Genomic DNA, 51,244 nt, shown 5'->3' with positions numbered 1-51,244 from the left:
AAGGCACACGTGACCAAGCCGGTAGTTTCCTACATCGCTGGTGTGACTGCCCCTGCGGGCAAGCGCATGGGCCATGCTGGCGCAATCATCTCTGGCGGCAAAGGCACAGCAGACGAGAAGTTTGCTGCCCTGGAAGACGCAGGCGTAAAAACCGTGCGTTCGCTGGCAGACATCGGCAAGGCTTTGTCCGAGCTGACCGGTTGGGCAATGAAGTAAGCCTCGCGCTTGATTCACGCTTTACCAGGCAGAGGCCACCTTCGGGTGGCCTTTGTCGTTTCTGGCATCAGCATCGTCAAACAGGCTCGCTCCCACATTTGAACGCATTCCAGTGTGGGAGCGAGCCTGCTCGCGAAGGCAATTTATAGTCATCTACCCAAATACATGCAAAAACGCGACACAGAAACGTCGCGTATCGGATAGTTCGCCCTCTAACAGTGCGTTTGTCAGGCAAATTCGTTAGGCTAGCAGCCATTTTTGCGTCTGCCGCCCACAAGGCATGCAACGCGCTTTAAGGGTCAGTCCCATACGGATCGACAGCATTTCCCTAATTACACAGGGCAATCCCCCTCTAAATTCCGATTCAGTAGTGTGGTATTTCCTTAATGAAAGTTTTGAAAGGTCAGGACATCCTGGCACTTGGTTTTATGACGTTTGCCCTGTTCGTCGGGGCCGGCAACATCATCTTCCCGCCTATCGTCGGCTTGCAGGCCGGGCCTCACGTCTGGATGGCGGCGCTGGGCTTTTTGATCACCGCAGTCGGTCTGCCGGTGATCACCGTCGTGGCGCTGGCGAAAGTCGGCGGCGCGATGGATGCGCTGAGCAGCCCGATCGGCAAGATCGCCGGCGGTGTACTGGCGGCTGCCTGTTACCTGGCGGTCGGCCCGTTGTTCGCGACCCCGCGTACCGCGACCGTGTCCTTCGAAGTGGGCCTGGCGCCGCTGACCGGCGAGAGCCCGCTGGCGCTGTTCCTCTACAGCTCGGTGTATTTCCTGCTGGTGTTCTTCATCTCGCTGTATCCGGGCCGTTTGCTGGATACCGTCGGCCGTTTCCTCGCGCCGCTGAAAATCATCGCACTGGCTGTACTTGGTATCGCTGCTTTCGCTCTGCCGGCAGGTGATATCGGCCACGGCACGCCGGAATACGTGGCAGCACCGTTCTCACAAGGCTTCATCAATGGTTACCTGACCATGGATACCCTTGGCGCGCTGGTGTTCGGTATCGTTATCGTCAACGCAATCCGCTCCCGTGGTGTCGAGTCGCCCAAGTTGATCACCCGTTACGCGATCATCGCCGGGTTGATTGCCGGCGTCGGTCTGGCACTGGTCTACATCAGCCTGTTCCGCCTCGGTTCCGGTAGCCACGAAGTAGCCGTCGGTGCTACCAACGGCGCAGCGGTATTGCATGCTTACGTGCAACACACCTTCGGTTCGCTGGGCAGTGGTTTCCTTGCGGTACTGATCTCGCTGGCGTGCCTGGTAACGGCGGTCGGCCTGACTTGCGCCTGTGCTGAATACTTCAGCCGTGTGCTGCCACTGTCCTACAAGACCCTGGTGATTATCCTCGCGGCGTTTTCGCTGCTGGTTTCCAACCTGGGTCTGACCAAGCTGATTGCGTTCTCGATTCCGGTGCTGACCGCGATCTACCCGCCGTGCATCGTTCTGGTGGCGTTGAGCTTCTGCAAGGATTTCTGGCATGAACACGGTCGCATTCTTGGCCCGGTGATGCTGGTGTCGTTCCTGTTCGGCAGCATCGACGCGCTGAAAGGTGCCGGTCTGGCCGACTGGTTGCCATCGCAGCTGTCCCATCTGCCGCTGAGCGAGCAGGGCCTGGCATGGCTGGTGCCGTGCGTGATGACCCTGGTGGTTGCAGTGATCTGCGATCGCCTGCTGGGCAAGCGCAGCGAAGTAGTGGCGTAACATTTCCTGGCCTGCCACAAGCAGGTCTGGAGCGATAAACAGAAATGCCCCGTATCAATCGATACGGGGCATTTTTTATGGGCTTCAGGCAGTGTCTTTTTCTCTGAGTCAACGTCGAAGCACTGCACAGATTTTATGTAGGAGCCGAGCTTGCTCGCGATGGCGTCGTATCAGTCGCATCATCGTTGGCTGATAAACCGCTATCGCGAGCAGGCTCACTCCCACAGGTACAGTGTTCACACCTCACAAGGAATTGCATGTCGTTCATCCAGGCTAATCTGATCCACCTGCTCGCCGCGCTGTGGTTTGTCATCTGCTGGGGCGGTTACACCCGTTATGCGAGCTGGAAGGCCCGCGACACCGCGTGTCTGGCCAGCGTGTTGCATCTGTACCGCGAAGACTGGATGCGCCGCATGTTGCTGCGTGACAACCGCATCGCCGACGCCAGCGTGATTGGCAATCTGGAGCGCAACGCCTCGTTCTTCGCCTCCAGCACGCTGATTATTCTTGCCGGTATCCTCACTGTGCTCGGCGCCTCCGAGCGCGCGGTGTCGTTGCTGGCGGACATTCCGATGGTGCAGCAGGCCTCGCAGGGCATGTCGGAGATCAAGTTGCTGTGCCTGGCGATGGTTTTCGTCTACGCCTTCTTCACCTTCAGTTGGTGCATGCGTCAGTACAACTTTGCGGCTGTATTGGTCGGCTCCGCGCCGATGGTCGGTGAGCGGCACGTCTCGGAGCAGGAGCGCAAAGCCTTCGCATTGCGAGCTGCGCGGGTGATTTCGATGGCGGCCAACCAGTTCAACTTCGGTCTGCGTTCCTATTACTTCGGCATGACCATGCTGGCGTGGTTTGTCAGCCCGTGGCTGTTCATGTTGATGAGCACCGGGGTGGTGCTGGTGTTGTACCGCCGCGAGTTTCACTCCGACGTTCTCGACGTGATGGTCTATACCCCTACAGAGGCGCCGTTGCCCGAAACCAATAAAGAGGCTGTTTGATGAGTATTCCGTTCTGGTGTGTGTTTATCAGTGCTTTGCTGATCTACGTGGCGCGTATGCCGGTGGCCAAGGCCATGAAAGAGCAGGGCGGTTACAACAATCACCTGCCGCGCCAGCAACAGGCGCAGCTCACCGGTTACGGCGCTCGGGCACTGGCGGCGCATCAGAACAGCATCGAAGCCTTTATCTTGTTTGCGGTGGGTGTGCTGATGGCGCATACCACGCAAACGGCAGGATGGTTGATCGATACACTGGCGATCATCTTTGTGATCGCGCGGATTCTCTATTTGTGGCTTTACCTGGCTGATCAGCCATCACTGCGCAGCCTCGTCTGGTTTGTCGGCTTAGTGTGTTCGTTGTTGCTGATGATTAGTCCGACTTTTAGAACTATCTTGCTCTAATAGGGCATTACCAAAAAATGACAGGCAAAAGAAAACCCGCACTTGGCGGGTTTTCTTTTTCTGCTGCAAAAAGCCGATTATTGCTTTTTGGCAGCTTCGTCTTGTGCAGCCTGGTTCGATTCAGCCTGAGCTTTGGCAGCTTCGGCGTTTTCTTTCGCTGCGTCGTTCACTTTATCCTGAGCTTTGCTCATGTCCTGCTGTGCTTGTTCAGCATGTTGGTTAGCATCTTGAGCTTTGTCCTCGGATTTTTTATCGCAGGCAGCGAGACCGAGGGAAGCGGTCAACATCAAGGCAATAGCTAAAGTCTTACGCATGGGGTGTTTCTCCTTATGGAAAATAACTACTGGCCTTAAGAGCGCGGTGCCTGAGGTTAAGTTCCTCATTTCTTTCAGATATATAAGTTTGTTTCGCGGTGGAACTTTTGTCGTTCTGGCTACTACTCGAAACAGCTTCTAACAAGAGTATTTATCACATGGCCGAAAACCCCGTTTTTGAGCGTGCGACGCGATTTCTCTCGGCATTGCGCCATTGTCAGGTGCTCGGCTTGAAAGTGCACAGCGCCAGCAACGACGGCCTCACGGTGATCCTGCCGTATAGCGCGCAAATCGTCGGCAATCCGCAGACTGGCGTTATCCACGGGGGCGCGATCACCTCGTTAATGGACACCGCGTGTGGCATGTCGACCCTATGCGTGCTGCCGGAATTCGAGGTGTGCCCGACGCTGGATTTGCGCATCGACTACATGCACGCCGCCGAACCGCACAAGGATGTCTACGGTTTCGCCCAGTGCTATCGGGTGACCACCGACGTGATCTTCGCCCGTGGTTTCGCTTATCAGGACGATCCCGAGCAGCCAATCGCGCATGTCGTCGGCACTTTCATGCGCATGGGCAAAGGCATCAAGGGCACCAAAGGTTTCGGTGGCGCAATCAAGGGAGCCGGGCAATGAGCGATGACCTCAAGCAGCAACTACAGGATGCACATGAGCAGGGCGACTACGCGCCACTGCTGAAGCTGATCCCATATGCCGGGCTGATCGGCATCGAGTGTTCGCGGGTCGGCGATGAGTTGCTGTTCAAGCTGCCAGCGAACAAGGACAACATTGGTAACCCTTTATTGCCGGCGATCCACGGCGGGGTGATTGCCGGGTTTATGGAGCTGGCTGCGGCCCTGCATCTGTTGATCTTCACCGGGGCGCCGGGCGTGCCGAAGATCATCGACTTCTCCCTTGATTACCTGCGGGCCGGGCAGTTTCGCGATACGTGGGCCAAGTGTCAGGTCTGCCGCCAGGGTCGCCGGGTCGCCAACGTGGCGATTACTGCGTGGCAAAGCACCGAAGGCGAGCCAATCGCTACTGCCCGGGCGCACTTCAAAATTGATGAGCCCTTGAAATCCTGAACGCTGCCCCCAACTCAGAGAACAACCCGCCGCAGACCATTTGGGTCGCGGCCACTGCCATCTGATTGGAGTTTGATGACCATGAGTGTGGAAACTCAAAAGGAAACCCTGGGCTTCCAGACCGAGGTGAAGCAACTGCTGCACCTCATGATCCATTCGCTGTATTCCAACAAGGAAATCTTCCTTCGCGAATTGATCTCGAACGCCTCTGACGCTGTCGATAAATTGCGCTTCGAAGCCCTGGCCAAGCCAGAGTTGCTCGAAGGTGGCGCCGACCTGAAAATCCGTGTGAGCTTCGACAAGGACGCCAAGACCGTCACCCTCGAAGACAACGGCATCGGCATGAACCGCGACGATGTGATTGCCCACCTGGGTACCATCGCCAAGTCGGGCACCGCCGATTTCATGAAAAACCTGTCCGGCGACCAGAAAAAAGATTCTCACCTCATCGGCCAGTTCGGTGTTGGTTTCTACTCGGCATTCATCGTTGCCGATCAGGTTGATGTGTACAGCCGTCGCGCCGGCACCCCGGCCAGCGAAGGCGTGCACTGGTCGTCGAAAGGCGAGGGCGAGTTCGAAGTCGCCAACATCGACAAACCAGAGCGCGGCACCCGTATCGTCCTGCACCTGAAGGCTGCTGAAGACGAGTTCGCCGATGGCTGGCGTCTGCGCAACATCATCAAGAAGTACTCCGACCACATCGCTCTGCCGATCGAGTTGCCGAAAGAAGTCACGGCTGCTGAAGGCGAAGATACCGCCGCTGTTGAATGGGAAACCGTCAACCGCGCCAGCGCTCTGTGGACCCGTCCTCGCACTGAAGTGAAGGACGAGGAATACCAGGAGTTCTACAAGCACATCGCCCACGACTTTGAAAACCCGCTGGCCTGGAGCCACAACAAAGTCGAAGGCAAGCTCGAATACAGCTCGCTGCTGTACGTGCCGGCCCGTGCACCGTTCGACCTGTACCAGCGTGAAGCGCCGAAAGGCCTGAAGCTGTACGTGCAGCGCGTGTTCGTCATGGATCAGGCCGAGTCGTTCCTGCCGCTGTACCTGCGCTTCATCAAAGGTGTGGTCGATTCCAACGATTTGTCGCTGAACGTGTCGCGAGAAATCCTGCAGAAAGACCCGATCATCGACTCGATGAAATCGGCGCTGACCAAGCGCGTGCTGGACATGCTGGAAAAACTGGCGAAGAACGAGCCTGAGCAATACAAAGGCTTCTGGAAAAACTTCGGTCAGGTCATGAAAGAAGGCCCGGCAGAAGATTTCTCCAACAAGGAAAAAATCGCTGGCCTGCTGCGTTTCGCATCGACCAATGGCGATGACGGCGAGCAGATCGTTGGTCTGGCCGACTACCTGGCGCGCGCCAAGGAAGGTCAGGACAAGATCTACTACCTGACCGGCGAAACCTACGCACAGGTCAAGAACAGCCCGCACCTGGAAGTCTTCCGCAAGAAAGGCATCGAAGTGTTGCTGCTGACCGACCGTATCGACGAGTGGCTGATGAGCTACCTCAGCGAATTCGACGGCAAGAGCTTTGTCGACGTGGCGCGTGGTGACCTCGATCTGGGCAACCTGGACTCGGAAGAGGACAAGAAAGCCGCAGAAGAAGTCGCCAAGTCCAAAGAAGGTCTGGTCGAGCGTCTGAAAGCAGCCTTGGGCGACTCGGTTGCCGAAGTGCGGGTTTCCCATCGCCTGACCGACTCGCCGGCCATTCTGGCTATCGGTGAGCAGGATCTGGGTCTGCAAATGCGCCAGATCCTCGAAGCGAGCGGGCAGAAAGTGCCGGACTCGAAGCCAATCTTCGAATTCAACCCGGCTCACCCGTTGATCGAGAAACTCGACGGCGAGCAGAGCGAAGAGCGTTTTGGCGACCTGTCGCACATCCTCTTCGATCAGGCAGCATTGGCTGCTGGCGACAGCTTGAAAGATCCGGCGGCTTACGTACGCCGTCTGAACAAGCTGCTGGTTGAGCTGTCGGTTTAATCAAGTTGCAAAAAAACCCGCTTCGGCGGGTTTTTTCATTCTGGTGTTTAACAAGTAGGAGTCAGAAATGAGCCAAGTCACTGTACGTTCCGTGGTCTATCAGATTGACGGCCAGCCTTATGAAGGTCGATTGGCGTTCGGCGCCGATCACCAGGGCGCACGCCCGGGCCTGTTGATGGCGCCGAACTGGATGGGCGTCAGCGCCGGTGCGGAAGAAATCGCCAAATCGGTCGCGGCCAAGGGCTACGTGGTGTTGATTGCTGACGTCTACGGTCAGGCCGTGCGTCCACAGAATGGCGATCAGGCCGGCGCGGCGATGATGCCGTTGAAGAACGACCGCGCCTTGCTGCGCAAGCGCATGCAAGCGGCGTTCGAGCAATTGCAGAAGCAGGGCGAAGCGGCGGTTGATACGTCGAAACTGGCGGTGTTCGGTTTCTGCTTCGGCGGTTGCTGTGCACTGGATCTGGCGCGTACCGGTGCGCCGGTGAAGGCTGCGGTGTCGTTCCACGGCACGCTGGATTCGCCGAACCCGGCGGATGCGAAGAACATCAAAGGCTCGGTGCTGGTGCTGCACGGTGCTTCCGATCCGTTGGTGCCGAAAGAGCAGTTGCCAGCGTTCGAAGATGAAATGAACGCGGCGGGCGTGGATTGGCAATTGACTAGCTACGGCGGTGCGGTGCATTCGTTTACCGATCCGCATGCCAATGTGCCGGGCAAGATGATGTACGACGCGAAGACCGCTGCGCGGGCGTTTGTGTCGATGCATAACTTGCTGGATGAAGTGTTCAAAGGCTGATTGGGTTATCGGGCGCTGACTTGGTCGGTGCCTGACAGGGCCTCTTCGCTGGCAAGCCAGCTCCCACAGTTTACGAGTCGTTTGCAAAATCTGTGTTCGACTCGAAAACCTGTGGGAGCTGGCTTGCCAGCGAAGACTGACTCACAGGCGATACCAGACTTAAGGCAGTTCGATCCGCTCGACTTCCCCCGGCACCGTAGGCCAATCCCCGGCCGCCCATTTGCGCCGCGCCTCATCAATCGCCGCCGGATCGCTCCCACAGTTTACGAGTCGTTTGCAAAATCTGTGTTCGACTCGAAAACCTGTGGGAGCTGGCTTGCCAGCGAAGACTGACTCACAAGCGATACAAGAATCAGGGCAGTTCGATCCGCTCGACTTCCCCCGGCACCGTCGGCCAATCCCCGGCCGCCCACTTGCGCCGTGCCTCATCAATCATTGCTGGATCACTCGCGACAAAATTCCAGTTGATCCGCCGTGGCCCGTCCAGCGCTGCTCCGCCGAATACCACGGCATGCACATCACTTTCAGCAAACAGGCTCATCTCTTCCCCGGTCGGCAACACCACCAGCGTATTGGGCTCGATTACCTCGCCATTGAGCTGCGCATCGCCGCTCAACACATACAGCGCCCGCTCTTCATGCTCGGTGGGAATCAGCAGGGTCGTCGCTGTCTGCATTTTTACTTCGGCATACAAAGTAGGAGAAAGCACCGGCACCGGCGATTCCAGACAAAAGCCTGACCCGGCAATCATTCGGATCTGTACGCCGAGGCTGTCACTGACCGGTAGGGTCGAGGCCGGGTGATGGCTGTAATGTCCCGGGCCTTGTTCGTGTTCCTTGGGCGAGGCCAGCCAGATCTGCAAGCCGTGAAACCTGAAACCGCTGTCCTTCAATGGCTCAGGCGTACGCTCGACGTGGGCGATGGCGCTGCCGGCGGTCATCCAGCTGACGTCACCGGCGCTGACCACTTGGTCCGAGCCAAGACTGTCTTTGTGCTGGATCTTCCCGTCAAACAAATAGGTGAGGGTCGACAGGCCGATATGCGGATGCTGTCGGATGTTCATGCCTTTGCCTGCCGGATAAACCGTTTCCAGCATGTGGTCGAAAAACACGAAAGGCCCGACGCTGCGGCACTTGGCTGACGGCAGCGGGCGCAGAATCGGCTGGCCTTCGACGTCTTCGGCGCGGGGGCGGATGATCAGGGTTTGCGGGTCCATGGTGCATTCCAGGCTGAGCGGGTGATGCGATGAGCATAACCCGCCGCAGCCCGGGTGTTGATTACTGGCTGTCGAAGCCTTGTGGGGCGTGGGTTTCGATGGTGACTTCACTGGTGGTCATCAGTTTGTGAATCGGGCAGCGGTCGGCAACCCGGTACAACTCTTCGCGCTGAGCATCTGTCAGCACGCCTTTGAGGGTGAGAGTGACGTGCAGCGCGTATTTGCCTTTCTGTTCTTCACTGTTGTCGCGTTTGACCTCGACGCCAACCCCGGTCAGCGGGATGTCTTTTTTCTTGGCGTACATCTTCAGGGTCAACGCCTTGCAGGCGCCGAGGGCCGCATCGAAGTAATCGTGCGGCTCCGGGGCCGAGCCTTCGCCGCCGACGGCAACCGGGGCATCGGCGAATAATTCGTGGTCATCGATCTGTACGGTGTGACGCAAACCTTCGGCGGAGACGGTATTGACGGTAACGGTCATGGGAACCTCACTGGCAGTAGGAAAAGTCATTCGATCAAAAAAAGACCTTGAAGTTATAGAGCATTCCCACAGGCGTGCGTTCCACTTTCCTGCGTGGTGAACCCTTGTTGTCTGATCGGGGTCTAGCCTATGCCCCTTTAATGGAGATGAATTGTGTCCTTGTTGCGTTCGAGTTTCGCCTGTCTGTTGTTATTTGCCGGTAGCGCCCAAGCCCGGGAATACACCTACAGCGATGCGCACCTGCATTACGTGGATTTTTTCCAGGAAACCGCCGGTATGGCGAAACTGCTCACGGCCATGGCGGACAACTCCATTGAGCATGTGATGATTTCCGGTATTCCGGTGGCCAAGAAATGGCACGAAGATGAACCGAAGCGCCCGCGTTATTACGCCGGTGATGACGCCGATGCCTATTGGTACAGCGCCACTGACGTGATCGTCGCCGATGCGGTGCAGAAACTGACCCCCGAGCAGCGCCAGCACTTCCATCCGTTTCTGTCCGGTTTTAATCCCAACGACAAGAACTCCGCCGCGCACATCCAGCGCATGCTCGACCTGTATCCGGGGCTATGGCAGGGCATCGGCGAAGTGTTTACCCGCCACGACGATCTCACCGCACTGACCTCTGGCGACACGCCGCGCGCCAACAACGAGGCGATGGTGCGCATCTACCATCTGGCGGCGGAAAACGATCTGCCGGTGATGCTGCATTCCAACATCACCTCCAAGCGTGAGAAGAATCCGCTGTACCTCCAGGAAATCGAGGAGCCGCTGCGTAATCATCCGCACACACGGTTCATCTGGGCGCATGCCGGCACCAGCGCCGAGATTCATCGGCATCAGACACATCTCAAGTTCCTGCTGCCAACAGTGACTCGTCTGCTAGAGGCTTATCCAAATCTGTATATCGATCTGTCGTGGAGCATGCTCACCCCGTATCTGTTGGACGAGCAGGGCAAGCCGCGCCCGGAGTGGTTGCGCTTGGTCGAGAAGTACCCAGAGCGTTTCATGCTCGGTTCGGACGTTGTAGGGCGTTTCAATAAACTTGGTAAGGAAATGCACAGCTTTCAGCCGTTCCTCGATGCCTTGCCAGAAGACGTCGCCCGAAAAGTGGCGCGGGATAACTTCCTGGCGATCTTGCCGCGAACGGTGCTGAAGTCCGAGAAAAGTACGCTGAATCGTTAATGCCGCAGGTTCGAAGTATTAAGGCCTTTTGATATCACGTTTTGGTCTTACGCAAATTTGCCCTGGGCCGATACCTTCTAAAGCAACCAGCTGCAGGTAGATGCAGCGCTTTTGGAAGGAACCAGAGCAATGAGTATCCGTAGTCTGAATATCGCGCCCCGTGCCGGGTTGGGATTTGGCCTGTTGGCACTGATGGTGTTTGCCCTTGGGGCGTTCGCGCTGCTGCAAATGGCCAACATGCGGGCGCAATCCGATGAGGTCGATAACAACTGGCTGCCCAGCGTGATGGCAGTCGGCGAAATGAGTCAGGACATGCTGCGCCTGCGGGCGCTGACCATGCGCCTGTTGCTCAATCGCGATTCGCAGGCGCTGGAGCAGAATGTCGCCAAGCTCGATGAGCTGCGCGGCGTGTTGAGCGAAGCCCAACAGCGTTATGACGTGCTGATCGTACTGCCCGAGGAGCGCAAGTTGTTTGATCGCTTCAAGGTCGCCGAACACAAGTATCTCGAGCTTCAGGCGCAGGTGATGCAGCTGTCTGCGCAGAATCGGGTCGAAGAGGCGGCGGCGATTCTCAATAGTCAGATGAGCCCGCTGGCCGACGATATGGCGGTGACCCTGCGGGAACTGGTCGAGCTGAACAAGCACAACGCCAATCTGGCGACTGAAGCGGCACGGCTGGTGTTCATCAATTCACGGGTGTGGGTCGGAGTGATGATCGGCGTTACCGCGCTGATCACCATCGGCCTGGCACTGTTGCTGACGCGCAGCATTGTCTTGCCGCTGGCGCAGTCTTTGGGGGTGGCTGAAGTGGTGGCGGGTGGTGATCTGACTGGCGAAATCAACATCTCCGGCAGCGACGAGCCCGCGCGGCTGCTGCACGCCTTGAAAAGTATGCAGCACAACCTGCGGGAGACCATTCGCCGGATTTCCGAATCCTCCAGCCAATTGGCTTCTGCATCAGAAGAATTGAGCTGCGTGACCGAGGACGCCACCCGTGGGCTGCACCAGCAAAGCCTGGAGATCGAACAGGCCGCGACGGCGGTGAATCAGATGACCGCCGCTGTGGAAGAAGTCGCGAGCAATGCTGTGGCGACTTCAGAGGCGTCACGCGAGTCCGACCGCATCGCCCAGCACGGTCGCGAGCAGGTTCAGCAGACCGTAACGTCAATCGAGTTTCTGGCCGAGGACGTCACGGCCAATGTCACGCAAGTTGAGGATCTGGCGCTGAAGGTTCACGGCATCAGCAAAGTGCTGGACGTGATCCGTTCAATTGCCGAGCAGACCAATCTGCTGGCGCTTAACGCCGCCATCGAGGCGGCGCGGGCGGGGGATGCCGGGCGTGGTTTTGCGGTGGTCGCCGATGAGGTGCGGGCGCTGGCGCATCGCACGCAGCAGTCGACTCAGGAGATTGAGCAGATGATCGGCGGTATCCGCCAAGGCACTGATTCGGCGGTCAGTTCGATGCAGCAGAGCAACACCCGTGCACGGTCGACGCTGGAACTGGCCAAGGCTGCGGGTGTGGCGCTGGAGGAGATTGCTTCGGCATTCACCTTGATCAACGAGCGCAATCTGGTGATCGCCAGCGCTTCGGAAGAGCAGGCAGCGGTGGCGCGGGAGGTGGATCGCAATCTGATGAATATCCGCGATCTGGCGATGCAGACGTCGGCGGGGGCCAATCAGACCAGTGCGGCGAGTCAGGAACTGTCGCGGCTGGCGGTGGATTTGAACAGTATGATGGCTAAATTTTCGGTTTGACCTAAACGCACAACGATATCCATGTAGTAGCTGCGGCACGCTGCGATCTTTTGATGTTGCTTTAAAGATCAGGATCAAAAGATCGCAGCCTCGTTTCACTCGACAGCTCCTACAGGGAGTTTCTGGCGTTGTAGAAATGGCAGGCATAAAAAAGCCCCGCATCTGCGGGGCTTTTCGGTGTTGCGGTGGATCAGCTGCCTTTAACGGTTTTGCCGTTGACCGTGCCGTCCTGGAGCATGATGTTGTATTCCTTGCCGTCGGTTTCAACCTGTTGCAGGCGAACCAGCAGGTAATCCCAATCCTTGGCGAACCACATGACCGTGATGCGCTTGCTTTGTGTCGGGTCACGTACGCGCTCGACCTTGATCGCCTCGATCTGGCCAGCCTTGGTGTCGACTTTCTCCGAGCCCAGCACGCGGAAGTCGTAGGTATCGACTTCGCCATCATCGACAACCTGATAGCTCATGCTTTTCTTGCCGGCGGCCACGTCATGCTGAAGAGCCAGCTGATAGGTGGATTTGTCGACCATGCCACGGTTCAGCGGAATCTTCACCGGGTCGCCACGGTCGGTACCGGTGACCATTTTGGCATTCCAGTCGAAGTCCAGATCGGCCTTTTTGGCTTTGCCCAGACCTCCACGCTCGAAGTGGTAGGACTGCGGCAGCAATGTGTCCTTGTCCAGTGTCAGGGTGCTTTCTTCGGTCAGGCTGGCGATCATCATCGACGCCTTGAAGCTGAGCTTCCAGACGCCGTTGGCTTCCTTGGTCAGGCTGCGCGAGGCGGAGCCGCTCATCGGCAGTTGTTTCCAGTCAGCGGTGTAGCTGGCGGAGTACGGTTGAAGGTCTGCTGCCTGTGCGAAGGGCAGGGCAAGCAGAGCGCAAGCGAAGAGCAGGGCGCGACGCATAAAATCTCCTAGTTTCGAATCAAGTGGCCGCTGGCCGCGAGTAACTGGCCGTCCAGTAAAGCACCTTGCTCGCCGAGTGCCAGGCGGTTTTCGGCAAACCAGCGAACGGCCATCGGGTAGATCAGGTGTTCCTGAACATGTACTCGCTGCGCCAGACTCTGCGGCGTGTCGTGCAACTCTACCGGTAATACTGCCTGTACGACCAGTGGTCCGCCATCGAGTTCCTCGGTGACGAAGTGTACGGAGCAGCCGTGTTCAGTATCGCCGGCCTCCAGCGCACGCTGATGAGTGTGTAACCCTTTGTATTTGGGTAGCAGCGACGGATGGATATTCAGCAGGCGACCCTGATAGTGGCGTACGAAATCAGCGCTGAGAATGCGCATGAAACCGGCCAGTACCACGAGTTTGGGATTGAATTCGTCGATCAGTTCGATCAGAGCAGCATCGAAGGCCTCGCGACCTTCAAATGCCTTGTGATCCAGCGAGCGGGTGGCGATACCCGCGTCACTGGCGCGTTGCAGGCCGTAGGCGTCGGCGCGGTTGGAAATCACCGCAGCGAGGCGAACCGGGCTGTCGCCGGTCCGCGTGCTGTCGATCAAAGCCTGCAAGTTACTGCCGGTGCCGGACAACAGCACCACGACATCACAGGTTGCGGACATTAATGAGCCTTAAGGTTCTTCAGTTCAACCTGAGCAGCGCCTTCGGCAGCTACAGCGATCTGACCGATGACCCAAGGCTGCTCGCCCGCTTCACGCAGGGTGTTCAGGGTGATTTCAACGTGTTCCTGAGCCACGCAGATGACCATGCCTACGCCGCAGTTCAGCACGCGGTGCATTTCGGTCTCGTCGACGTTGCCTTTCTCTTGCAGCCAGTCGAACACGGCAGGGCGATTCCAGCTGGCCACGTCAACCACCGCTTGTGCGCCTTTTGGCAGAACGCGCGGGATGTTGTCGAGCAGGCCGCCACCGGTGATGTGGGCCATGGCTTTGACTGCGCCGGTGTCTTTGATCAGCTTGAGCAGCGGCTTCACGTAGATGCGGGTCGGGGCCATCAGCAGATCGGTCAGCGGTTTGCCGTCGAGCTGGATGTTTTCGATGTCTGCACCGGAGACTTCGATGATCTTGCGGATCAGCGAGTAGCCGTTGGAGTGCGGGCCGGACGATGGCAGGGCGATCAGGGCGTCACCGGTAGCGACTTTCGAGCCGTCGATGATTTCCGATTTTTCCACGACGCCGACGCAGAAGCCGGCCAGGTCGTAGTCTTCGCCTTCGTACATGCCAGGCATTTCAGCGGTTTCGCCGCCAACCAGCGAGCAACCGGACAGTTCGCAGCCAGCGCCGATGCCGGTGACAACCTGAGTCGCGGTTTCGACGTTGAGTTTGCCGGTGGCGTAGTAATCGAGGAAGAACAGCGGCTCGGCGCCGCACACCACCAGATCGTTGACGCACATGGCGACCAGGTCGATGCCGATGCTGTCGTGCTTGTTCAGGTTCAGCGCCAGACGCAGCTTGGTGCCGACGCCGTCGGTACCGGAAACCAGCACTGGCTGCTTGTAGCCGGCCGGGATTTCGCAGAGGGCGCCGAAACCGCCCAGGCCGCCCATGACTTCCGGGCGCGCAGATCGCTTGGCGACGCTCTTGATGCGTTCGACCAATGCTTCACCGGCGTCGATGTCTACACCGGCGTCCTTGTAGCTCAGGGAGGGTTGCTTGCTCATGATCCAGGCCTTTAGGGGGGATTCAGGGGTAACGACCGAGTCCAGCAGGAACGCCGAAATCGACAGGGGCGATTGCCTCACGCGAATTTCGAGGTGCCGGGCTGTTGCCGGTCTGCGAAGGCGCGCGATTTTATCAGGCTTGAGGGGCAGCGGCCATCCTCACGCCGACGGGCAGGGGCATATCACCTGAAATTTTTTGCAATTGAGCGTTCTGAGTGCCTGTATAAGGTGTGGCGATTAACCGTCTATCGTTATCACTGTGCAAAAACTTACCGCCGCCGTGTGAATGTTTTGCAACGGCCGATGGTCACAGCCTTGCTCAACCGGTTTACGCGGCCTGTTCCAGCCGCTCCTGTCGACGGGAATTTTCCATGCGTTTTTGTAAATTGTTGTTTGTGGGTTGCTTGTCACTGATCAGTCTGGCGAGTCATGCCGAAAACCTTAAAGGCCTTTATCAAGTGCGTCAGCCGGTCAATGGCCAGGCGCCGGAAGAGCGTGATCGCGCCACTCAGGCGGCGCTGGACACGCTGGTGCTGCGTCTGACCGGCGATCCGAAAGCGCCGCAGAATCCGGGCCTGGCAGCGATTCGCAAGGACCCGCAGCAAATCATCAGTCAGTTCGGTTTTGACGCCGGGCCGCCGGAAGTGCTCAAGGTCGATTTCGATCCGGCCACTACCGAACAGGCGCTGCGCCGCGCCGGGCTGTCATTGTGGGGTGCCAGCCGGCCGTCGATTCTGAGTTGGTGGCTGAATGATTCGACTGAAGGTTCGAGTCTGGTTGGTGACGGTCAGGCGGCTGCCGCGCCGTTGCGGGCTGCCGCGCAACATCGTGGTCTGCCGTTGCGTTTGCCGCTGGCGGATCTTAGTGAGCAACTGGTCGCCACCGCGCCGGCGCTGGAAGGCACTGATCCTGCGCCACTGCACGGCGTCTCCGAGCGCTACAACGCCGACGCCATGTTGGCGGTGCATGCGCATGAGGAGGGCGGACAGTGGACGGCCAAGTGGCATTTGTGGCTGGGCGATCAAAAAGAGGCGGGCAGCGTGCAGGGCGCCGATCAGGCCGCCGTGGCCGACGCAGTGATGCTGGCGGTTGCCGAGCGTCTGGCGCCGCGCTTCGTCGCCAAGCCGGGTGTGTCGGGCCAGCAGACTCTGGAAGTGCAGGGGATGAATCTGGAGCATTACGCTACGTTGCTGCGGTTGCTCGAACCGTTCGGCATGCGTCTGCAAAGTGTTGATGGTGATCGTATCGTCTATCAGGTCAATGGCAGCGCTGATCAATTGCGTGCGCAATTGTCGCTGGCGCGGTTGCAGGAAGTGCCGGCCGACGCGCCGGCACCCGTTGCGCCGCCGCCAGCCCCGGTCGACGGTGCGGCGCCGGTTGTAGCGCCGGCACCAACACCAGTGGCGCCGTCGTTACGGTTTCGCTGGTAAGTCTTTCCTTATATAGAAGCAGCAGGAGTGGTACATGGCCGATTCGCGGCGTTGGTTCTGGCTCGGCGGGGTAGTCCTGCTTTGCGCGTTTGTCTGGTTGCTGCATCCGATCCTCACGCCGTTCCTGGTGGCGCTGCTGCTGGCGTATCTGTTCGATCCGCTGGTGGATCGTCTGGAACGCCTCGGCCTGTCGCGAACGTGGGGCGTGATCGCGGTGTTTGCCTTGTTCACGCTGATCGTCACCGCGCTGTTGCTGGTGCTGGTGCCGATGCTCGCCAAGCAGTTACTGCGTCTGTACGAACTGGCGCCGCAAATGCTCGACTGGCTGCAACACACGGCGTTGCCGTGGGGGCAATCGAAGCTGGGGCTGTCGGACGGCTTCTGGAAGTTCGATAAAGTCAAAGCGGCGATCAGCGAGCACATGGGCCAGACCACTGACATTGTCAGTGTGGTGCTGAGTCAGGCCACGGCTTCGAGTCTGGCGTTGATCGGCTGGCTGGCCAATCTGGTGCTGATCCCGGTGGTGAGCTTCTACTTGCTGCGTGATTGGGACGTGATGATGGCGAAGATCCGCAGCCTGCTGCCGCGTGATCGGGAAGAAACCATCGTCTCGCTGGCCGGCGAATGTCACGAAGTGCTTGGCGCGTTCGTGCGCGGGCAATTGCTGGTGATGCTGGCGCTGGGGGTGATTTACGCGGCGGGCCTGATGATTGTCGGCCTGGAGTTGGGGCTGTTGATCGGCCTGATCGCAGGTCTGGCGGCCATCGTGCCGTACATGGGCTTTGTGATTGGTATCGGCGCGGCGCTGATTGCCGGCCTGTTCCAGTTTGGCGGCGATCTGTACCCTATGATCGGGATAGTCGCGGTGTTCATGATCGGTCAGGCGCTGGAAGGCATGGTGTTGACGCCATTGCTGGTCGGCGACCGGATCGGCCTGCACCCGGTCGCGGTAATCTTCGCGATTCTGGCGGGCGGCGAATTGTTCGGTTTCACCGGCGTGTTGCTGGCATTGCCGGTGGCGGCGGTGATCATGGTGCTGGTGCGCCATGTGCACGATCTGTACAAGGATTCCGACATTTATAGCGGGACGGACGAGCCCGAGCTTTAATCGCTCAGGCGGGCAGCCCGGTGGTTCACCGGGTTGGCCCGTGTTTTGCGGGCGTAACGGTTGCAGCAGCGTCAGAGAAACTGTCATAAAACCAGTGCGTTAACGCAAACCTTTGATTTTGCTTGGGGTCTGTTGCATTGTGCGCTTCGCTTCACGGGTATAAACTTCGCAAACTTTACACAGAGGCCACTAACGGTTCCTTGAGAACTGTTCAGTCAGCATGAAACCGATTCAGCTGCCCCTAGGTGTGCGTCTGCGTGACGACGCCACCTTTATCAACTACTACCCAGGCGCCAATGCCGCTGCACTCGGCTATGTCGAGCGCCTATGCGAAGCCGACGCCGGGTGGACCGAAAGTCTGATCTATCTGTGGGGCAAGAACGGCGTAGGGCGTACGCATCTGTTGCAGGCAGCCTGCCTGCGCTTCGAACAGATGGGTGAAGCGGCGGTGTATCTGCCGCTGGCCGAATTGATGGATCGCGGTATCGAAATCCTCGACAACCTTGAACAGTACGAACTGGTTTGTCTCGATGACTTGCACGCCGTAGCGGGCAAGGCTGATTGGGAAGAGGCGCTGTTTCATCTGTTCAATCGACTGCGTGACAGCGGTCGGCGTCTGCTGATCGCAGCCTCCACCTCGCCACGCGAGCTGCCGGTAAAACTGGCTGACTTGAAATCGCGCCTGACCCTGGCGTTGATTTTCCAGATGCGTCCTCTCTCCGATGAAGACAAACTGCGTGCCTTGCAATTGCGCGCATCGCGTCGTGGTCTGCACCTGACCGATGAAGTCGGACATTTTATTTTGACTCGCGGCACCCGCAGCATGAGTGCACTGTTCGATCTGCTCGAACAGCTCGATCAGGCCTCCTTGCAGGCTCAGCGCAAGCTGACAATTCCCTTCCTCAAAGAAACTCTCGGCTGGTAGCAAACGTCCTGAAACTGCGGCTTGTAGCGGGTTTCGGCATATTTCAGGCGCCAGAAAATCCGCTTTCCTGCACGCTGTGCAGGCCGCGTATCGATTCAAATGGGCTTAAGCGCTTAGATGTAAACGAGAAACCGGGAAGTCACAAAAAGATCGATTGAATTTGCAAATGAGGTTGATAGCGGGCATAGTCTCGGCTTCTTTACAACTATCAGCCACGGTCGTGCCCATGCTAAAGCGCTTCGCACCCCTCGTGCCTCTCGCACTTGTCACCCTGTTGTACGGTTGCGCTGCTCACTCTCCAGTCCAAGAGCAGCAACAACAGGCTAAAAATTCTGCTACTGCCCAGTCTTCCGTTATTTACCAGGAAGAGCTGGCAACCGAAAAAGAACTGGCCGATTTCAACGGCAGCAAGCCTTACCAGCTTCCAGTTCTGGCCGACAGCATCCTCGAACGCGGCATGTCTCTGATCGGTACCCGTTACCGTTTCGGCGGTACCTCTGAAGCCGGTTTCGATTGCAGCGGTTTCATCGGCTACCTGTTTCGTGAAGAGGCCGGCATGAATCTGCCGCGCTCCACCCGCGAAATGATCAACGTTGATGCGCCGCTGGTAGCGCGCAGCAACCTTGAGCCGGGCGATCTGCTGTTCTTCGCCACCAATGGTCGTCGCGGTCGTGTAAGCCACGCCGGGATCTACCTGGGTGACAACCAGTTCATTCACTCCAGCAGTCGTCGCAGCGGCGGTGTTCGCATCGACAACCTGGGTGACAGCTACTGGAGCAAGAGCTTCATCGAAGCCAAGCGCGCACTTGCCAACGCGCCGACTGTAGTCACCGCTCGCAAGTAATTTCCCCCGTTGTCGCTGCCTTCGTGGCGACAAAACGGGTTCCGGCAACGGAGTAGACACAGACTTTACAGGGTGAAGTTAAAGTCTTACTTGAAGTTTGCCGCGTAGCCGCTAGAATCTTGAATCTATATTGATGGCAAACCGCCTGCGTACCCACGCAGGCGGTTTTGTTTTCTGTCCTTCCGGCAGAAAAAGCCGCAGCCAGATCAGGATGTTCTGCTAATGACGATGTCGGCCCGCCTCACATTGATGTTCTTCGCAGCGCTGCTCAGCGCCTGCGCCAGTCGCACGCCACCGCCAGCGCCGGTGGTTCGCGCTCCCGTGGTGTTCGGTTCCTCCCAGGCTTTTTCTCCCGCCGCTGAAGATGTGCTGTTCCGCGCACTCGGTCTGGTGGGCACGCCTTATCGCTGGGGCGGCAACACGCCGGACTCGGGTTTTGATTGCAGCGGCCTGATCGGTTTTGTTTACCGTGACGCTGCCGGCATCAACCTGCCGCGCTCCACACGCGAGCTGATCGTCATGCAGGCACCGAATGTCGGCAAGGAAGGCTTGCAGACCGGCGATCTGATCTTCTTCGCCACCAATGGCGGCTCTCAGGTCAGTCATGCGGGAATCTACGTCGGGGAAGGGCGCTTCGTGCATGCGCCGGCTACCGGCGGCACGGTGAAGTTGGACAGTCTGTCGAAGGCGTATTGGCAGAAGGCTTATCTGAGTGCGAAGCGGGTGTTGCAGCCGGAGCATCTGGCGCATAACCCTTAGTCAAGCTTACATCGAACCCTGTGGGAGCGGGCTTGCCCGCGATGGCGGTGGGTCAGTCAATATAAGTGCTGGCTGAACCGGCCTCATCGCGGGCAAGCCCGCTCCCACAGGAATTGCATTTAACAGCTAGATATTCACTTCGTGGACGACACTCGCCACACCTTGTTCCCCACGTCATCCGCCACCAGCAAATCCCCTTGCTGGTCGATCACCACGCCTACCGGGCGACCCAGCGCGTTCTCATCCTTGTCGAGGAATCCGGTCAACACATCCACCGGTTGCCCATTCGGCTTGCCTGCTGCAAACGGCACGAAAATCACTTTATAACCACTGTGCGGTTTACGGTTCCAAGAGCCGTGCTGGCCAATGAATGCGCCTTCCTTGAACTGCGCCGGCAGCGAATTACCCTCGGCGAACGTAAGGCCCAGCGATGCCGTATGCGGGCCGACCGCGTAGTCCGGCGCGATGGCTTTGGCCACCAGATCCAGATTCTGCGGATTTACCCGCACATCAACATGCTGGCCGTAATAGCTGAAGGGCCAGCCATAGAACGCGCCATCCTTGACCGAGGTGATGTAATCCGGCACCAGGTCGCTGCCGATTTCATCGCGCTCGTTGACCGCTGTCCACAGCGCGCCGCTGGTGGGTTCCCAGGCCAGGCCATTGGGATTGCGGATGCCCGAGGCGAAGATCCGGTGATTGCCGGTTGCCCGGTCCACTTCCCAAATGGCGGCGCGACCTTGTTCTGCTTCCAGACCATTTTCGCCAACGTTACTGTTCGAGCCGACGGTGACGTAAAGCTTGCTGCCGTCCTTGCTGGCAATGACGTTTTTCGTCCAGTGGTGATTGATGGTGCCGCCCGGCAGGTCGGTGACCTTGATCGGTTGCGTCTTGATCTCGGTCGCGCCGGGTTCATAGTGAAAGCGCAACAAGCGGTCAGTGTCGGCGACATACAAGTCATTGCCGACCAGGGTCATGCCGAACGGTGAGTTGAGGTTTTGCAGAAACACTGTGCGTGTTTCGGCCACGCCGTCGTGATCGGCATCGCGCAGCAAGGTGATGCGATTGGCACTCGGCACGCCGGCCCCGGCCTTGCCCATGACTTTCTTCATCACCCAGCCACGAATGCCGCTGCTGTCGTCGGGTTTCGGCGGGGCGTTGGTTTCCGCCACCAACACGTCGCCATTGGGCAGCACATAGAGCCAGCGCGGGTGATCAAGGCCTTCGGCGAATGCGGCGACTTGGGTGCCTGCCGCTGCGGTCGGTTTGCCGCCCTCGGGCCAGCCGATCGCCGGAGCAATGTTCACCGTCGGGATCAGCGTTTTGTTCGGTTCGGGCAACTTGGGTGACGGGCCGGTGCCGTCGGAGACTTGCAGGCTGGAGGATTCACCACAGGCGGCGAGCCCTCCGGCGAGGGCGATGACGAAAACGAGCTGGGGCTTGCGCATTACTGATCTTCCCTATGAATGCATTCCTAATCATAGAGGACCACGCAAGCCCGATGGTTCAACTGCTCAACCGCGCGCCTCTTTGAACAGTACGGCGATGCCCGGGTGATAGTTGCCCGCTTCACTGCGCAATTTGCGGTAGGCGTAGGGGAAGTACCAGGCGACGGCGCAGGTGTGTTCCTTTTGCAGGTCGTCGACCATGTCTTGCAGCTCTTCCGGGCTGGCGCTGTGTTGAGCCTTTTGCGGCGCGACGAACAGGCAACCGAGCTTGAGATCACTGGCGAAGCTGATGCGTTTGGCGTCGCTGGTGATGTCCAGCAGCGCTTGGGTCAGGTTCAGGTTGTTGACCCGTGGCCAGCGCTGCGTGGCCTGAATGAATGCGCGATCCTCGCTGCCGGCGAGAAACAGGTCGGCGCGCACGTTGCGCTCGCCGTCTTCATTCTGTTTGCGGGTGGCAGTCTGTTCCAGCGTCACCAGTTCGGCCATCCATGCCGCCGCCGAGAGCAAGCCGAGGTTGGCTTTTTCGTCGTGCCAGTAAGGCGTGTCGCTGTCGCCGCGCACGGCGTTGTAACGGTCAATACAGTCAAACCAGCGTTCAAGCACCGGGCGCAGGAATTCCAGGCGCGGATTGCTGATGATCATGCCTTGCATCGTAATCATCCTTATTGTTGTGATGTGCTTTTCAGATAAAGCATGGCTCTTTGATATCACTTGTAACAGTGTGGCACAAGATTGGCGTCAGATAATTGATCGGCGGCAGTTATTCGCCCGATGGCCGCCTCTTTAATTGACGCTCCACCCCCAACCCTCTAACCTTCGCGGCTTGTTTCAGGTGCTCTGTGACCCACGTCGACAGAGTGAAACAGGGAAGCCGGTGAGGGTTGTCTTCAGGCGAAGAACAATCACGATCCCGGCGCTGCCCCCGCAACGGTAAATGAGTGAAAACTGCGCATCTAGCCACTGTGTCGAAAGACCCGGGAAGGCGCGCAGACTGGCGAATCGCCGCTCATGAGCCCGGAGACCGGCCTGATCCATCCAGCGGCATCACGGTGGGCGATGCCAGGCTTTTTGCCGTCTATTCTTGTGCCTGCCCGCCGTTATCCAGCCTCAACGGAGAGCTCCCCCATGACTGATTCCCCCGAGCGTGACGAACGCCATCTGGCGCGTATGCAGCGCAAAAAAGCCGTGATCGACGAACGCATCGCCAATTCGCCTGACGAGTGCGGCCTGGTGCTGGTGCTGACCGGCAATGGCAAAGGCAAAAGCAGTTCGGCGTTCGGCATGCTCGCCCGCGCCATGGGCCACGGCATGCAGTGCGGTGTGGTGCAGTTCATCAAGGGCCGCAACAGCACTGGCGAAGAACTGTTCTTCCGCCGCTTTCCCGAGCAGGTGCGTTTTCATGTGATGGGCGAGGGCTTCACCTGGGAAACCCAGGATCGCCAGCGTGATATCGCCGCCGCCGAAGCCGCGTGGGAAGTGTCTCGCGAACTGTTGCGTGACCCGTCGATCGGTCTGGTGGTGCTGGATGAATTGAACATCGCCCTAAAGCACGGCTACCTCGATCTCGATCAGGTGCTCAGTGACTTGCAGGCGCGTCCGCCGATGCAGCATGTGATCGTCACCGGTCGTGCGGCCAAACCGGAAATGATCGAGATGGGCGATACGGTCACCGAGATGGGCATGATCAAACACGCCTTCCAGGCTGGCATCAAAGCGCAGAAAGGCGTCGAACTTTGAATCAACCACGTCACTGCCCGGCGGTACTGATCGCCGCGCCGGCCTCCGGTCAGGGCAAGACCACCGTCACCGCAGCATTGGCCCGATTGCACCGCAATCAGGGGCGCAAGGTTCGCGTCTTCAAATGCGGGCCGGATTTTCTCGATCCGATGATTCTCGAGCGCGCCAGCGGTGCGCCGGTCTATCAGTTGGATATGTGGATGGTCGGCGAGCAGGAAAGCCGTCGCCTGTTGTGGGAAGCCGCAGGCGAAGCAGACCTGATCCTGATCGAAGGCGTGATGGGTTTGTTCGACGGCACGCCGTCGAGCGCCGATCTGGCGCGGCATTTTGGTGTGCCGGTGCTCGGCGTGATTGACGGCACTGCCATGGCGCAGACTTTTGGTGCCTTGGCGCTGGGGCTGGCGCGTTATCAGCCGGACTTGCCGTTCGCCGGAGTCCTGGCCAATCGCGTCGGCACGTTGCGTCATGCGCAACTGCTCGAAGGCAGCCTTACCGAAGGTTTGCGCTGGTACGGCGCACTGTCGCGGGAAACCGGGATCGAACTGCCGAGCCGCCATCTTGGCCTGGTCCAGGCCAGTGAACTGAACGACCTCGACGTGCGCCTCGATGCCGCTGCCGAAGCCTTGGCCAGCAGTTGCGAGGTAGCGCTGCCACCGGCGGTGGAATTCGCCGCGCCGGACGTACTCGTCGCCGAGCCATTGCTGGCCGGCGTGCGCATCGCCGTTGCCCGTGATGAAGCGTTTGCCTTCACCTACGGCGCCAGTCTCGATTTGCTGCGGGCGATGGGCGCCGAATTGAGCTTCTTCTCGCCGATCCGCGATACGCAATTGCCTGACGCCGACAGTCTGTATCTGCCCGGTGGTTACCCGGAATTGCATCATGTTGCGTTGGCGCAGAACACCTCAATGATCGATGCGATTCGTGCGCATCACGCCGCTGGCAAACCGTTGCTCGCGGAATGTGGCGGCATGCTTTATCTGCTCGATTCGTTGATTGATGTTGAGGGCACTCGTGCCGAACTGGTCGGCTTGCTGAGCGGCGATGCGGTGATGCAGAAACGTCTGGCGGCGCTGGCGCTGCAAGCGGTGGATTTGCCGGAAGGCTCGTTGCGCGGTCATACCTATCACCATTCGCTGACCACCACCGAACTGACGCCGATTGCCCGGGGCCTGAGCCCGAATGGTGGGCGTGGGGCGGAGGCGGTTTATCGGGATGGGCGGATGACGGCTTCCTATGTTCACTTCTATTTCCCGTCGAATCCTGTGGCTGTCGCGGCACTGTTTGCACCTGGATCCACAATTGCTATCGCTAGCAGGCTAGCTCCCACAGTGGGCGATGTCGGGTCTGAAGAAATCCAATCCCCTGTGGGAAAAGGCAGCCTGGTTGCGGCATTGCCTGAAGAAACCGTACCCCCTGTGGGAGCTGGCTTGCCAGCGATGGGGCCATGACAGACAACGCATTCTCCGAGACTGAACGCCAAGCCGTTTACCGCGCCATCGCCGAACGCCGCGACATGCGCCACTTCACCGGCGGCACCGTCGAGCCCGAGCTGCTGCGCCGCCTGCTGGAAGCCGCGCATCAGGCGCCAAGCGTTGGCCTGATGCAGCCATGGCGCTTCATCCGCATCAGCGACCGTGCGCTGCGCGGGCAGATCCGCAATCTGGTGGAAGAAGAACGCATCCGCACCGCCGAAGCCCTCGGCGAGCGCAGCGATGAGTTCATGAAGCTCAAGGTCGAAGGCATCAACGACTGCGCCGAAGTCTTGGTCGCAGCGCTGATGGATGATCGTGAAAAACATATTTTCGGCCGCCGCACGCTGCCGGAAATGGACATGGCCTCGCTGTCCTGCGCAATTCAAAACCTGTGGCTGGCCTCGCGTGCCGAAGGATTGGGTATGGGCTGGGTCTCGCTGTTCGAGCCGCAAGCACTGGCCGACCTGCTGAAACTGCCGGCCGGGGCCAAGCCGTTGGCAGTGTTGTGTCTGGGCCCGGTCAAGGAATTCTATCCGGCGCCGATGCTGGTACTCGAAGGGTGGGCGCAGGCGCGTCCGCTCAATGAGTTGCTGTATGAAAATTATTGGGGAGTGAGTCAATGAGTGTGGCGTTGTTGAGTGTCGCCGCGGTCGCGCTGGATGCGCTGCTGGGTGAACCGAAACGCTGGCATCCGCTGGTGGCGTTCGGCCGTTTTGCCGGACGCATCGAGCAACGTTTCAATGGTGGTGGTCGCGGCTGGCGTAGCCACGGGGTCACCGCGTGGGTGATCGCGGTTGTGCCGCTGACCCTGCTGGCCACCGCACTTTCGTGGGCGCCATACGTGGGCTGGGTGGTCGAGATTCTCGCGCTGTATTGCGCCCTCGGTATGCGCAGTCTCGGCGAACATGTCGAGCCGGTGGCCAAGGCCCTGCGCGGCGACGATCTCGAAGAAGCACGCAAGCGCGTCGGTTATCTGGTCAGCCGGCAGACCGATGAACTGGACAGCACTGCGGTCGCCCGCGCCGCCACCGAATCGGTTCTGGAGAACGGTAGCGATGCAGTGTTTGCCGCGCTGTTCTGGTTTGTCGTGGCCGGCGCGCCCGGCGTGGTCCTCTATCGCCTGAGCAACACACTTGACGCGATGTGGGGCTATCGCAACGAACGCTTCGAGCGTTTCGGCTGGGCGGCGGCGAAAATCGACGACGTCCTCAACTACATTCCTGCGCGTCTGGTGGCGTTGACCTACGCGCTGCTCGGCAAGACCCGACTCGCTCTGAAGTGCTGGCGTACGCAGGCGCCGAAATGGGACAGCCCCAACGCCGGTCCGGTGATGGCGGCAGGCGCCGGCGCGCTGGGTGTGGAACTGGGTGGCCCGGCGATCTATCACGGCGAACTGCATGAGCGTCCGCAACTCGGTGAAGGCGCACCTGCCGATGCCGACTCCATCGACCGTGGCTGGCAATTGGTCCAGCGCGGGGTATGGTTATGGCTGCTGATTCTCTGCGTGGGGGCTGAATTCTATGCTTGAGCACGGTGGCCGGTTGCGCAAGGCTGCACTCGATTACGGGATCGCCGAAGCCGATTGGCTAGACCTGTCCAGCGGTCTGGCGCCGTGGCCGTTTCCCGTGCCGCCGATTCCGTTGCGCGCCTGGGCGCGTCTGCCGGAAACCGATGACGGTCTGGAACAGGCCGCGTGCGATTACTACGGTGCAACGCAGGTGCTGCCGGTGGCCGGTTCGCAAATGGCCATTCAGTTGCTGCCGCGTTTGCGTCGCGCCGGCAAGGTTGGTGTGCTGTCACCGTGTTATGCCGAGCATGCCGAAGCCTGGCGCCGCAGCGGTTACATCGTGCGCGAAGTGCTGGAGCAGGAAGTCGAGTTCTTTCTCGACAGCCTTGACGTGCTGGTGGTGGTCAATCCGAACAACCCGACCGGCCTGAGTCTGACCCCGGCGAAGCTGCTCGACTGGCATGCGCGACTGGCCCAGCGCGGCGGTTGGCTGGTGGTCGACGAAGCGTTCATGGACAACACCCCGCACCTGAGTCTGGCGCCGTATGCCAATCAGGTCGGGCTGATCATTCTGCGTTCGTTCGGCAAGTTCTTCGGCCTGGCCGGTGTGCGTCTGGGCTTCGTGCTGGCCGAGCGCAAGTTGCTCAAACTGCTCGCCGAACAGGTCGGTCCGTGGGCGGTCAGCGGGCCGACGCGGGTATTGGGTCAAGCCTGTCTGCAAGACACCGAAGGCCACACCCGGCAACGCGTTCGCAGCGACGAGGCCAGCGAACGCCTGGCGCTGTTGCTCGAGCGCTACGGTTTTAAACCGCAAGGCGGTTGCGCGCTGTTTCAGTGGCTGATCACTGAACACGCGCAAACGCTGCATGACTTTCTGGCCCGGCGCGGCATCCTCGTACGCATCTTCACGCATAACAGCAGTGTGCGTTTCGGACTGCCGGCCGATGCGGCCGAAGAGTCCCGTCTGGAAAAAGCGCTAGAAGCGTTTTTCAAGGAATACCAATGACCACGCTGATGGTGCAGGGCACCACTTCCGATGCCGGTAAAAGCACGCTGGTGACGGCGTTATGCCGCTGGGCGACCCGTCAGGGCGTCGCGGTGGTGCCGTTCAAGCCGCAGAACATGGCGCTCAACAGCGCGGTGACCGCGGATGGCGGCGAGATCGGTCGCGCCCAGGCCGTGCAGGCGCAAGCGGCGAACCTTGAGCCGCACACCGACATGAATCCGGTACTGCTCAAGCCGAATAGTGATACCGGCGCGCAGGTCATCATCCATGGCCGTGCGGTCACCAGCATGAACGCCGTCGCTTATCACGATTACAAAGCCATCGCGATGCAAGCGGTGCTGGCCTCGCATCAGCGCCTCAGCGCCGCGTATCCACTGGTGATGGTCGAAGGCGCAGGCTCGCCGGCCGAGATTAATCTGCGTGCCGGCGATATCGCCAACATGGGTTTCGCCGAAGCGGTGGATTGCCCGGTGTTGCTGATTGCCGACATCAATCGCGGTGGAGTTTTCGCCCATTTGGTCGGCACGCTGGAACTGCTTTCGCCGAGTGAGCAGGCGCGGGTCAAGGGCTTCATCATCAACCGTTTTCGTGGCGACATCGCCTTGCTGCAACCGGGCCTCGACTGGCTGGAACAGCGTACCGGCAAACCGGTGGTTGGCGTGTTGCCCTATGTGATGGATCTGCATCTGGAAGCCGAGGACGGCATCGATCAGCGCCAGACCGACAAGGCCGAGCGAGTGTTGAAAGTGCTGGTGCCGGTGTTGCCGCGCATCAGCAATCACACCGACTTCGATCCGTTGCGTCTGCATCCTCAGGTCGATCTGCAATTCGTCGGCCCGGGGCAGGCGATTCCTGCGGCGGACCTGATCATCCTGCCGGGTTCGAAAAGCGTACGCAGCGACTTGGCTTATTTACGCGCCAATGGCTGGGACACCGCCATCAGCCGACATTTGCGCTATGGCGGCAAAGTGCTGGGGATTTGCGGCGGTCTGCAAATGCTCGGCGAGCAGGTGCACGATCCGCTGGGTCTGGAAGGTGCGCCCGGTTCCAGTGCCGGACTGGGTTTGCTTGCGTTTGAGACCAGGCTCGAAGCCGAGAAGCAATTGCGCAATGTGCGCGGGCGTCTGGCGCTGGAAGAGGCTGAGGTCAGCGGTTATGAAATCCATGCGGGCGTGACCACTGGCCCGGCGCTGGAAAACCCTGCTGTGCGGCTGGATGACGGGCGCTGTGACGGTGCGCAAAGTCTGGATGGACAGATTTTCGGCACGTATCTGCATGGCTTGTTCGAGTCGCCGGCAGCCAGTGCGGCGCTGTTGCGCTGGGCGGGCTTGAGTGATGTGCAGGAAGTGGATTACCACGGGTTGCGCGAGCGCGATATCGAGCGGCTGGCGGATCTGGTGGAGACGCATCTGGATACTGATCTGTTGCGTCAGCTCTGTGGGATTTGAGGTGAATGCATCGCGAGCAGGCTCACTCCTACAAGGGATTGTTCGCGATCAACTGTAGGAGTGAGCCTGCTCGCGATGGCTGAAATCGGCACACCGCCAATTTGAAGGAATGAACCATGCTCCAACTGATCCTCGGCGGCGCCCGCTCCGGCAAAAGTCGGCTGGCAGAAAAACTCGCCAGCGACAGCCATCTGGCCGTGACCTACATCGCTACCAGCCAACCGCTGGACGGTGAAATGAGCGATCGCGTCGCCCATCACCGCGCCCGCCGTCCTGTCGAATGGGCACTCATCGAAGAGCCGCTGCAACTGGCCCGCGTCCTGCGTGAGAACGCCAGTGCCGAGCGCTGCCTGCTGGTGGATTGCCTGACCCTGTGGCTGACCAATCTGCTGATGCTCGATGACGCCGGACGCCTCGCTGCCGAACGCGAAGCTTTGCTCGACTGCCTGGCGTCATTGCCAGGGGAAATCATTTTTGTCAGCAACGAGACCGGAATGGGTGTCGTACCGCTGGGCGAATTGACTCGCCGCTATGTCGATGAAGCCGGTTGGCTGCATCAAGCTCTGGCTGAGCGCTGTCAGCGAGTCGTCCTGACCGTCGCCGGCCTGCCCCTGACTCTGAAAGGATCTGCGCTATGACTCAAACCTGGTGGCTGAACCCGTGCAAACCGGTCGATGCAGATGCCGTTGCACAAGCAGCGGCGCGTCAACAACAACTGACCAAACCGGCCGGCTCTCTTGGTCGCCTGGAAGCGGTGGCGGTGCAACTCGCCGGTTTGCAGGGGCAGGTCAAGCCGCAGCTAAGTCAGCTGTGGATCGCGATTTTTGCCGGTGACCATGGCGTGGTGGCTGAAGGGGTTTCGGCATTCCCGCAGGAAGTTACCGGGCAGATGCTGCTCAACTTCGTCAGCGGCGGCGCGGCGATCAGTGTGTTGGCGCGACAGCTCGGTGCAGAGCTGGAAGTGGTCGATCTCGGTACCGTGACGCCGACCCTGAACTTGCCGGGTGTACGCCATCTGAACATCGGCCCAGGCACGGCGAACTTCGTCAAAGGCGCAGCGATGACTCAGGCGCAGGGCGAACTCGCCTTGCAGGCCGGTCGCGACAGCGTACTGCGGGCGAAAGCCGCCGGTGCGCAGTTGTTCATCGGTGGCGAAATGGGCATCGGCAACACCACCGCCGCCAGTGCATTGGCCTGTGCCTTGCTCGATTGCCCGGTGCTGCATCTGACCGGCCCGGGCACCGGACTGAATGCCGAGGGCGTCAGCCACAAGGCGCAAGTAATCGAACGTGCGTTGGCGTTGCATGCCGCGCAGCGCGGTGATGCGCTGCAAACCCTGTTCAACCTCGGCGGTTTCGAAATCGCGGCACTGGTTGGCGCCTATCTGGCCTGTGCCCAGGAAGGCGTCGCGGTGCTGGTGGATGGTTTTATCTGCACCGTCGCGGCGTTGGTTGCCGTGCGTTTGAATCCGGCCTGCCGCGAGTGGCTGTTGTTCGGCCATCGTGGTGCCGAGCCGGGTCATCGGCATGTGCTCGAAGCCCTCGGCGCCGAGCCGTTGCTGGAACTCGGTCTGCGTCTGGGTGAGGGCAGTGGTGCGGCGCTGGCGGTGCCGTTGTTGCGTCTGGCGTGCGATCTGCACGGGCAGATGGCGACGTTCGCTGAAGCCGCAGTGGCGGATCGTCCGGCATGACGTTGCGCCTGGATCTGCTGCGTCACGGTGAGACCGAATTGGGTGCTGGCCTGCGCGGCAGTCTCGACGATGCGCTCACCGAAAAAGGCTGGACGCAGATGCGTGACGCGGTGGTCGCGGGTGGGCCGTGGGATCGCTTGATCAGTTCGCCGTTGCAGCGTTGTGCGCGGTTTGCCGCCGAGCTGGGCGACAAGTTGAATCTGTCGGTGCATCTGGACAAGGATCTGCAAGAGCTGCATTTCGGTGCCTGGGAAGGGCAGAGCGCGGCGGCGTTAATGGAAACTGACGCCGAAGCGTTAGGGCTGTTCTGGGCTGATCCGTACGGGTTTACGCCACCGCAGGGCGAGCCGGTCAGCGACTTTTCCGTGCGGGTGCTCGCCGCTGTCGCGCGTTTGCATCAGGCGTATGCCGGAGAGCGAGTGTTGTTGATCAGTCATGGCGGGGTCATGCGTCTGTTACTGGCACAGGCACGAGGGTTGCCGCGTGAGCAACTGCTTAACGTCGAAGTCGGCCATGGTGCGTTGTTCGGGCTGACGGTCGAGGCCGATGGTTTGCTCAAGGAGCGTTGCTGAAATGTTGCCGCTGTGGATCGCCCTGCAATTTCTCAGCAGTCTGCCGATTCGTCTGTCGGGGATGCCGGCGCCGGAACAACTCGGGCGCTCGTTGCTGTTTTATCCGCTGGTGGGCTTGCTGTTCGGGGTGATTCTCTGGGCGTTGAATCTGCTGCTGTCCGGCGCGCCATTGCTGTTGCATGCCGCGTTGTTGCTGACGGTTTGGGTGTTGCTCAGCGGCGCGCTGCATCTTGATGGTCTGGCGGACAGCGCTGACGCCTGGCTCGGCGGTTTTGGTGATCGCGAGCGTACGCTGACGATCATGAAAGATCCGCGCAGCGGGCCGATTGCCGTGGTGACATTGGCGTTGGTGTTGTTGCTCAAGTTCACCGCACTGGTGGCGTTGATCGAGCAACAGCAAGGGCTGGCGCTGATCATCGTGCCGCTGATCGGGCGTGCGGCGTTGCTCGCGGTGTTTTTGACGACGCCGTACGTGCGGCCCGGCGGATTGGGTCAGGCATTGGCCGATCATCTGCCGCGCAAGGCTGGATGGCGGGTGCTGGCGTTGAGCGCGTTGGGTTGTCTGCTGATTGCTGGATTCCAGGCGATTGTTGCGCTGGTTGTCGCGTTCGGGGTGTTTGTCTGGTTGCGGCAGGTGATGGTGCGGCGGTTGGGCGGGACTACAGGCGATACGGCGGGGGCGTTGCTGGAGTTGCTGGAAGTGGCGGTGCTGGTGGGGTTGGTGCTGGCCAGATAGAGCGTCGTTGAATGTTCTGGCGTCTTCGCTGGCAAGCCAGCTCCCACAGGTATTCAGGGCGTTTGCAGATTTTGTGAACACTTGCAGAAACTGTGGGAGCTGGCTTGCCAGCGATGGCGGTGTGTCAGGCGCCACAAACCTTATTGATAAACTCATGTGTAACTTGATTTAACACAGTCGCGGGTATATACACGCATCATGCTTACTTCTCAGTGTTTGTGTACCAACCTGCGTCGCGCCGCTCGTGGCGTCAGCAGGCATTACGACGGCGCTCTCGATGGCTTCGGGATCAACGTTGCCCAGTATTCTTTGCTGTGCAATCTGCAGCGTCTGGATCAGCCGAGCATTTCCGAACTGGCCGAAGCCATGGGCCTCGATCGCAGCACGCTGGGGCGTAATCTGCGGGTGCTGGAAGGCGAAGGGCTGGTGGCGCTGGCCGAGGGCGAAGACATGCGCAACCGCATCGTCAGGCTCACCGAGACTGGTGCGCAACGTCTGGCAGCGGCGCTGCCGGCCTGGGAAGCGGCGCAACAGCGGTTGATCGACCGACTGGGCGCCGAGAAGCGTGAAACCTTGCTGAGACTCTTGGACGAACTGGCCTGAGGCCGGTTTTTCCGACATTAAGCGGGTATATACCCGCGTGCGGAGAATAACAATGACATCGATGTGGCGTACGTGCGGTTGGGTGTTGCTGGGAAGTGCGCTGATTCTGGCATTGTCATTGGGCGTGCGGCACGGCTTCGGTCTGTTCCTGTCGCCGATGAGTGCACAGTTCGGCTGGGGCCGTGAGGTGTTCGCCTTCGCGATTGCCTTGCAGAACCTGATCTGGGGCCTGGCGCAGCCGTTTACCGGCGCATTGGCCGACCGTTTCGGCGCGGCAAAAGTGGTGCTGATTGGTGGTGTGCTGTACGCCGTAGGTCTGGTGTGCATGGGCTTGTCGGACTCGGCCGTCACGTTGTCCCTGAGTGCGGGTTTGCTGATCGGCATCGGTCTGTCCGGGACTTCGTTCTCAGTGATTCTTGGCGTGGTTGGCCGCGCTGTGCCGCCAGAGAAACGCAGTATGGGCATGGGCATCGCCAGTGCCGCCGGTTCTTTCGGTCAGTTTGCGATGTTGCCGGGCACGCTGGGTTTGATTGGCTGGCTCGGCTGGTCGGCGGCGTTGCTGGTGCTGGGCCTGTTGGTGGCTCTGATCGTGCCGCTGGTGAGCATGCTCAAGGACAAACCGCTGCCGGTGCTCGGCCATGAGCAGACGTTGTCGGAAGCGCTGCGCGAAGCCTGTTCGCATTCCGGTTTCTGGCTGCTGGCCTTCGGTTTTTTCGTCTGCGGATTTCAAGTGGTGTTTATCGGCGTGCACTTGCCGGCCTATCTGGTCGATCAGCATCTGCCTGCCAGCGTCGGTACTACGGTGCTGGCGCTGATCGGGCTGTTCAATATCTTCGGCACTTATACCGCTGGCTGGCTCGGCGGACGCATGTCCAAACCACGCTTGTTGACCGGTCTGTATCTGTTGCGGGCGGTGGTGATCGGGCTGTTCCTCTGGCTGCCGGTCACTACGACGTCGGCCTATGTGTTCGGTATGGCGATGGGCTTCTTATGGCTGTCGACGGTACCGTTGACCAACGGCACCGTGGCGACCTTGTTCGGCGTGCGAAATCTGTCCATGCTCGGTGGCATCGTGTTCCTGTTCCATCAGCTCGGATCGTTCCTTGGCGGCTGGCTGGGCGGGGTGGTGTATGACCGAACCGGGAGTTATGACTTGATCTGGCAAGTGGCGATTCTCTTGAGTCTGCTGGCGGCGGCGTTGAACTGGCCGGTGCGCGAGCGTCCGGTGGCGCGTCTGCAAGCCGCTGCGAGCCCTGCATGAGTCGCATCTGGCCGCAAATCGTCCTCAGCGTACTTGGCGCCGCTTTGCTGGCGCTGGTCTGTTGGGGCTGGCATCAGGGCGGCCTGGCGTTGATGCAGTTGGGCATGGGCGCTTGCTTGTAGGCTTTGATGGCGAGTAACGTCGGGGTCTGATGACTTCTCAAGGATGCCCCGACATGCTGATGCGCTGGTGTGCTGTTCCCGCGTTGCTGATGGCGTTGACCGGACTGGCCCAGGCCGCAGATTGTCCGGAAGTGTTGCAAGGCTCGCTGCCGAAATTGCGCGCCAAGGAATCCGTCGATCTTTGCCAGCGCTATGCCGGCAAACCGCTAGTGGTGGTCAATACCGCGAGCTTTTGTGGTTTTGCTCCGCAATTCGAAGGCCTTGAAGCCCTCAATCAGCACTACAAGGCACAAGGGATGGAAATGCTCGGCGTGCCATCGAATGACTTCAAGCAAGAGTCCAAGGACAGCGCCGAGACCGCCAAGGTCTGCTACGCCAACTACGGCGTGACCTTCACCATGACCGAGCCGCAGAAAGTCCGTGGTTCTGACGCAACCCACCTGTTTCAGGTACTGGCGAAGCAGAGCAGTGCGCCGAAGTGGAATTTCTACAAATACGTGATCGACCGTCAGGGCAATGTCGTCGCCAATTTTTCCAGCCTGACCAAACCTGATGATCCGGAGTTTATCGCGGCCATCGAGAAGGCCATCGCCTCGAAACCCCTCAACCCATAAAGATGCCTGCCCTTGCGATATCCCTGTAGGAGCTGCGGCACGCTGCGATCTTTTGATCCTGATCTAAAAAGTCAAAAGATCGCAGCGTGCCGCAGCTCCTACAAGGGTCAAAAGACAGGTACAAAAAAGCCCCGCTCTCTTTGCAGAGGCGGGGCTTTTTGGTGGGCGAGGGGTTAGCCTCGCCACTCAACATCAGAAGCGGTAGGTCGCACCGACACCGAAACCGTTTGCCGAGTTTTCATACTTGGAATCGTAGGTCTGGCCGCGATCGTTTTCGTTGCGGATGTTGACTGCCTCTTCCTTCAAGTACGAGTAAGCAACGTCGATGGTCAGGTCTTCGGTTGGGCTCCAGCCGGCACCGACGCTGAAAATCGTACGGTCGCCGGTAGGGATGCGTGGCGAACGGTCGACGTTGTTGGTCGGCGACTGGTCGAAGCTCAGACCGGTGCGCAGTACCCATTCCTTGTTCAACTGGTAGGAAGTACCGATGGCGTAAGCCCAGGTGTCATGCCAGTTCTGTTCTTCGGTGATCTGGCCAAACTGGCCGGCCAACAGAGGCTGTACGCCGGAGTTGTTGACGGTGATTTTTTCCAGTTGGCTCCAACGGGTCCAGGTGGTACCGGCATAGGCGGTCCACTTGTCGTTGAGCACTTGAGTCACCGAGAAGTCCACGGATTCAGGCGTGGTGATCTTCAGCGAAGCGTCGTACTTCTGGTTGGCGCCCAGACCGACTGCGGCGAGTGCGCCGTAATTGACCTTGGTGTTGCCTTCCAGCTTGTAGTCGACTTTCGAGTGGTAAGTCAGACCCAGGCGAGTGGTGTCGGTCGCTTGTACCAGTACGCCGACGTTATAGCCCAGTGCAGTGTCGTCACCCTTGATCTTGACCTTGCCGTCCGGCGCAGCCTGGGTGATCGACAGGTTCGATTCCAGCGTACCGTCGATGCGGTTGATGGTAGGACCGAAGCCGATCGACACGACGTCGTTGAACTTGTAGCTGACGGTCGGCTGGAAGGTGATGACTTGTACTTCGGACTTGCTGCCGAAATAACGGCCGGCAAAGCCGCTTTCGTAGTCGGTAATCAGACCGAACGGTACATACACGCCCAGACCGAATGCCCAGTGTTCGTCGATCGGTTTGACGTAGAAGCCCATAGGTACGGAGGTGAAGGGCACCATGTCGCCTTTGTTGCTGCCGCCGTTAGGGCTGGAGCTGGCGTCGCTGATATCGGTTTTTGCGTCGAGAAACGCAACACCACCGGTGACTTGTTCGCGCGTGATGCGCGACATGCCGGCAGGGTTGCCATAAACAGTGCTTGCGTCGTCGGCAGAAGAAGAGCGCCCTGCGTAACCAGTCCCCATCCCGCTAATGCTGTGTTCGTTGATGGCAAAGCCAGCTGCGAAAATCTGGGTGGATGCCATGGCAACGGCGAGGCTAATGGTGGATTTGAGCATTACTTTTTTCATTATTAGAACTCCTGGTGATCACCGGGGCGAAAATTACCAAGATTTTCGTCCCAGCGCTATAGTCCGTATAGCTTGAGTTAGAGCGGTTTTGTAGGACAATTCGACAATGTTCCTGACCTGTTGGACGATCTTTGCAAAACTGCCGGGTCAGCATGCGACCTGATTCAGTGGTGAAACACAGGTTTGCCATGCATAAGTGAAATCGCGCAGGCGACCCTGAGGCTGAAATGTCTGGCGCCAGATTCTGGCCATGCCCAGCAGATCATCGGCGTCGGGGAGGGGCGTGTTCTGTTCTTCAATCAGCAGCCAGGCAATAGCGGTGGCGTAACGCAGATTGACGGTCAATTCGAGGTGCGGTCCGCTGAGAAAGGCATGCTGGCTGGCGAGGCCGCGAACCAGGCTGGCGCGTTCCGGATCGAGCGCCAGGTAGTGATCCCAAAGTGCCTGATGGCGTTGCTCGGCAATCCGGTAGAGGCCGTGGCCACGGCGGTCATGCAGGGCGGAACCGAGGGCTGACTGGCTGGCGGCGACGCCCAGCAACAGGGATTCGGCAGTTGCGCAGTGGCGTCCCAGATAAATCAGTGTGGGACGGATCACGTAGCGGCACAGTTCGCTGGCAGCGATACCCATAAAGCCCTCGATTTCTTGTAATGGTGGGCGAAACCTGAAGGGGCTTGGCAGCAGTGGATCGAGTCAGGTTCGCCGCAAGCGGATCAAGCCGCTTGAGTTGAAGTGTAGTGTCATCTTGGTGATGTAAAGGCCTGTTTTTAAAATATTTCCGGCCGGGAGAGAAAATCGTTATATCGGAAGGTGCTTAAGCGCGAACGGTTAAAAGTGAAACATCGGGCAATAAAAAGCCCCGCTTGATTGGCGGGGCTTTGGGTTTTGCAGCCTTTTCGGCTTTCAGGCAACCAGTGCCTGACGGGTGCGATCGATCACGGCCTGCAGCGGTTCAGCGCTGGAGTATTGATCGGGGTACAAACGCTCGCTGTGGCGGGCGATCCCGTGTTCGTTGACGATAGTGAAGCTGAAGCAGCCTTTGCGAGCGGCCATGATCAGGCAGTTCATTGGAGCAAAAGCGTTGGTTAGGGTGCGAATGGCATCCTGAGTCTGGATTTGAGTAGACATAGTTATTAGGTGTTCCTACAAATGACACGGATAAGAACCGTGCAACGTTAAAACGTTCCAGTAACGACGACCACCATTGGTCGAACGAAGAACCCGACTGGAACAAAGCAGCCAGTTTGAAGCGCTGATAAGTTGGCGCGCTTGGGCTGGCAGGTAGGTACTTAGGAGGGCAGGCAACACATCAAGGGCAAAGGTTCTGGGCCCGGGGTGAAGATCCTGATCAATTTGCAGGTTGGTTCGGTCAGAGTAAGTGTTCTTCGCAACACCCTTTGCATTCGATTCAAAGGCTGTGTTGACGCAAGATTTACCTGGAAACCATCTAGAGGTCGCTCCCGCTTTGTCGGTGCAGGCTTCTCTTGGAGAAGTGACCGAGGGGGAGATGTTCGACCGGAATTGACTTTCAGCTTGGTACTAACGCCGCGGATACTAACGGAACGGAATCTGTAATGCAAACCCTCAGCTGAAATAGTTTGCTCAAGCCTTCCGGTGTGTCCCCTTAATCCGCTACAGCTCAACCTGAACCGCCCCGAATTGGTTCAGGTTTCGACCACCGGTCGCGTCAGCCATCGGAACCCGAACAGCCTCCGGAGCTGGTTATCCCCAGACGAGCTGTGAAAACGACCCGAAAAAGCGCATCGATATAACCGGGTAACAGGTACTTGTGCACATTAGTTGCGCAAGCTGTCACGGCACTGTCATATCGATCCTGACCCTGATGGCTGCCTGCAACGAAAGTTTAAGTCAATGAAAAACATCGGTTTTTTTTGTTGGTGAAAAAATCGTCAGTTTGACTGCGAGCCCCATTCCACAAGGGTTTGCGCGAGTTCAAGGGCGGTTGTCCACTGACTTATCCACAGCTTCTGTGGATTGTCCCGAGCGCTTGCTCTAGCACGGGCGTGCCGGGTTTTTTTAGACTTTACCTGTAGGAAAAAGAGAGTAGAGTGGCGCGCCTTCCGATCTGCCCCACAGTGCTTTATGAAGTTTCGCTCAGTATCAGACTCTGTTACCGCTACTCCCTCCAGTGTTACCTCTCCCAAGCGTTTTTCCGTGCGAGTGGCTGAATGGCTGCTGGATACTCCGCGCCTGGGCGATAGCCAAAATGCCAAGCACCTTGCCGGCCGCCTGCTCAAGCAGCCCGCTCGCGAAGGCGTGGTGGTTGCGCAAAGTCGCCTCGGTCAGTTGATGTGCCGTGAGTGCGGCAACGCCCGGGATCGCCGGATCGGCCAGGACCTGCTGCGTCAGGCTGCGCGCGCCGGTGACCTGCGTGCGCAACAGGAACTCGGTCTGCTCGAAGACTGAGCTGTCCAAGACCTGATGCCTTGGTTAACCTTCAGGCTTTATCTGATCGGCAGGAGTCGCTATGGCTATGGACTTGACCAGCGTGTTGCTCGGTCTGGCGGGAGCAGGGTTGCCCTTGCTGGCACTGGCCTGGCAACTGCAACGCCGGGCAAGCAGCGGGCAAGCCGAGATTGGTGTGCTCGAAGAACGACTGGCCATGGCGCAACTGGCGCAGGACGGGTTCAACGCGCAGCTTGAGGCCAGCCGCGATGAAATCGCCGATCTGGGTCAGGCCAACTCCGCCAAACAGGCTGAGCTTGCGGCCCTGCGCCGCGAAGTCGAACTGCTGCAAATCGAGCGCGACGACGCCCGTGACGCTTCGCATGCCTGGAACCTTGAGCGCGCCAACAAAGAAGCCGAATTGCGCCGTCTCGACGCGCAGGCTGCTTCGCTGAACGCCGAATTGCGCGAGCAACAGGAAAGCCATCAGCAACGCCTCAGCGACCTGCAAGGTTCGCGTGATGAGCTGCGGGCGCAGTTCGCCGAGCTGGCGGGCAAGATCTTCGACGAGCGTGAGCAGCGCTTCGCCGAAACCAGTCAGCAGCGCCTCGGTCAGTTGCTCGATCCGTTGAAGGAACGCATCCAGTCTTTTGAAAAACGTGTGGAAGAAAGCTATCAGGCCGAAGCTCGCGAGCGTTTCTCGCTGGCCAAGGAGCTGGAACGTTTGCAGGCATTGAACCTGCGCCTGAGCGACGAAGCGACCAACCTGACCCGCGCCCTCAAAGGTCAGAAAACCCAAGGCAATTGGGGTGAGCTGATTCTTGAGCGAGTGCTGGAGCACGCCGGTCTGGAGAAGGGCCGCGAGTACCAGACTCAAGTCAATCTCAAGGGCCCGGACGGCGAGCGCTTCCAGCCTGACGTGATCATTTATCTGCCGGGCGACAAGCAGGTGGTGGTCGACTCCAAGGTCAGCCTCACGGCGTATCAGCAATATGTAGCGGCGGATGACGAGGTCATCAGTCAGGCCGCGATCAAGCAGCATGTGCTGTCGCTGCGCAACCACGTCAAAGGCCTGGCCGGCAAGGATTACAAGCGTCTGGACGGCTTGCACAGTCTCGATTTCGTTTTGCTGTTCGTGCCGATCGAGGCCGCGTTTTCCGCCGCATTGCAGGCCGAGCCGACGCTGTTTCAGGAAGCTTTCGACCGCAATATCGTGATCGTCAGTCCGACCACGTTGCTGGCGACATTGCGCGTCATCGACAGCCTGTGGAAGCAAGAGCGCCAGAGCCAGAATGCCCGCGAGATCGCCGAGCGGGCCGGGTGGCTGTACGACAAGTTCGTGCTGTTCATTCAGGATCTGGACGAGGTCGGCAATCGCTTGCAGCAACTGGACAAAGCCTACAGCTCGGCGCGTAACAAGCTGACAGAAGGGCGCGGCAACCTCGTCAGTCGCAGCGAACAGCTGAAGTTGCTGGGCGCAAGGGCAAGCAAGAGCTTGCCGGCGGATTTGCTGGAGCGGGCGATGACCGACGTCGATGGCCTCGTCGAACTCCCTGAATAAGATCAAAAGATCGCAGCGTTCCGCAGCTCCTACAGGGTGACCACATTTCCATGTGGGAGCTGCGGAACGCTGCGATCTTTGCTTTTACAGCGGTAAATGCCGACTCAGTAACGCCCGCAACGCCGCCGGCTTCACCGGTTTCGCCAGATAATCCAGCCCCGCCGCATGCACCTGTGCCACCGTCTCCGGCCGGCCATCGGCGCTGATCACCACGCCCGGCACTGGCTCGCCCAACGTCGTGCGCAACCACGCCATCAACTCAGTGCCGGTCTCGCCGTGATCGAGGTGATAATCCACCAGCGCCAGTTGCGGACGCACGCCGTCGGCCAGTAGCGCCGCACACTCTTCGCGATTGCGCGCCGTCCACACCTGACAACCCCAGCGCGTCAGCAGGCTGTTCATGCCAATCAAAATGCTGTCTTCATTGTCGATGCATAGCACCTGCGCGCCACTCAACAACTTGCCGTTGAGTTCAACCGCCGCACTCGGCTGCACGGCTTGCGCCTTGGCCAGCGGCACGCTGACACTGAACACACTGCCGCGCCCCGGCCACGAGCGTACACGCAACGTGTGGCCAAGCACCCGGCACAGGCCATCGGCAATCGCCAGACCCAGTCCCAGGCCTTTTTCGGCGCGAGTCTGATGGCTGTCGAGGCGTTTGAATTCTTCGAAAATCACCTGCTGCTTGTCTTCCGGAATTCCCGGCCCGCGATCCCACACCTCCAGGCACAATTCCCCCTGACGTCGGCGCACGCCCAGAAGCACCGGCCCTTTGGCGTAGCGGAAGGCGTTGGTGAGGAAGTTCTGCAGAATCCGTCGCAGCAGTTTGACGTCGCTGTCGATCCGCAAATGGCTGCCGCGCACGCGGAATTTCAGGCCTTGTTCCTGCGCCAATGCCTTGAATTCCGCGCCGAGTACGTCAAACAGTTCATTGACCGCAAAAGGCTTGCGATCCGGGTTGATCTTGCCGTTTTCCAGCCGTGAAATATCGAGCAGATCGCTGATCAAGTCCTCGGCCGAGCGCAACGAGCTGTCGAGATGCTGCACCAGTTTCTGCACTTCGCCGCTCAAGCCTTCGTCCTGATGGGAGAGGGCGGCGGAGAACAGGCGTGCTGCGTTCAACGGTTGCATCAGGTCATGGCTGACCGCTGCGAGGAAACGGGTTTTCGACTGGTTCGCAGCCTCGGCGGTGCCCTTGGCTTCGGTCAGCGCGACGTTCAGTTGTGACAGCTCATGTGTGCGCTCAGTGACCCGCTGTTCCAGTCCTTCGTTGGCTTCGGTCAGCGCCTGTTCGGCTTCGCGGAACGCGGTGATGTCGGTGAAACTCATGACGAAACCGCCGCCCGGCATTGGGTTGCCGATCAACTCGATCACCCGGCCATTCGGAAACAGGCGTTCAGAAGTGTGGGCGCGGCCCTGACGCATCCAGTGCAGACGCCGGGCGACGTGGACTTCCGCCTCGCCGGGGCCGCACAGACCGCGTTCGGCGTTGTAGCGAATGATGTCGGCAATCGGTCGACCAACGCTGATCAAGCCGTCCGGGTAGTTGAACAACTCCAGATAACGCCGGTTCCACGCCACCAGTTTCAATGACTGGTCGACCACGCTGATGCCTTGGGTGATGTTTTCAATCGCGCCTTGCAGCAGGGCGCGGTTGAACTGCAACACTTCCGAGGCTTCGTCGGCGATCCGCACCACGTCTTCCAGCTGCATCTCGCGGCCTTCAATGGCGGCTTTCACCACGGCGCGGGTTGAGGAAGCGCCCAGCACACCGGCCAGCAAGCGTTCGGTGTGGGCGATCCATTCGCCATCGGCGTTCTGGTTCGGGTTGAAGCCTTTGCCCTGGCGATAGGCGAAGCGGATGAAACTCTGCCGTGCGCGTTCCTCGCCGACAAAGCGTGCCGCGAGTTGCAGCAAATCGTCGATCTGCACCGCAAGCATCGAGCGCGCACTCGGCCGGGCGCTGATTTCCTGCCCGATGAACCGCCCGGCCTGCCAGTGTTCCGAAACCCGTGTGCGCGACAGCACCGAGACCCAGGCGAACAGCGTGAAGTTACCCGCCAGCGACAGCACCACGCCTTGCGTGAGAGGGCTGATCGGCAGATTCAGCGGATTGCTGTGCAGCCACGCCAGACCCGGAAAACTGCTCAGTGACCAGCCGAGGCTGTGGGCGGCAATCGGCAGAATCAGCGTGTAGAACCACAGGAACGTACCCGCAGCGAGACCGGCGAACACCCCGCGACGGTTGGCCTGTTTCCAGTACAACGCACCGAGCATCGCCGGGGCCAGTTGGGTCACGGCGGCGAAAGCGATCTGGCCGATGGTCGCCAGGCTGGCGGTGGAACCGAGCAAGCGATAGCTGACGTAGGCCAGCAGCAGAATGACCACGATGCTCACGCGGCGCACCGACAGCATCCACTGGCGGAACACTTCGAACGGGCGCTCGGCGTTGTTGCGGCGCAGCAGCCACGGCAACAGCATGTCGTTGGAAACCATGGTCGACAACGCGACGCTGGCGACAATCACCATGCCGGTGGCCGCCGATGCGCCGCCGATAAATGCCAGCATCGCCAGTGCCGGATGAGCCTGCGCCAAAGGCAGGCTGATGACGAATGAGTCGGGCAGAACGTCGGCCGGTAACAGCATCTGACCGGCGAGAGCGATCGGGACTACAAACAATGCGGCCAAGGCGAGGTAAGCCGGAAACACCCATTTGGCCAGGCGCAGATCCTGCGGGTCGATGTTCTCCACCACGGTGACGTGGAATTGCCGGGGCAGGCAAATGATCGCCATCATCGCCACGCCGGTCTGCACCACCATCGACGGCCAATTGATCGTTTCTTTCCAGTATTCCTCAAGACGCGGTGCGAGCATCGCCTGATTGAACAGGTCGTCAAAACCGTCGTACAGCCCGTAGGTGACGAACGCGCCGACGGCGAGAAAGGCGAACAGCTTGACCAGCGATTCGAACGCAATCGCCAGCACCATGCCACGGTGGTGCTCGGTGGCATCGAGGTTGCGCGTACCAAACACAATGGTGAACAGCGCCAGCACCAACGACACGATCAGTGCCGTGTCCTGGGCGCGAGTGCCCATGGCGTCGGCACCGGCGCCGATCAGCAGGTTCACGCCGAGCACGATGCCTTTGAGTTGCAGGGCAATATAGGGCAGCACGCCGACCAGACAAATCAACGCCACCACCACTGCCAGCGACTGGGATTTGCCGTAACGCGCGGCGATGAAGTCGGCGATGGAGGTGATGTTCTCCTGTTTGCTGATCATCACCATTTTCTGCAGAACCCACGGCGCGCCCACCAGCAGCAGGATTGGCCCGAGGTAAATCGGCAGGAATGACCAGAGTTGTTCGGCCGCTTGACCGACCGCGCCGAAGAACGTCCAACTGGTGCAATAGACTGCCAGCGACAGGCTGTACACCCAGGCACGCATGCGCGGCGGCAAAGGCGCGCTGCGACGGTCGCCGTAGAAGGCGATGGCGAACATGATGGCCATATAGGCCAGGGCGACGGCGGCGATCAGCCCGCTGGACAACGACATGCAGCACTCCAGACAAAAAGACACCCGGGAATCCGGCCCGGGCGGACAGTCTCGCATGAGTGTGGCGGTTAGTCAGTGTCGACCAAGGTCGTGGCGTGGCGGGGTGTCGCAGGTTTGGAACTGCTGGGTTTTTGCGGTGACCGGGCGGGCCTCATCGCTGGCAAGCCAGCTCCCACAGGATTTGTGGGTGTCACAAAATCTGTGGTCACTGGAGATCCCTGTGGGAGCTGGCTTGCCAGCGATGGCGTCAGTCCTGCTGCAATGCGATATCGATCAACCGATGCAGCTCATCCACCTCCAGCGCCGCCGCTGAAAACAGGATGCGAAACACCACCGGCGCCACCACCAGATTGATCAGATGATCAACACTCGGCGCCGTTTCTTCCGGGTGTCGCTCAATGATCGTCTGCAACTGCGCACCGATGATCGCCACGCAATACCCCGGAGTAGCGCTTGCCTGCACGTCGCGCATCATGTTGCGACCGGGCTCGGAACTCATCTCGTCGAGATATTGTTCGGCCCAGGCGCGGATGTCGCTGCGCAGGCGGCCGGTTGCTGCCGGCTCGCTGTCGGGGCGCATGCGGGCGAGGGCGACATCCGCCAGCAACGCCGCCAGATCGCCCCAGCGCCGATAGATGGTCGACGGCGTAACGCCTGCGCGTGCAGCGATTTGCGGCACGGTCACGGTTGCACGCTCCTGTTCTTCGAGGAGGGTGCGCACTGCCGTGTGAATTGATTCCTGCACCCGGGCACTGCGGCCGCCCGGGCGTAAACCTTCTTTAATAGCCATGCGCCAGACCTTAACACAAAGAATTTGCTTTAAGCCAAAGCCGAGAGCACACTCCGCAAAAGCAAAAAATTAGCTTTTGCGGAGTGTGCACATGACCGGCCTCTTGACCCAACCAGCTTCAAACCGCTTCAGCCTGTGGTTTCTGGCGATTACTTTACTGAGTTTTCTCGCCGCCTCCACTGCGCCGACGCCGCTGTATCACCTGTATCAGGATCAGCTGCATTTTTCCGCTGCGGTCCTGACGCTGATCTTCGGGGTCTACGCCCTGAGCCTGTTGGCGGCTTTACTGACCGTCGGCTCGCTGTCCGATCATCTGGGGCGCAAACCGGTGATATTCACTGCGGTGCTGCTCAATGCGCTGGCCATGCTCCTGTTTATAAGCGCCGACAGCGTGGAGTGGCTGATCAGTGCGCGAGTGCTGCAAGGTTTCGCCACTGGCATGGCCACTGCGGTTTTGAGCGCAACCCTGCTCGACACCGACCGCCAGCAAGGCCCGCTGATCAACAGCGTGGCGCCGCTGCTGGGGATGGCGTTGGGCGGAATGGGTTGTGGATTGCTCGCAGAATTCGCACCGGCACCGTTGCAACTGACTTATTGGTTGCTGCTGGCAATGTTTGTGGCGCAGGCGCTGTACGTCTGGCGTCTGCCGGAAACAGTTTCGCCGCAGGCCGGCGCGTGGGCTTCACTGAGGCCAACCTTGCACGTACCGGTTCAGGCCCGGGCGACGCTTTGGCGCGTGCTGCCGCTGAACATCGCAACCTGGGCGCTCGGCGGTTTCTATGCTTCGCTGGCACCGTCGCTGGTGCGCACAGCTACTGGCTCAACTTCCAACCTGATCGGCGGCGCGACTGTGGCGGCGTTGACCGTGACCGGTGCGCTGATGATTTTCACCCTGCGAAATCGGCGTGCCGTCCGCGCCCTGCAACTCGGCGCCATTTTGCTGCCAATTGGCGTGGTACTGATTCTGCTGGGCGTACACAGCGCCAGTCTGTCGGTGTTTTTCCTCGGCACATTGGTCGCCGGTTGCGGCTTTGGCTCGGGTTTTCTCGGCGCAGTGCGCAGCCTGGTGCCGCTGGCCTTGCCGCATGAAAGGGCGGGGCTGATGTCGGCGTATTACGCGTTAAGTTACTTGGCGTTTTGTCTGCCGGCGTTGCTGGCGGGACATCTGACCCGCACTTTTGGCTTGCTGGCGACCACCGATGGTTACGGTGGAGCATTGATCGTCCTGGCGGTCGGCGCGTTGTTGCTCAGTCTGCGTCCACAAGCAGTCGAGGCGTGCAGCGCTCCATAAACGCGAGCGTTTCGGTTAGCCTTGGCCCCGACCTTCTTTCACGGATCGACACATGAAGATTATCCGCAGCAAAACCTTCACCGCCGAACGCGCCTGGGGCGCGCTCGACATCGCCAACATGAACGGCATCACCACGCGCCTGCACTGGACCGATCAGCCGTATAAATGGCACGTCAACGATGGCGAAGAAGTGTTCGTGGTACTCGATGGTCAGGTGCAGATGCGCTATCGCGAGCAGGGTGAAGAAAAGCAGGTGTTGCTGGAGGTGGGCGACATCTTCTATGCCTCGATCGGCACCGAGCATGTCGCGCATCCGCAGGGTGCTGCGCGGATTCTGGTGATCGAGAGCGAGGGCAGCGTTTGACGGCTTATTGGTAAAACAGATAACAGTTAGAGATATTACCCGTTATATAGATATTCGATTTGGATCTACCATGAACTCAACCTCACCTGAGGACAGGAGTTCAAGATGATTTGCCCCAACAGCGCCAAACCCGGCCTCAAGCCGTTCAGCCAACTTCAGCATCCGCGTGAAGTGATCCGCCAATTCACGCCGAACTGGTTCGCCGCGACCATGGGTACCGGCGTGCTGGCATTGGCCTTGGCGCAATTGCCTCTCGCCATTCCCGGTTTACACGCGGTGGCTGAAGGGCTGTGGATGTTCAACATTTTGTTGTTCATCCTGTTTACCCTGGCCTACGCCGCTCGCTGGATCATGTTCTTCGACGAAGCGCGGCGGATCTTCGGCCACTCCACCGTGTCGATGTTCTTCGGCACCATTCCCATGGGCCTGGCGACCATCATCAACGGCTTTCTGCTGTTCGGTCTGCCGCGCTGGGGCGACGGCGTGATTCATCTGGCCGAAGTGCTTTGGTGGCTGGATGTGGCGATGTCGCTGGTCTGCGGGGTGATGATTCCCTACATGATGTTTACCCGTCAGGAACACAGCATCGATCAGATGACCGCTGTCTGGTTGCTGCCGGTGGTGGCGGCGGAAGTGGCGGCGGCCAGCGGGGGCCTGCTGGCACCGCATCTCGCTGATGCCCATGCACAACTGGTGGTGCTGGTGACGAGCTACGTGCTCTGGGCATTTTCCCTACCGATGGCGTTCAGCATTCTGACGATCCTGGTGCTGCGCATGGCGCTGCACAAATTGCCTCACGAAAACATGGCCGCATCGAGCTGGCTGGCCCTCGGCCCCATCGGCACCGGTGCATTGGGCATGTTGCTGCTCGGCAGTGACGCCCCGGCGATCTTCGCCGCCAACGGCTTGCCGGGTATCGGTGAAATCGCCTCGGGTCTGGGTCTTATCGCCGGGATCACCCTGTGGGGCTTGGGTCTGTGGTGGATGTTGATGGCGTTGCTGATCACTGCGCGCTACCTGCGTGCCGGCATCCCGTTCAACCTTGGCTGGTGGGGTTTCACCTTTCCGTTGGGTGTTTATTCGCTGGCAACGTTGAAGCTGGCGAGCACCCTGAACCTGGCATTTTTCAGCGTGGTCGGCTGTGCGCTGGTGGCGTTGCTGGCGGTGATGTGGCTGATCGTTGGCAAGCGCACCGTGCAGGGTGCGTGGCGGGGTGAGCTGTTTGTCTCGCCGTGCATCGCAGGTTTGAAGAAATAACCTGAAAAGTTTAGGTAATGTGTGGCCTGGATCGCGGTTGGTGATTCCAATAACCAGTATCCAGGCCTCTCTACCTTAAACATCAGGGAAACACGGAAGATGAGTCACCCCTCACAGTTCAACCTGCTGCGCACACGGCGCTTTTTGCCGTTCTTCATTACGCAGTCGCTGGGCGCGTTCAACGACAACGTGTTCAAGCAGTCGCTGATCCTCGCCATTCTGTATCGACTGACCATTGAGGGTGACCGCTCGATCTGGGTCAACCTGTGTGCGTTGCTGTTTATTCTGCCGTTCTTCCTGTTTTCGGCGCTGGCCGGGCAGTTTGGGGAAAAGTTCGCCAAAGACGCGTTGATCCGCGTAATCAAACTGGCGGAAATCGCCATCATGGCGGTGGGCTCGGTCGGTTTCCTCTTTGATCATCTGTCGCTGATGCTGGTGGCGCTGTTTGCCATGGGCACCCACTCGGCGCTGTTCGGGCCGGTGAAGTATTCGATCCTGCCGCAGGCGTTGCGCGAAGACGAACTGGTCGGCGGCAACGGTCTGGTGGAAATGGGCACGTTTCTGGCGATCCTCGCCGGCACCATCGGCGCCGGAGTGATGATGTCTTCGACGCATTACGCGCCGCTGGTGTCGACCGCCATCGTCGGCATTGCCGTGCTGGGTTATCTGGCCAGCCGCAGCATTCCGCGGGCGGCGGCTTCGACACCGCAAATGCGCCTGAACTGGAATATTTTCAGCCAGTCGTGGGCCACATTGAAACTCGGTCTGGGGCAGACCCCAGCGGTATCGCGGTCGATTGTCGGCAACTCGTGGTTCTGGTTTGTCGGGGCGATTTATCTGACGCAGATCCCGGCCTACGCCAAGGAGTGGATGCACGGCGACGAAACCGTGGTGACGCTGATTTTAACCGTATTCTCGGTCGGCATCGCCCTCGGTTCGATGCTCTGCGAGAAGCTCTCCGGGCGTAAAGTCGAAATCGGTCTGGTGCCGTTCGGCTCTTTCGGTCTGACGGTTTTCGGTTTGCTGCTGTGGTGGCATTCCGGTGGTATTCCGGACAGCGTCACCGGCCATAGCTGGATTGAAGTGCTGGGCTTTGTTCACACCTGGGCGGTGCTGATCGACATTCTTGGCTTGGGCATCTTTGGCGGTTTCTACATCGTGCCGCTGTATGCGTTGATCCAGTCACGCACTGCCGAAAACGAACGGGCGCGAGTGATTGCCGCCAACAACATTCTCAACGCGCTGTTTATGGTGGTCTCGGCGATTGTCTCGATTGTGCTGCTGAGCGTGGCCAAGCTGTCGATTCCGCAGTTGTTCCTGGTGGTGTCGCTGCTGAACATCGGCGTCAACGCCTACATCTTCAAAATCGTCCCCGAGTTCAGCATGCGTTTCATGATCTGGCTGCTCAGCCATTCCATGTATCGCGTCGAGCATCGCAATCTCGAAGCTATTCCTGATGAAGGCGCGGCATTGCTGGTGTGCAACCACGTTTCGTTCGTCGATGCGCTGCTGATCGGCGGCGCGGTGCGTAGGCCGATTCGCTTTGTCATGTACTACAAGATCTACAACTTGCCGGTACTGAATTTTATCTTCCGCACGGCGGGGGCGATTCCTATCGCCGGGCGCCAGGAAGACATTCAAATCTACGAAAAAGCCTTCACCCGGATTGCCCAGTATCTGAAGGACGGTGAGCTGGTGTGCATTTTCCCTGAGGGCAAATTGACGGCTGATGGCGAGATGAACGAGTTCCGGGGCGGGCTGACGCGGATTCTCGAAGAGACGCCGGTGCCGGTGATTCCGCTGGCGTTGCAGGGCTTGTGGGGGAGTTTCTTCAGTCGTGATCCGCACAAGGGCTTGTTTCACCGGTTGTGGTCGCGGGTGACTTTGGTGGCGGGTACGCCGGTGGCGGTTGAGGCGGCGGAGCCTGCGAAGTTGCAGGCGTTGGTGGGGGAGTTGCGCGGCGCAGTTAGATAGTTGGTGACGGTGCTGGCCTCATCGCTGGCAAGCCAGCTCCCACAGGTTCGATGGTGTACACGGGATTTGTGTTCACTGAAGATCCCTGTGGGAGCTGGCTTGCCAGCGATAGGTCCAGAGGCCTAAGTACTGATCTTGAGCCCGACCAACCCGGCAATGATCAACCCCACACTCGCCAGTCGAAAGAACGCCATCGACTCGCCAAACAGAATGATCCCCGCAATCACCGTGCCCACGGCACCGACCCCGGTCCAGATCGCATAAGCCGTGCCCAGCGGCAATTCCTTCATCGCAAGGCCCAGCAGGCCAAGGCTGATAGCCATGGCCGCAATGGTCAGTGCGGTCGGGAGTGGACGGCTGAAGCCATCGGTGTATTTCAGGCCGACGGCCCAGCCAACTTCAAACAGGCCGGCGAAAAACAGAATGATCCAGGACATGAAAGACCTCCATCGATAGAAGGGGTCGTCCCCGGATTAATAACTCGATTGAGCCGCGAGGTCGTCCCCGCGTGGCCTACATGATGCTGAGCATTAATCCGCGGATCAAGTTTCTGGCTTAATCGGCAGTCTGCCGCGACAGCGATTGTTCATCGTCTTTATCGCTCATGCGCCGGAAGTACGTTGAAAGCAGCGCCCCGGAAATGTTGTGCCATACACTGAACAGCGCGCTCGGCACCGCCGCCAATGGCGAGAAATGCGCGCTGGCCAACGCGGCCCCCAGCCCGGAGTTCTGCATGCCGACTTCCAGCGCCAGCGACTTGCGCTGGGCCAATGGCAGCTTGAACAGGCGCCCGGTGAAGTAACCCAGCAAGTAACCGAAACTGTTGTGCAGCATCACTACCGCCATGATCAGCAGGCCGGATTCGGCGATTTTCGCCTGGCTGGCAGCGACTACCGCGGTGACGATGATCACGATGCTGACCACCGACACCAGCGGCAAAACATCCACCGCATGGCGAACCTTGTCACCGAGCAAGCGTTGCGCAACCACGCCAAGAATGATCGGCAGCAGCACCACTTGCAGGATCGACCAGAACAGCTCCATGAACGAAACCGGCAGCCACGCGGATGCCAGCAGCCAGATCAGCGCCGGTGTCAGCAATGGCGCGAGGAGGGTGGTGACAGCGGCAATGGCCACCGACAACGCCAGATCGCCCTTGGCCAGCCAGGTCATCACGTTGGAGGAAGTGCCGCTCGGGCAGCAGCCGACCAGAATTACGCCGACGGCGATTTCCGGTGGCAAATGGAATATCTGGCAGAGCAACCACGCCACACCGGGCATGATCACGAAATGTGCGATCACGCCCAGCGCCACGCGCCATGGATGGCGGGCGACAGCGGCGAAGTCATCGAGTTTGAGGGTCAGGCCCATGCCGAACATCACCAGCCCCAGCAGAGGCACGATTGCGCCCTTGAGGCCGAGGAACCACGCCGGTTGCAGGAACGCGAGCACGGCGAAGATCAGAACCCAGTAAGCGAAGGTGTTGCCGACAAAACGACTCAGTGCAGCCAGTGCGCGCATGGCCTGATCCTTATTACTAATGAACAGCACAAAACATTGTGGGAGCTGGCTTGCCAGCGATGGCGGCGTGTCAGACACCATTTGGGCCATCTGTAACACCGCTATCGCTGGCAAGCCAGCTCCCACATTTGACCCTGTTCCTTCAGTAGGAACAGGTTGGTTTTAGATCCCCTGCGGAGTCTCTTCACCGCCCAGCGCTTCAACCAGTGCCGGCAGGAAGTCGCCGAAGGTCAGCATCATCAGGGTGAAGCTGGCATCGAGCTGGCCGAGGGCTTCTTCGCCACCGTCCTGTTCCGCCTGATCCTGCAGCAGGTCTTCGAACTTCAGACGTTTGACGGTCATCTTGTCGTCGAGCATGAACGACAGTTTGTCCTGCCAGGCCAGCGACAACTGAGTGACCACTTTGCCGGTGCTCAGGTGCAGCTGGATTTCTTCGCTGGTCAGATCCTGACGCTTGCAACGCACGATCCCGCCATCTTCGTGGGTGTCGCGCAGTTCGCATTCGTCGAGCACGAAGAAGTCGTCGGCGGCTTTCTGGGTGGTGACCCATTCGGTCATGGTCGCGGTTGGCGACATTTTCACCGTCAGCGGACGAACGGGCAGGGTGCCGATCACTTCACGCAGGGTCGAGAGCAGGTCTTCCGCGCGTTTCGGGCTGGCCGAGTTGACCAGGATCAGACCTTGTTTTGGCGCGATGGCGGCGAAGGTCGACGAACGACGGATGAAGGCGCGCGGCAGGAACGCCTGGATGATTTCATCCTTGATCTGATCGCGTTCCTTCTTATAGACCTTGCGCATTTGCTCGGCTTCGATCTCTTCGACCTTTTCCTTGACCGCGTCGCGCACGACGCTGCCCGGCAGAATGCGTTCTTCTTTACGTGCCGCGACCAGCAGGAAATCACCGCTGACGTGCACCAGTGGAGCATCTTCGCCTTTGCCGAACGGCGCGACGAAACCGTAGGTGGTCAACTCCTGGCTTGCACATGGACGCGCCAGTTTGGTGGCCAGTGCAGTTTCCAGCGCCTCGGCATC

General features: G+C 59.5%; 50 protein-coding genes, 2 pseudogenes and 1 riboswitch. Of the genes and pseudogenes, 36 read left to right on the top strand and 16 right to left on the bottom strand.

From position 1 onward, the window contains the following. The 4 genes and pseudogenes from ACIOZM_RS23000 to ACIOZM_RS22985 all read left to right on the top strand — a co-directional run. Positions 1-216 (top strand): annotated as a pseudogene (locus ACIOZM_RS23000) (succinate--CoA ligase subunit alpha); the annotation flags it as partial. A gap of 386 nt (positions 217-602) precedes the next feature. Then, positions 603-1,916, top strand: coding sequence for a branched-chain amino acid transport system II carrier protein (gene brnQ / locus ACIOZM_RS22995; protein ID WP_401217626.1), 1,314 nt, complete (start codon positions 603-605; stop codon positions 1,914-1,916). 257 nt (positions 1,917-2,173) lie between these two features. Continuing rightward, positions 2,174-2,911 carry a DUF599 domain-containing protein gene (locus tag ACIOZM_RS22990; protein WP_401217623.1) on the top strand — a complete coding sequence of 246 codons (738 nt, stop codon included), beginning with the start codon at positions 2,174-2,176 and terminating at the stop codon, positions 2,909-2,911. After that, the gene (locus tag ACIOZM_RS22985) at positions 2,911-3,312 is read left to right on the top strand and encodes an MAPEG family protein (RefSeq protein ID WP_401217621.1); all 402 of its coding nucleotides are present in this window, start codon (positions 2,911-2,913) and stop codon (positions 3,310-3,312) included. The genes ACIOZM_RS22990 and ACIOZM_RS22985 overlap by 1 nt, the downstream gene beginning before the upstream one ends. A 77-nt stretch (positions 3,313-3,389) precedes the next feature. Here the strand turns inward: ACIOZM_RS22985 and ACIOZM_RS22980 are convergent, their stop codons facing one another. After that, a complete protein-coding gene (locus ACIOZM_RS22980) occupies positions 3,390-3,626 on the bottom strand; it encodes a hypothetical protein (RefSeq protein ID WP_401217619.1) in 237 nt (78 codons plus the stop codon). A gap of 158 nt (positions 3,627-3,784) precedes the next feature. Between ACIOZM_RS22980 and ACIOZM_RS22975 the strand changes: the two genes are divergently transcribed. The 4 genes from ACIOZM_RS22975 (at position 3,785) to ACIOZM_RS22960 (ending at position 7,492) form a co-directional block, all read left to right on the top strand. Beyond that, a complete protein-coding gene (locus ACIOZM_RS22975; RefSeq protein WP_401217617.1) occupies positions 3,785-4,261 on the top strand; it encodes a PaaI family thioesterase in 477 nt (158 codons plus the stop codon). Beyond that, positions 4,258-4,710, top strand: coding sequence for a PaaI family thioesterase (locus ACIOZM_RS22970; protein ID WP_401217615.1), 453 nt, complete (start codon positions 4,258-4,260; stop codon positions 4,708-4,710). The genes ACIOZM_RS22975 and ACIOZM_RS22970 overlap by 4 nt, the downstream gene beginning before the upstream one ends. A gap of 81 nt (positions 4,711-4,791) precedes the next feature. Beyond that, a complete protein-coding gene (htpG, locus tag ACIOZM_RS22965; RefSeq protein WP_401217612.1) occupies positions 4,792-6,696 on the top strand; it encodes a molecular chaperone HtpG in 1,905 nt (634 codons plus the stop codon). Positions 6,697-6,763: 67 nt separating this feature from the next. Then, the gene (locus tag ACIOZM_RS22960) at positions 6,764-7,492 is read left to right on the top strand and encodes a dienelactone hydrolase family protein (RefSeq protein ID WP_401217609.1); all 729 of its coding nucleotides are present in this window, start codon (positions 6,764-6,766) and stop codon (positions 7,490-7,492) included. Positions 7,493-7,844: 352 nt separating this feature from the next. Here the strand turns inward: ACIOZM_RS22960 and ACIOZM_RS22955 are convergent, their stop codons facing one another. Both ACIOZM_RS22955 and ACIOZM_RS22950 read right to left on the bottom strand, forming a co-directional pair. After that, positions 7,845-8,708: a pirin family protein gene (locus ACIOZM_RS22955; RefSeq protein ID WP_401217606.1), complete on the bottom strand. Its 864-nt coding sequence runs from the start codon at positions 8,706-8,708 to the stop codon at positions 7,845-7,847. 61 nt (positions 8,709-8,769) lie between these two features. Beyond that, on the bottom strand, positions 8,770-9,186 hold the full coding sequence (locus ACIOZM_RS22950; protein WP_401217603.1) for an OsmC family protein: 417 nt from the start codon (positions 9,184-9,186) through the stop codon (positions 8,770-8,772). A gap of 153 nt (positions 9,187-9,339) precedes the next feature. Between ACIOZM_RS22950 and ACIOZM_RS22945 the strand changes: the two genes are divergently transcribed. The 3 genes and pseudogenes from ACIOZM_RS22945 (at position 9,340) to ACIOZM_RS22935 (ending at position 12,126) form a co-directional block, all read left to right on the top strand. Further along, positions 9,340-10,371, top strand: coding sequence for an amidohydrolase family protein (locus tag ACIOZM_RS22945; RefSeq protein WP_401217601.1), 1,032 nt, complete (start codon positions 9,340-9,342; stop codon positions 10,369-10,371). A 129-nt stretch (positions 10,372-10,500) separates the two neighbouring features. Continuing rightward, a pseudogene (locus ACIOZM_RS22940) lies at positions 10,501-11,271 on the top strand (MCP four helix bundle domain-containing protein); the annotation flags it as partial. Next, positions 11,263-12,126, top strand: coding sequence for a methyl-accepting chemotaxis protein (locus ACIOZM_RS22935; protein ID WP_401217635.1), 864 nt, complete (start codon positions 11,263-11,265; stop codon positions 12,124-12,126). The pseudogene ACIOZM_RS22940 and the gene ACIOZM_RS22935, both read left to right, overlap by 9 nt. Before the next feature lie 190 nt (positions 12,127-12,316). Here the strand turns inward: ACIOZM_RS22935 and ACIOZM_RS22930 are convergent, their stop codons facing one another. The 3 genes from ACIOZM_RS22930 to purM are packed head-to-tail and all read right to left on the bottom strand — an operon-like array spanning position 12,317 to position 14,747. Next, on the bottom strand, positions 12,317-13,030 hold the full coding sequence (locus ACIOZM_RS22930; protein WP_401217598.1) for a DUF3108 domain-containing protein: 714 nt from the start codon (positions 13,028-13,030) through the stop codon (positions 12,317-12,319). 8 nt (positions 13,031-13,038) lie between these two features. Next, positions 13,039-13,689 carry a phosphoribosylglycinamide formyltransferase gene (gene purN, locus ACIOZM_RS22925; protein ID WP_401217595.1) on the bottom strand — a complete coding sequence of 217 codons (651 nt, stop codon included), beginning with the start codon at positions 13,687-13,689 and terminating at the stop codon, positions 13,039-13,041. Continuing rightward, the gene (purM, locus tag ACIOZM_RS22920) at positions 13,689-14,747 is read right to left on the bottom strand and encodes a phosphoribosylformylglycinamidine cyclo-ligase (RefSeq protein WP_401217592.1); all 1,059 of its coding nucleotides are present in this window, start codon (positions 14,745-14,747) and stop codon (positions 13,689-13,691) included. The genes purN and purM overlap by 1 nt, the downstream gene beginning before the upstream one ends. 371 nt (positions 14,748-15,118) lie before the next feature. Here purM and ACIOZM_RS22915 point away from each other — a divergent pair, with 371 nt between their 5' ends. The 5 genes from ACIOZM_RS22915 to ACIOZM_RS22895 all read left to right on the top strand — a co-directional run bounded on the left by ACIOZM_RS22915 (position 15,119) and on the right by ACIOZM_RS22895 (position 19,813). After that, entirely contained in the window at positions 15,119-16,177 is a 1,059-nt protein-coding gene (locus tag ACIOZM_RS22915) for a DUF2066 domain-containing protein (RefSeq protein WP_401217589.1), read from the top strand. Positions 16,178-16,211: 34 nt separating this feature from the next. Further along, on the top strand, positions 16,212-17,285 hold the full coding sequence (locus ACIOZM_RS22910; RefSeq protein WP_401217586.1) for an AI-2E family transporter: 1,074 nt from the start codon (positions 16,212-16,214) through the stop codon (positions 17,283-17,285). A gap of 220 nt (positions 17,286-17,505) precedes the next feature. Further along, a complete protein-coding gene (gene hda, locus ACIOZM_RS22905; RefSeq protein ID WP_401217583.1) occupies positions 17,506-18,210 on the top strand; it encodes a DnaA regulatory inactivator Hda in 705 nt (234 codons plus the stop codon). Positions 18,211-18,436: 226 nt separating this feature from the next. Then, positions 18,437-19,054, top strand: coding sequence for a C40 family peptidase (locus ACIOZM_RS22900; protein WP_401217580.1), 618 nt, complete (start codon positions 18,437-18,439; stop codon positions 19,052-19,054). 222 nt (positions 19,055-19,276) lie between these two features. Next, positions 19,277-19,813 carry a C40 family peptidase gene (locus tag ACIOZM_RS22895; protein WP_401217578.1) on the top strand — a complete coding sequence of 179 codons (537 nt, stop codon included), beginning with the start codon at positions 19,277-19,279 and terminating at the stop codon, positions 19,811-19,813. 134 nt (positions 19,814-19,947) lie between these two features. Here the strand turns inward: ACIOZM_RS22895 and ACIOZM_RS22890 are convergent, their stop codons facing one another. Continuing rightward, complete coding sequence (locus ACIOZM_RS22890) at positions 19,948-21,261, bottom strand: PQQ-dependent sugar dehydrogenase (RefSeq protein WP_401217575.1); 1,314 nt, start codon at positions 21,259-21,261, stop codon at positions 19,948-19,950. Between the two features lie 66 nt (positions 21,262-21,327). Then, on the bottom strand, positions 21,328-21,912 hold the full coding sequence (locus tag ACIOZM_RS22885) for a hypothetical protein (protein WP_401217573.1): 585 nt from the start codon (positions 21,910-21,912) through the stop codon (positions 21,328-21,330). 162 nt (positions 21,913-22,074) lie between these two features. Then, a riboswitch (cobalamin riboswitch) is annotated at positions 22,075-22,306 on the top strand. A gap of 80 nt (positions 22,307-22,386) precedes the next feature. On the opposite strand from ACIOZM_RS22885, the gene cobO reads away from it, so the two are divergent. From cobO to ACIOZM_RS22815, 14 genes are all read left to right on the top strand, one after another. Continuing rightward, positions 22,387-22,998: a cob(I)yrinic acid a,c-diamide adenosyltransferase gene (cobO, locus tag ACIOZM_RS22880; protein WP_007950401.1), complete on the top strand. Its 612-nt coding sequence runs from the start codon at positions 22,387-22,389 to the stop codon at positions 22,996-22,998. After that, positions 22,995-24,446: a cobyrinate a,c-diamide synthase gene (locus ACIOZM_RS22875; protein WP_401217571.1), complete on the top strand. Its 1,452-nt coding sequence runs from the start codon at positions 22,995-22,997 to the stop codon at positions 24,444-24,446. Before cobO ends, ACIOZM_RS22875 begins: the two co-directional genes overlap by 4 nt. Then, entirely contained in the window at positions 24,443-25,093 is a 651-nt protein-coding gene (gene bluB, locus ACIOZM_RS22870; protein WP_401217568.1) for a 5,6-dimethylbenzimidazole synthase, read from the top strand. The genes ACIOZM_RS22875 and bluB overlap by 4 nt, the downstream gene beginning before the upstream one ends. After that, positions 25,090-25,998, top strand: a complete 909-nt coding sequence (gene cbiB, locus ACIOZM_RS22865) for an adenosylcobinamide-phosphate synthase CbiB (protein WP_401217565.1) — start codon at positions 25,090-25,092, stop codon at positions 25,996-25,998. Before bluB ends, cbiB begins: the two co-directional genes overlap by 4 nt. Continuing rightward, positions 25,991-26,983 (top strand): threonine-phosphate decarboxylase CobD, encoded by a 993-nt coding sequence (gene cobD, locus ACIOZM_RS22860; protein ID WP_401217562.1) that lies wholly within the window; start codon positions 25,991-25,993, stop codon positions 26,981-26,983. The genes cbiB and cobD overlap by 8 nt, the downstream gene beginning before the upstream one ends. Then, on the top strand, positions 26,980-28,431 hold the full coding sequence (locus ACIOZM_RS22855; protein ID WP_401217559.1) for a cobyric acid synthase: 1,452 nt from the start codon (positions 26,980-26,982) through the stop codon (positions 28,429-28,431). Before cobD ends, ACIOZM_RS22855 begins: the two co-directional genes overlap by 4 nt. A gap of 116 nt (positions 28,432-28,547) precedes the next feature. Continuing rightward, positions 28,548-29,069: a bifunctional adenosylcobinamide kinase/adenosylcobinamide-phosphate guanylyltransferase gene (cobU, locus tag ACIOZM_RS22850; RefSeq protein WP_401217556.1), complete on the top strand. Its 522-nt coding sequence runs from the start codon at positions 28,548-28,550 to the stop codon at positions 29,067-29,069. After that, positions 29,066-30,121 carry a nicotinate-nucleotide--dimethylbenzimidazole phosphoribosyltransferase gene (gene cobT / locus ACIOZM_RS22845; protein WP_401217554.1) on the top strand — a complete coding sequence of 352 codons (1,056 nt, stop codon included), beginning with the start codon at positions 29,066-29,068 and terminating at the stop codon, positions 30,119-30,121. Before cobU ends, cobT begins: the two co-directional genes overlap by 4 nt. Further along, positions 30,118-30,693 carry an alpha-ribazole phosphatase family protein gene (gene cobC, locus ACIOZM_RS22840; RefSeq protein ID WP_401217551.1) on the top strand — a complete coding sequence of 192 codons (576 nt, stop codon included), beginning with the start codon at positions 30,118-30,120 and terminating at the stop codon, positions 30,691-30,693. The genes cobT and cobC overlap by 4 nt, the downstream gene beginning before the upstream one ends. Position 30,694: 1 nt before the next feature. Continuing rightward, the gene (locus ACIOZM_RS22835; protein WP_401217548.1) at positions 30,695-31,429 is read left to right on the top strand and encodes an adenosylcobinamide-GDP ribazoletransferase; all 735 of its coding nucleotides are present in this window, start codon (positions 30,695-30,697) and stop codon (positions 31,427-31,429) included. A 198-nt stretch (positions 31,430-31,627) separates the two neighbouring features. Next, positions 31,628-32,032, top strand: a complete 405-nt coding sequence (locus tag ACIOZM_RS22830) for a MarR family winged helix-turn-helix transcriptional regulator (protein ID WP_401217545.1) — start codon at positions 31,628-31,630, stop codon at positions 32,030-32,032. 52 nt (positions 32,033-32,084) lie between these two features. After that, the gene (locus ACIOZM_RS22825) at positions 32,085-33,293 is read left to right on the top strand and encodes an MFS transporter (RefSeq protein WP_401217542.1); all 1,209 of its coding nucleotides are present in this window, start codon (positions 32,085-32,087) and stop codon (positions 33,291-33,293) included. Then, positions 33,290-33,415 carry a hypothetical protein gene (locus ACIOZM_RS22820; RefSeq protein WP_401217539.1) on the top strand — a complete coding sequence of 42 codons (126 nt, stop codon included), beginning with the start codon at positions 33,290-33,292 and terminating at the stop codon, positions 33,413-33,415. The genes ACIOZM_RS22825 and ACIOZM_RS22820 overlap by 4 nt, the downstream gene beginning before the upstream one ends. A gap of 53 nt (positions 33,416-33,468) precedes the next feature. Continuing rightward, positions 33,469-34,029 (top strand): glutathione peroxidase, encoded by a 561-nt coding sequence (locus tag ACIOZM_RS22815; protein ID WP_401217536.1) that lies wholly within the window; start codon positions 33,469-33,471, stop codon positions 34,027-34,029. 192 nt (positions 34,030-34,221) lie between these two features. On the opposite strand, the gene ACIOZM_RS22810 is transcribed toward ACIOZM_RS22815, so the two are convergent. The 3 genes from ACIOZM_RS22810 to ACIOZM_RS22800 form a co-directional block, all read right to left on the bottom strand. Next, positions 34,222-35,493, bottom strand: a complete 1,272-nt coding sequence (locus ACIOZM_RS22810; RefSeq protein WP_401217533.1) for an OmpP1/FadL family transporter — start codon at positions 35,491-35,493, stop codon at positions 34,222-34,224. A 147-nt stretch (positions 35,494-35,640) separates the two neighbouring features. Further along, positions 35,641-36,123: a hypothetical protein gene (locus tag ACIOZM_RS22805; RefSeq protein WP_401217530.1), complete on the bottom strand. Its 483-nt coding sequence runs from the start codon at positions 36,121-36,123 to the stop codon at positions 35,641-35,643. A gap of 273 nt (positions 36,124-36,396) precedes the next feature. Then, positions 36,397-36,621 (bottom strand): hypothetical protein, encoded by a 225-nt coding sequence (locus ACIOZM_RS22800; RefSeq protein WP_186748349.1) that lies wholly within the window; start codon positions 36,619-36,621, stop codon positions 36,397-36,399. A gap of 975 nt (positions 36,622-37,596) precedes the next feature. On the opposite strand from ACIOZM_RS22800, the gene ACIOZM_RS22795 reads away from it, so the two are divergent. Together ACIOZM_RS22795 and rmuC are read left to right on the top strand one after the other, a co-directional pair. Further along, positions 37,597-37,920, top strand: coding sequence for a sel1 repeat family protein (locus ACIOZM_RS22795; RefSeq protein WP_401217527.1), 324 nt, complete (start codon positions 37,597-37,599; stop codon positions 37,918-37,920). Between the two features lie 175 nt (positions 37,921-38,095). Beyond that, positions 38,096-39,460, top strand: coding sequence for a DNA recombination protein RmuC (gene rmuC / locus ACIOZM_RS22790; RefSeq protein WP_401217632.1), 1,365 nt, complete (start codon positions 38,096-38,098; stop codon positions 39,458-39,460). An 84-nt stretch (positions 39,461-39,544) separates the two neighbouring features. Here rmuC and ACIOZM_RS22785 read toward each other — a convergent pair whose 3' ends face one another. Both ACIOZM_RS22785 and ACIOZM_RS22780 read right to left on the bottom strand, forming a co-directional pair. Then, entirely contained in the window at positions 39,545-43,015 is a 3,471-nt protein-coding gene (locus ACIOZM_RS22785) for a NahK/ErcS family hybrid sensor histidine kinase/response regulator (protein ID WP_401217524.1), read from the bottom strand. 247 nt (positions 43,016-43,262) lie between these two features. Beyond that, positions 43,263-43,805: a TetR/AcrR family transcriptional regulator C-terminal ligand-binding domain-containing protein gene (locus tag ACIOZM_RS22780; protein ID WP_401217521.1), complete on the bottom strand. Its 543-nt coding sequence runs from the start codon at positions 43,803-43,805 to the stop codon at positions 43,263-43,265. 103 nt (positions 43,806-43,908) lie between these two features. Here ACIOZM_RS22780 and ACIOZM_RS22775 point away from each other — a divergent pair, with 103 nt between their 5' ends. From ACIOZM_RS22775 to ACIOZM_RS22760, 4 genes are all read left to right on the top strand, one after another. Continuing rightward, positions 43,909-45,096 carry an MFS transporter gene (locus ACIOZM_RS22775; RefSeq protein WP_401217629.1) on the top strand — a complete coding sequence of 396 codons (1,188 nt, stop codon included), beginning with the start codon at positions 43,909-43,911 and terminating at the stop codon, positions 45,094-45,096. A gap of 52 nt (positions 45,097-45,148) precedes the next feature. Beyond that, positions 45,149-45,460: a cupin domain-containing protein gene (locus ACIOZM_RS22770; RefSeq protein ID WP_401217518.1), complete on the top strand. Its 312-nt coding sequence runs from the start codon at positions 45,149-45,151 to the stop codon at positions 45,458-45,460. A 105-nt stretch (positions 45,461-45,565) separates the two neighbouring features. Continuing rightward, entirely contained in the window at positions 45,566-46,717 is a 1,152-nt protein-coding gene (locus ACIOZM_RS22765; protein WP_401217515.1) for a TDT family transporter, read from the top strand. A 99-nt stretch (positions 46,718-46,816) separates the two neighbouring features. Continuing rightward, entirely contained in the window at positions 46,817-48,691 is a 1,875-nt protein-coding gene (locus tag ACIOZM_RS22760) for an MFS transporter (RefSeq protein ID WP_401217512.1), read from the top strand. Between the two features lie 122 nt (positions 48,692-48,813). On the opposite strand, the gene sugE is transcribed toward ACIOZM_RS22760, so the two are convergent. From sugE to rdgC, 3 genes are all read right to left on the bottom strand, one after another. Further along, positions 48,814-49,128 carry a quaternary ammonium compound efflux SMR transporter SugE gene (sugE, locus tag ACIOZM_RS22755; RefSeq protein ID WP_401217509.1) on the bottom strand — a complete coding sequence of 105 codons (315 nt, stop codon included), beginning with the start codon at positions 49,126-49,128 and terminating at the stop codon, positions 48,814-48,816. Positions 49,129-49,246: 118 nt separating this feature from the next. Next, the gene (locus tag ACIOZM_RS22750) at positions 49,247-50,212 is read right to left on the bottom strand and encodes a bile acid:sodium symporter family protein (RefSeq protein ID WP_401217507.1); all 966 of its coding nucleotides are present in this window, start codon (positions 50,210-50,212) and stop codon (positions 49,247-49,249) included. A 162-nt stretch (positions 50,213-50,374) separates the two neighbouring features. Then, a partial coding sequence (gene rdgC / locus ACIOZM_RS22745) for a recombination-associated protein RdgC (protein ID WP_401217504.1) occupies positions 50,375-51,244 on the bottom strand: 870 nt, incomplete at its 5' end.

Origin of the sequence: Pseudomonas sp. NPDC087346 (genome assembly GCF_044744235.1) — a bacterium.
Taxonomy (GTDB): Bacteria; Pseudomonadota; Gammaproteobacteria; order Pseudomonadales; family Pseudomonadaceae; genus Aquipseudomonas.
This window is presented reverse-complemented; position numbering and strand designations above follow the sequence as displayed.

What these genes read in the sequence shown, in the direction of transcription:
- brnQ (WP_401217626.1), top strand. Translation starts at nt 603, where the DNA reads ATGAAAGTTTTGAAAGGTCAGGACATCCTGGCACTTGGTTTTATGACG.
- ACIOZM_RS22990 (WP_401217623.1), top strand. Translation starts at nt 2,174, where the DNA reads ATGTCGTTCATCCAGGCTAATCTGATCCACCTGCTCGCCGCGCTGTGG.
- ACIOZM_RS22985 (WP_401217621.1), top strand. Translation starts at nt 2,911, where the DNA reads ATGAGTATTCCGTTCTGGTGTGTGTTTATCAGTGCTTTGCTGATCTAC.
- ACIOZM_RS22980 (WP_401217619.1), bottom strand. Translation starts at nt 3,626, where the DNA reads ATGCGTAAGACTTTAGCTATTGCCTTGATGTTGACCGCTTCCCTCGGT.
- ACIOZM_RS22975 (WP_401217617.1), top strand. Translation starts at nt 3,785, where the DNA reads ATGGCCGAAAACCCCGTTTTTGAGCGTGCGACGCGATTTCTCTCGGCA.
- ACIOZM_RS22970 (WP_401217615.1), top strand. Translation starts at nt 4,258, where the DNA reads ATGAGCGATGACCTCAAGCAGCAACTACAGGATGCACATGAGCAGGGC.
- htpG (WP_401217612.1), top strand. Translation starts at nt 4,792, where the DNA reads ATGAGTGTGGAAACTCAAAAGGAAACCCTGGGCTTCCAGACCGAGGTG.
- ACIOZM_RS22960 (WP_401217609.1), top strand. Translation starts at nt 6,764, where the DNA reads ATGAGCCAAGTCACTGTACGTTCCGTGGTCTATCAGATTGACGGCCAG.
- ACIOZM_RS22955 (WP_401217606.1), bottom strand. Translation starts at nt 8,708, where the DNA reads ATGGACCCGCAAACCCTGATCATCCGCCCCCGCGCCGAAGACGTCGAA.
- ACIOZM_RS22950 (WP_401217603.1), bottom strand. Translation starts at nt 9,186, where the DNA reads ATGACCGTTACCGTCAATACCGTCTCCGCCGAAGGTTTGCGTCACACC.
- ACIOZM_RS22935 (WP_401217635.1), top strand. Translation starts at nt 11,263, where the DNA reads ATGCAGCACAACCTGCGGGAGACCATTCGCCGGATTTCCGAATCCTCC.
- ACIOZM_RS22930 (WP_401217598.1), bottom strand. Translation starts at nt 13,030, where the DNA reads ATGCGTCGCGCCCTGCTCTTCGCTTGCGCTCTGCTTGCCCTGCCCTTC.
- purN (WP_401217595.1), bottom strand. Translation starts at nt 13,689, where the DNA reads ATGTCCGCAACCTGTGATGTCGTGGTGCTGTTGTCCGGCACCGGCAGT.
- purM (WP_401217592.1), bottom strand. Translation starts at nt 14,747, where the DNA reads ATGAGCAAGCAACCCTCCCTGAGCTACAAGGACGCCGGTGTAGACATC.
- ACIOZM_RS22915 (WP_401217589.1), top strand. Translation starts at nt 15,119, where the DNA reads ATGCGTTTTTGTAAATTGTTGTTTGTGGGTTGCTTGTCACTGATCAGT.
- ACIOZM_RS22910 (WP_401217586.1), top strand. Translation starts at nt 16,212, where the DNA reads ATGGCCGATTCGCGGCGTTGGTTCTGGCTCGGCGGGGTAGTCCTGCTT.
- hda (WP_401217583.1), top strand. Translation starts at nt 17,506, where the DNA reads ATGAAACCGATTCAGCTGCCCCTAGGTGTGCGTCTGCGTGACGACGCC.
- ACIOZM_RS22900 (WP_401217580.1), top strand. Translation starts at nt 18,437, where the DNA reads ATGCTAAAGCGCTTCGCACCCCTCGTGCCTCTCGCACTTGTCACCCTG.
- ACIOZM_RS22895 (WP_401217578.1), top strand. Translation starts at nt 19,277, where the DNA reads ATGACGATGTCGGCCCGCCTCACATTGATGTTCTTCGCAGCGCTGCTC.
- ACIOZM_RS22890 (WP_401217575.1), bottom strand. Translation starts at nt 21,261, where the DNA reads ATGCGCAAGCCCCAGCTCGTTTTCGTCATCGCCCTCGCCGGAGGGCTC.
- ACIOZM_RS22885 (WP_401217573.1), bottom strand. Translation starts at nt 21,912, where the DNA reads ATGCAAGGCATGATCATCAGCAATCCGCGCCTGGAATTCCTGCGCCCG.
- cobO (WP_007950401.1), top strand. Translation starts at nt 22,387, where the DNA reads ATGACTGATTCCCCCGAGCGTGACGAACGCCATCTGGCGCGTATGCAG.
- bluB (WP_401217568.1), top strand. Translation starts at nt 24,443, where the DNA reads ATGACAGACAACGCATTCTCCGAGACTGAACGCCAAGCCGTTTACCGC.
- cbiB (WP_401217565.1), top strand. Translation starts at nt 25,090, where the DNA reads ATGAGTGTGGCGTTGTTGAGTGTCGCCGCGGTCGCGCTGGATGCGCTG.
- cobD (WP_401217562.1), top strand. Translation starts at nt 25,991, where the DNA reads ATGCTTGAGCACGGTGGCCGGTTGCGCAAGGCTGCACTCGATTACGGG.
- ACIOZM_RS22855 (WP_401217559.1), top strand. Translation starts at nt 26,980, where the DNA reads ATGACCACGCTGATGGTGCAGGGCACCACTTCCGATGCCGGTAAAAGC.
- cobU (WP_401217556.1), top strand. Translation starts at nt 28,548, where the DNA reads ATGCTCCAACTGATCCTCGGCGGCGCCCGCTCCGGCAAAAGTCGGCTG.
- cobT (WP_401217554.1), top strand. Translation starts at nt 29,066, where the DNA reads ATGACTCAAACCTGGTGGCTGAACCCGTGCAAACCGGTCGATGCAGAT.
- cobC (WP_401217551.1), top strand. Translation starts at nt 30,118, where the DNA reads ATGACGTTGCGCCTGGATCTGCTGCGTCACGGTGAGACCGAATTGGGT.
- ACIOZM_RS22835 (WP_401217548.1), top strand. Translation starts at nt 30,695, where the DNA reads ATGTTGCCGCTGTGGATCGCCCTGCAATTTCTCAGCAGTCTGCCGATT.
- ACIOZM_RS22830 (WP_401217545.1), top strand. Translation starts at nt 31,628, where the DNA reads ATGCTTACTTCTCAGTGTTTGTGTACCAACCTGCGTCGCGCCGCTCGT.
- ACIOZM_RS22825 (WP_401217542.1), top strand. Translation starts at nt 32,085, where the DNA reads ATGACATCGATGTGGCGTACGTGCGGTTGGGTGTTGCTGGGAAGTGCG.
- ACIOZM_RS22820 (WP_401217539.1), top strand. Translation starts at nt 33,290, where the DNA reads ATGAGTCGCATCTGGCCGCAAATCGTCCTCAGCGTACTTGGCGCCGCT.
- ACIOZM_RS22815 (WP_401217536.1), top strand. Translation starts at nt 33,469, where the DNA reads ATGCTGATGCGCTGGTGTGCTGTTCCCGCGTTGCTGATGGCGTTGACC.
- ACIOZM_RS22810 (WP_401217533.1), bottom strand. Translation starts at nt 35,493, where the DNA reads ATGAAAAAAGTAATGCTCAAATCCACCATTAGCCTCGCCGTTGCCATG.
- ACIOZM_RS22805 (WP_401217530.1), bottom strand. Translation starts at nt 36,123, where the DNA reads ATGGGTATCGCTGCCAGCGAACTGTGCCGCTACGTGATCCGTCCCACA.
- ACIOZM_RS22800 (WP_186748349.1), bottom strand. Translation starts at nt 36,621, where the DNA reads ATGTCTACTCAAATCCAGACTCAGGATGCCATTCGCACCCTAACCAAC.
- ACIOZM_RS22795 (WP_401217527.1), top strand. Translation starts at nt 37,597, where the DNA reads ATGAAGTTTCGCTCAGTATCAGACTCTGTTACCGCTACTCCCTCCAGT.
- ACIOZM_RS22785 (WP_401217524.1), bottom strand. Translation starts at nt 43,015, where the DNA reads ATGTCGTTGTCCAGCGGGCTGATCGCCGCCGTCGCCCTGGCCTATATG.
- ACIOZM_RS22780 (WP_401217521.1), bottom strand. Translation starts at nt 43,805, where the DNA reads ATGGCTATTAAAGAAGGTTTACGCCCGGGCGGCCGCAGTGCCCGGGTG.
- ACIOZM_RS22770 (WP_401217518.1), top strand. Translation starts at nt 45,149, where the DNA reads ATGAAGATTATCCGCAGCAAAACCTTCACCGCCGAACGCGCCTGGGGC.
- ACIOZM_RS22765 (WP_401217515.1), top strand. Translation starts at nt 45,566, where the DNA reads ATGATTTGCCCCAACAGCGCCAAACCCGGCCTCAAGCCGTTCAGCCAA.
- ACIOZM_RS22760 (WP_401217512.1), top strand. Translation starts at nt 46,817, where the DNA reads ATGAGTCACCCCTCACAGTTCAACCTGCTGCGCACACGGCGCTTTTTG.
- sugE (WP_401217509.1), bottom strand. Translation starts at nt 49,128, where the DNA reads ATGTCCTGGATCATTCTGTTTTTCGCCGGCCTGTTTGAAGTTGGCTGG.
- ACIOZM_RS22750 (WP_401217507.1), bottom strand. Translation starts at nt 50,212, where the DNA reads ATGCGCGCACTGGCTGCACTGAGTCGTTTTGTCGGCAACACCTTCGCT.